Here is a 56750-nt window from a genome sequence, read left to right as displayed (position 1 = left end):
GGTGCTCTGGTACACCGAGATCGAGGGGATCAAACCGGCCGAAGCCGCCACCAGCCTCGGCATGAACCCCAACAGCGTCGCGGCGCTGGCCTACCGGGCGCGCGAGGGGCTGCGCCAGGCCTACCTGCAGATGCACCTCGCCGGAGGCGCCGCCGAAGCCTGTCGGCCGGCCGTCAGCAGACTCGGCGCCTACGTGCGGGGCGGGCTCGCCAAGCGCGACACCGCCGACGTCGACCGCCACCTCGACGACTGCGGAACCTGCCGCGAGGTCTACGCCGAGCTGATGGACGTCAACGTCGGCCTGCGGGGGATCGTGCTGCCGCTGGTGGCCGGCCCGGCCGCGGCGGGCTACCTCGCCGCGGCGGGCGGCATCCCGGCCGGAGTCGCCGGATGGTGGCAGCGGATGCCCAAGCGGGCGCCGCAGGCTGCGGCGGGCGGCGGCGCCGTCGCGGCGGCGGTGGCAGCGGCCGCCTTCGCGCTGGTGAGCGCCGAGGAGCCGATGGAACCGCCGGAGGCTCCGCCCGCCGCCGCTGCGCCGCCCGCGCCGGAGGAGCAGCCTCCCGCGCCCGAGCCGCCGGCTCCGCCGCCCGCCGACCCTCCCGAAGGCGCCGAGCGGCCGGACCCGCCGGCCCCGGCCGATGACCCGCCGCAGCGGGAGGTCCACGCGAGCGCGCTGCCGGCCGAGCTGGAGCCCGAGGCGCCGGCGGACCCGCCCGAGGTGCCGGAGGCGCCGGCGGCCCCGCCGCCGCCCCAGATCCCGGACGCCCCCGAGCCGCCGGAGGCGCCCGACCCGCCCGAACCGCCGTCCTTCGACCCGCCCGGTCTCGGGAACCCGCCCGACCCGCCCGAACCGCCGTCCTTCGACCCGCCCGGTCTCGGGAACCCGCCCGCCGCGCCGCCGCCGTTCGACCCGCCGCCGTTCGACCCGCCGGGCGCGGGGCAGCCGCCGGCCGCCCCTCCGCCCGCCGGAGGGCCGCCCGCGCCGCCCGGCGTCGGGCCGCCGGTGCAGCCGCCCGGCCAGGGCAACGGGGGCCCGCCCGGCGGCATTGCGGCAGGTCACGCCCACCGGACTGCCGTCTTCACCGGGTCGGCGGGTCCCTTCGCGCCGGCCGGTGCGGAGCCGGTGCCGGCGGCCGCCGGCGCGGACCGCCCCTGCGCCGCACAGGGCTCGGCCGCCGCTTCGGCGGCCGGGTCCGCCCACGCGGTCGCGGGCCGTGCCGCGCCGCCTGCCTGGGGCGACATGCGGTCGGCAAGCGACAGGCGGTGGCGGGGCGGCGTACAAAGCCGCGCAGACTTGGCTAGGCTGTGGCCCGGCCTGTCTGCCGGCCCGGTGCCGGACGCCGACAGGACCGGGAGCGTGGTAATCGCCCCGGCAGACCAACGAACGGGAAGGGGCGGTGTCGCGTGGATCGCTGCGCGCTATTCGTAGACGCCGGCTACCTCCTCGCCGACGGTGCGATGGCAGTGCACGGAACCCGCAATCGCGATTCCGTGTCATGGGACTACGCCGGACTCGTGCAACTCCTCAACGAAGTGGCACGCGACCGCACGCAGCTCCCGCTGTTGCGCTGCTACTGGTACGAGGCGACCTCCGACGGCCGCCGCACCCAGGAGCAGGACGGAATCGCGGACATCCCCGGCATCAAGTTCAGAGCCGCGCGCATCCGTCCCGGCAGACGGGAGGGCGTCGAGAGCTACGTCCAGCGGGACCTGACCACGCTCGCACGCACCGGGGTGCTGTGCGAGGCGGTCCTCGTCAGCGGTGACGAGGACATGGCCCAGGTGGTGTCGGACGTCCAGGACCTCGGCGTCCGCGTCACCGCGGTCCACATCTCGGTCGAGGGCAACTGGACGATCTCGCGGTCCCTGCGCCGTGAGTGCGACGACCTGATCGAGATCGGCGCGGGACACCTGCGTCCGCATGTCACGCTGCTGGCGGGCGCGGGAGAGGACGAAGCGACCGAGACCACCGCGCCGCTGAGCAACGGGCGCTCGCACAGTCCGCCGGAGATGCCGCGGCGCCCGGTGGCCGCCAAGCCGCAGCCGGGCCGGGTCGAGCCCGCCGCGGCCCAGTCGGGCGGCTACGAGCCCGCCTTCGCCGGGACGGGCGGCCAGCCGGCCATGACCGGCAGCGCCATGGACCAGTTGCGCGCGATGCAGCAGAGCATCGCCCAGCAGCGCGGCGGCGACCACCTCGCGCCGCAGGGCGCGGGCGGCGTCGATCCGCAGCGCTCGCCCTCCGGCCCGATCGATGCCAACGGCTTCCCGTCGGGCGGGCAGACGCCCCCGCACATGGGCGGGGGCGGCACGCACACCGGTATGGCGCCCGGCCAGCAGCCGGGAGGCGACCCCGGCTACGGGATGCCCTCCAACACCGGTCCGCATCCGGGCATGCGCGGCGCGCAGAACCCCTACGGGCCACCGCAGACGCACCAGGCGCCACCGCAGCATCAGCCGGGGCCGCCGACCGGGGGCCACCCGCCGCAGCAGCCACACCCGACCGGCGGGCACCCCGTCCCGGGGCATCCCACGGGCGGCCACCCCTCGATGGGCGGCCACGGCTACGACCGGGAGAACCCGCCGGCCCGGAACACGCCACCGCCCGCACCGGACCCCCGGTACGGGCCGAACACCGGCGAGAACCCGGGGTTCGGAGGTAACACCGGGCCAAACCCTACTTTTGGGGCCAGTACGGAAGTTGACTCCCAGTTCGGGAGCACCGGCGGAACCCGGTCAGGTTCCGCCGCGGGTACTGGCCCCCAGCCCGACCACCGCCTTCAGCACGGCCCCTACACCGACCCCACGCCCACCGTGGGACCGCCCCCGCCCGGGAGGGCGTCGCACTCGATGGACGACGCCGTGAACGTCGCACACAGGGAAGGGCACGACTTCGCGGAGTCGATCGCACGCGACGCCCCCGCCCTGTGGATGGAGGCGGTCCTGGTGCGCCGTCCGCGGATGCCCTCCGACCTGGAGGCGCGCCTGCTGCAGGGATCGGCCCTGCCGATCGACTTCCTGTTGCGCGACGAGGTCCGCGAGGCTCTGCGACAGGGGTTCTGGGGCGCGCTGGAGCGCGCGGCCCGGGGGTGAGCGGCGGGCGCGACCATCGTGCAGCGATGATGCAGGGGAGCGAGGGAGGGTGGCAGTGACCCGTGTGACGACGGCCGATCTCGACCGGCTGGAATTCCGTGCCGTCCAGTCCGGCGACCATGTCGACGTCGCAATGGAGCTCCTCGGCTTGGCCAACAGCGTCGACGCCGACAGCGAGATCTCGCGCGCGGAGGTCTTCGTGCGCGCCGGCGAGCAGTGGGAGATGGCCCAGGAGTTCGAACGGGCCTCGGCCGCCTACCAGCGGGCCATCGACGACGGCGGGACGACGATCGTCGACGCCCGCGCCCTGCAGGCCGGCGCCCTGCTGGAGCTGGACATGATCGACTCCGCCTACGCCCAGCTGGAGCGGCTGCGCACCGAGGGCCCGCGCAACCTGCCCACGTTCATCCACATCGCCGAGACCCTCCAGGCCCACGGCGACCTCACCGGCGCCCAGACCTGGGCGACCCTGGGCATCGAGCGCTTCCGGCACCAGGACGTGTCGTCCTACATCCACGACCTGCTGCTGGAGCTGCTGCGCGCCAGGTTCCGCATCCGGATGGACCTGGGGCTCGTCGAAGACGCCTTCGATCGCCTGCTCGACGACTGGAACCAGCACGACCACCCCGACCGCCGCTGAGGCTGTCGGCACATCAGCGTTGACCTTGTGGCCACCGCAAATGGAAATCGCTTTCCTTTGCGATGGCTACAAGATCAACGGTTTCGGTCCTGCGCGTACTGGCGGCACTCCCCGGTGAACACGGCACCGATCACGGGCGCCAGGATCGCGTCGGCGGCGCCGGACAGCGTCGCCGCTCCCACTGCGGCCTCCGGTTCGCGGTGCAGTTGGGCCGCCAGGCCTTCGCATGTCGCGAGGATGCGGGCGGCCGCAGTCTGCGCATCGACGTCCGGCTCGACCTCGCCGCACGCCGTGCCGTTGGCCACCGCGGTCGCGATCTCTCCGCGCAGCCGGGCCGAGTTTGCCGCTGCGATCCCGGCCAATCCCGGGTTCTCCAGGGAGCGCCCGGCGAAGGCCTGCGTCACCCGGTACTCCGAGCGCCGCTCCTCGTCGAGGGGAAGCAGTTCGCGCAGGGCGGAGTGGAGCACGGCGGCGATGGAGCCGCGCGCCGACTCGCCCTCGGCGATGCGGTCGCCCGCGCGGGCCCCGACGCGCGCCATGACGCGCTCGTAGGCGAAGAGCAGCAGGTCGTCCTTGCTCGGGAAGTAGTGCTGTACGAGGCCGACGGAGAACCCGGCCTCACGGGCGACCCGGGATACCGTCGCGGCGTCCAGTCCGCGGGTGGAGACGACGCTGCGGACGGCGTCGGCGATCTGCCGGCGGCGGGCGTCGTGGTCGGCTACGCGTGGCACCGAATAACCGTATCAGTGTATGGTTCTCTCAGAATAATACGAACATACGGTTATATTTGAGCTCCGGGAGTCCCCATGCCAGCCCCGCCCCCCGTCCTGCGCGCCTGCGCCGCCCTCCTGTGCGGCGTGCTGCTCTCCGTCGCCGCCTGCTCCCCGGCGCGCGCTGCGCCCGCCGGGCCCGCCGCCGGAGCCGCGAGCATCGACGCCTACCTGCGCGAGCGGATGGCGGCCACCGGCACCCCCGGCCTGGCCTACGCCCTCGTCGGGCCCGACGGGCCCGAGCACACGGCCGCCTGGGGCCGCGACGGCGACGGCGCGCCGATCACGGAGGACACCCCGTTCCTCTGGGGCTCCGTCGCCAAGCCGGTCACGGCGACGCTGGTGATGAGCCTGGCCGAGTCCGGCCTGCTGTCACCGGACGACCGCGTGCGCGAACACCTGCCCGGGTTCACCCTCGCGGGCGGGGCCGGCGGCGGCATCACCCTGCGCCATCTGCTGGCGCAGACCAGCGGGATCCCCGCGGGCACCGGGGCGACCGACCGGTTCGACTCCGCCGGCGACCCCTACGGCCGAGCGGTCCCGGCGCTGGCCGGTGTCGAGCCGCTCGCGGCTCCCGGAACACGGCACGTCTACGCCAGCGAGAACTACCTCCTCCTGGGCGCCGTGGTCGAAGCGGTCACCGGTCGGCCCTTCGCCGAGGTGCAGCGACGGCGTGTACTGGAGCCGCTCGGCATGACCGGCGCGATCACCACAGCGCGGGAGGCGCGCGCCGTCGCGCCGGGACACCGCTACGTCTTCGGGAGGCCCGTCGCGTTCGACGCCCCCTACGACGCGGCCGGTGCGAGCTACGGCTACCTCGGCGGCTCGGTCGTCGACCTCGCGCGCTTCGCGGCCGCGAACCTCGGCGCCGGCCGCAAGGGGGACTCGGACGTGCTGTCTGCAGCGTCGTTCGACCGGATGCATACCGGGCAGGCCCGTATCAGCGCCACCCACCGCTACGGACTCGGATGGCGCGCCGACGAGCGCAATCGTGACCTCGGCGTCAGCACGGTCTGGCACGGCGGCGGGGTCAGCGGCTACCAGGCGGCGGTCGTGCTGCTGCCCGAGCGCGCGCGGGCCGTCGTCGTGGTACAGAACGCCTACGGTGGGCTGCAGGACGCCGAGCTGATCGAGACGGGCCTGGGAGCGGCGCGGATGGCCGCCGGGGGCGCCGCGCCCGACGCCTCCGTCGACGGCTGGACCTACCCGGCACTGCTCGCCGTCCTGTGCGCGGTTCTGGCCGCCGCTCTCACCCTCGTCGGCGCCTCGGTGCGCCGGCTGAGGCGCGCAGGAGGGCCCGCTCGGCGGCGGAGCGCCGTCGCGGCGGCCGCCTGGGCCCTCGGCGGAGTCGTGGCAGCCTGGTCGGTGGCCGTGCCCCTTCCGCGCTCCGCGATGGGCGTGGCCGACCTGCGCCGCGTCGCGCTGTGGCAGCCCGACGCGGCGGGACTGCTGGCTGCGGTCGCGGCGGCGGCCCTCATGGTGGCGCTGCTGCGCGCAGCAGCGGCCGCGCGCATACTGCGGGCCGTGCGCGCGGCCCGCACGCGTCAGGCCGCCGCCAGCTCGCGGCCGCGACTGTAGGCGGCGGGCAGGCTGGTGCCGCGGTACTGCGCGCGGGCGATTCCGGCCAGGTGGTGGTCGGCGTTGACCGCGACGCTGTGCGCGACGTGGCCGAAGAGCGGGGCGTCGGACATGGAGTCGCCGTAGGCCACGCAGCGCTGGAGGGGGATTCCGGCGGCGTCGCGGGTCTCCTCGACGATGCGGACCTTGTCCTGCGGTACGAGGATCGCCTCGGGGTCGAGCGGGCGGGAGAACGGCAAGGGCGGGAAGCGGGACGCCGCGACCTCGTCGAAGCCGAAGCCGAGCAGCCGCCGGGCGAAGAAGTCCGGGGACATCGTGACCACGAGCGAGCGCTCGCCGCGCTCCCGGATGTCGGCGCACACCTCGGCGATCCCCTCCAGGAAGGGGGCGCCGGAGAACGCCTCGTCGACCTGGTCCTCGGTGAGCTCCGACCACAGGGCGTGCAGCGTCGCCGAGAAGCCCTTGGTGTCGATCTCCCCGGCGCTGAATGCGCGCTCCAGGTCGAGCAGTTCCGCCTCGGTGCCGCAGATGCGCGCGACCTGTACCGCCGCACTGGTGCCGTGGATGAGGGTTCCGTCCATGTCGAAGACGTGCAGGAGGCTCATGCCGACCGTCCTACCATCCGGTCTCCGGCGGCGTCCCCTCGTTTTCGCCGGCCCCGCTCCCGCGCCGCCGGCGGAAGGCGTTCGGCAGGTTCCCCGACCCCCTGCCTCCGCGCCCCTGCCCGGGCCGCGCGCGGCCTCCGGAGCCGGTGCCGGAGGGGCGACGTTCCTGGTCAGAGTGGTGCAGGCGGGTCAGCGACGAGCCCGCACGGTTCGCGCTCGCTGCGTCCGATGTGGCGATTCGGGAGTTCTATGGCGATCTATGTGCGATCCGACAACCGCGGCTCGCCCCCGTGCGGCGATCGGACAAGTCTGCCGTGCGCAGGACTCGGCGAGGTATCGAAGGCGACTTCACTTCCATATCGGTCATTGCCCGGCGCCGCGATCGAGCGCGAGTATCCATGCATTGCCCGACCACCGGCCAGCACAGAAGGGAGAGCCGATTGGATACGTCGATGCTGGCATCGATCGCCACGTTCGCCGTGTATTTCGTCGTCATGATCGCGATCGGTATCGGGGTCTACAACCGCACGAGGTCGCAGTCGGACTTCGTGCTCGGCGGCCGGAAGCTCAATAGCTGGGTCGCCGCCCTGAGCGCCAACGCGAGCGATTTCAGCGCCTGGCTGCTGCTCGGCCTGCCCGGCGCCATCTACCTCTCCGGTCTGGGGGAGGCCTGGATCGCCGTGGGACTGGGCATCGGATTCGCCGCGAGCTGGTGGCTGATCGCCGGGCGCCTGCGCGTCTACACCGAGCGGGTCACCGACGCCCGCAGCGGCGGCGACTCCGACTCGCTGACGCTGTCCTCCTACCTCGAGAACCGCTTCGCCGACCGCAGCGGCGTGCTGCGCCTGGTGTCGGCGGTGCTCATCCTGGTCTTCTACCTGTTCTACGTGGCTTCCGGTCTCGTGGCGATGGGCGGCCTGTTCAACCAGGTCTTCGGGATGCCCAGCGCCCTCGCGATCATCGTCGGCGTTTCCATCGTGGTCCTCTACACCTTCCTCGGCGGATTCCTCGCGGTGAGCCTCACCGACGTGGTCCAGGCCGTGATGATGTGGATCGCGCTGCTCATCGTCCCCCTCGTGGGCATCGTCGCGATCACCTCCGACCCGGCTCGCGAGGCCGGGAGCTTCGCCGAGATCCTCGGCGGCGTCGAGGGCAGCGTCGGCGACGCACTGGCGCCGATCGTCATCATCTCGGGCCTCGCCTGGGGCGTGGGCTACCTCGGCCAGCCGCACATCCTCGCCCGGTTCATGGGCATCCGCGCGGCCACGGACGTCCGCAAGGCCGGCGCGATCAGCGTCACCTGGGCCTTCACCGCGATGTTCATGGCGCTGGTCCTCGGCTTCACCGGGGCCGTCTACTTCCAGACCCCCCTGAACAATCCCGAGCAGGTCTTCGCCCAGCTCATCCAGGCCCTGCTCAGCCCGTGGGTCGCCGGCCTGCTGCTGGCGGCGATCCTGGCCGCGGTGATGAGCACGGCCGACTCCCAGTTGCTGGTGGGGGCCTCGGCCGTCACCGAGGACGGCTTCCGGCTGTTCCTGCGGGGCCGCGTCTCGACGATGGCGCTGGTCTGGACGAGCCGCGCCGCGGTGGTCGCGATCGCGATCGTGGCCGCCGTCATCGCGCTCTCGGGCAACAACACCATCATGGGCCTCGTCAGCTACGCCTGGGCCGGGTTCGGCGCCGGGTTCGGCCCCGTCATCCTGCTCTCCCTCTACTGGCGCAGGATGAACCGCGCCGCCGCGCTGGCCGGCATGATCGGCGGCGGCGTGACCGCCATCCTGTGGGACGTGCTCGACAACGACGGCATCCACCTGGGACCGATCTCGATCGACGCCTTCGGCACCGGTCTCTACGCGATGGTCCCGGCCGTGGTCGTCAGTCTGGTCGGCATCTTCGTCTTCCAGTCCCTCGGCCGTGCCACGCCGGAGATGGAGGCCGACTTCGACCGGGTCGAAGGCGAGTACTCGTCCCCCGGCGCCCCCGGCGCCGCGTCTCCCGCCCAGCGCTAGCCGACGCTGGGAGCGACCGCCGACGGCGGCCGCACACGCCCTACCCGGCGTGTGCGGCCGCCGTCGTTCTGCCGGGGTAGCGGCGGGGGCGCCGCGATGATTCCGGCCACGCCGGCTCCGTCATGACAGCCGGGCTCTGGCGTGTAACCGGGCGTACCGGTAAAACGGTTGTATGTCCTCCACAACCGCAGATCCGGTCGCCTGGTCGCGGGTCGACGTTTCGGCCGGACTCGGTGTCGGCGCGGTACTCGCCGAACCGGGCGGGTACCGGTTGGAGGCGGGCGAGACGGTCGCCGACGGCGGCGACCGCTTCTCCACCCGCGTCACCGTGCACGCCGACCTGGCCTGGTCGAGCCGCAGCGCGCGGGTGGAGGTCCTCTCCGCCGGCGGAGCGAGCGCCGTCGAGCTGGCGCGGGAGGCCGGCGGCTGGTCGGTGGACGGCGTGCGCGTGCCCGAGCTCGACGGCTGCGTGGACGTGGACGTCGCCGCCACCCCGCTGACCAACACCCTGCCGATCCGGCGGCTGGGGCTGCGCCCGGGCGAGTACCGCGACATCCCGGCGGTCTGGGTCGACGTGCCGAGTCTGCGGGTGCGCCGGCTCGGCCAGCGCTACACCCGGCTCTCCCCCCGCGACGGGCGCGACCGCTACGAGTACCGCGACTCCGCCTTCGGCGCATTCGTCCTCTCGGTGGACCGCGACGGCGTCGTGGTCGACTACGAGGGCCTTGCGGTGCGCGTGCGCTGAACCGCGCCGCGCGGCGGGGCGCGCGCCCGGAGCCGCAGGGACCCGCCGGCACGCGGTTGCGGCGAGGCCGCACCGACCGCCCTATTCCAGGCCCGCGATGGGGCGCCGGGGCTCCACCGGGCGGGAGAGGAGCCCTGCGAGGTGGTCGAGGAACGCGGGGGCGTCGACGTCCTCGACCACCGTGGCGTTGGGCTCCAGCCCGTGCACGCCCCACGACATGGCCGAGTACCCGCGGGTGATCTCGCCGCTCGTCTCCACGTCGACGTTGTAGCGGCCGCTGGCGCGCACCAGTCCGGGGTGCAGCAGCAGAGCCGTGGTCAGCGAGTCCGGGTGGGTGGTCCCGTCGATGCCCACGCTGCGGTCGAACTCCAGGGTGGGCGCGCAGATGCGGGTGAAGAACCGCGCCAGGGAGGTGTCCAGCTCCGCGATCCGGGCGAGCTGGGCCGGGCCGAACACCACCCGCTCCAGCGTCAAGGGGTGCCAGGGGACCACGACCGTCGCGAACCCCGCGGCGAAGACCGCCTTCGCGGCCTCCGGGTCGACGTAGAAGTTGAACTCGGCCGCCGGGGTGATGTTGCCGCGCCCGTTGTTGGAGCCGCCCATGATGTAGAGGGCCTTCACGTTCGCCGCGAACGACGGGTCCTTGAGGGCGGCGGAGGCGATATTGGTCAGCGGGCCGATCGACGCGACCGACAGCTCGCCGGGGTTCTCGGCGGCGAGCCGCACCAGCGCGTCCACGGCGTGCTCGTCCTCGGCGGACTGGTCGGAGACATCGGCCCACAGGCCGCCGGCTCCGTCGCCGTGCACGTTCTCGGCGCTGACCCAGGGGCGCATCAGAGGGCGCCTGCAGCCAGCGTGCACCGGCACCTCGCCCAGCCGTCCCGCGGCGTTGAGGGTGAGGAAGGCGTTGTGGACCTGGCGATCGAACCCGACGTTTCCCGCGACCATGGTGATGGCCCGCAGGTCGGCCTCCTCATCCAGCAGCCCGACCAGCAGGGCGACACAGTCGTCCTGAGCGGTGTCGGTGTCGATGACGAGCGGGACTGGCATCGCTGCTCCGGTGGCCGGTCGGGATTCGGGCTGCGCCCAAAGGCTAGTCGCGATCGGCCCTTCGCGCCGAGAAAACTTTCAGAGCTCTCCCGATTTCGGTTGATGTCCGACATCTCAGAGATATACGAGCCGCCCTGGGGCATGGGAGCGCTCCCAGTTAGACTTGCGGCAGGCCGGGAGATCGCCGGGGTGGAAAACCCGCGAAGTCGTTGAACCGGAGCAATTGTGTATACAATCTGCTGAGAAGGTTGTCGAAGCGCCGCTGGTGCGGCAGAATTCGGCGGTGGATGGTGGTTCCTCTGGGGCTGACGCGACCAGGTCGCCGCCCGAGGCCGGTGCGAGCGCGGACCGTTCCCGGCCTCCCGGCGCGACGGTCCGGCGGCCCGATCGAGCGGTTGTTCCCCCGGCCCGAGGAACGGCAAGCACCCTAAGGCGGTGGCCCGATATGGCCCAGGTCGACGGAGTGGACGACGACGTCGGAATCTACACGCTGCAGGCGTTCCGCACTTTCCCCGGGACGCCTGACGAATGCCGTGAGGCCCGTCTCTGGGCACGGACGCGCATGCGCCCCTTTCCGGACGTCGCCGACGCGGTCGAGCTCGTCGTCAGCGAGTTCTTCGGCAACGCCATCCGTCATAGCGCCTCCGGCGAGCCCGGCGGCGCCGTGTTCATCAGCCTCGTCGGCCTGGTCTCGGGTGCGCTGCACCTGGAGGTGCACGACGAGGGCCCCCGCAGCGACTTCCCCCGCACCGCGGCCCGCGTGGTCTCGCCGGACCTCGAACGGTCCGACGGCCGCGGCCTCTTCCTCGCCGCCGCGCTGACCAAGGAGTGGGGCCGGCTGCCCGTCCAGGGCGGCCCCGGCTACGCCGAGCGCGGCTACACCAGCATCTTCGACGCCGTCGGCGAGCACGAGGGCGCCGAGCACACCGGCCCCATGATCACCTGGGCCGACTTCACCACCTCGGTGCGTACCGTCGGTGCCGCGGCCGCCGAACGCGACCTGGCGAGCTGAACCCGCTCACGCCCGGTGGGCGCACGCGGGTCAGGAAGGCGGCTACGGTGCGACCTCCGGGCTCCTGGGCCGGCGGCAGTCGCTGCTCAGCGCGCGCACCAGTGCGACCATCATCAGGAAGCCGATCACGAAGAACGGCAGTCCCACCACGATGATCACCTCGGTCAGGGCGTCCAGCCCGCTCTGCCCGGTCGCCGCCAGCAGTGTCGCCGCCACGACTCCCTCGGTCACCGCCCAGAACACCCGCTGGCGCACGGGTCCAGCCGTCTCGCTGCCCGAGCAGAGCATGTCGACCACCAGCGACGCCGAGTCCGAGGACGTGGTGAAGAAGATCGCCACGATCACCACCGCGAAGCCCGACACCAGCGTGGTCAGCGGGTAGTTCTCCAGGAACGCGAACAGCGCGCCCGGGATGTCCTGCTGGTCGACCACCGCGCGGACCAGCCCGCCCTGCCCGTCCATCTGGATGTTGAAGGCCGACAGCCCGAAGACGCTGAACCAGACGATGGTGAAGGCAGTGGGCAGCCCCAGCACGCCGAAGACGAACTGGCGGATCGTGCGGCCCTTGGAGATGCGGGCGATGAAGATGCCGACGAACGGCGACCAGGTGATGGTCCACGCCCAGTAGAAGACGGTCCAGTCGCCCTGCCAGCCGCTGTGGCCGAACGTGTCGTTCCAGAAGGACAGCGGTATCAGCCAGCTGGCGTAGATGCCGACGCTCTCGATGGTGCCGCGCACCAGGTACAGCGGCGCGCCGGTGACGATGATGAACAGCAGCAGCGCGACCGCCATGACGATGTTGATGTTCGACAGCCGCCGGACGCCCTTGTCCAGCCCGAGGGACACCGAGGTGACGGCGATGAGGGTGATCACCGCGATGATGACGACCTGGGCGGTCTTGCTCTCCGGCACGCCGAAGAGCGCGGACAGGCCGCTGTTGATCTGCAGGGTGCCCAGCCCCAGCGAGACGGCGACGCCGAACAGCGTGCCCATGACGGCGGTGATATCGATGGCGCGCCCGATGGGGCCGTTGATCCGGTCGCCCAGGAACGGGTGGAAGATCGAACTCACCCGCACCGGCAGCCCGCGCTTGTAGATGAAGTAGGCGAACGCCAGCGCCGGAAGGCAGAAGATGGTCCAGGTGTGCAGGCCGAAGTGGTACAGCGTGTAGCCCATGGCCTGCTCGGCGGCCGCCACGGACTGGGGCTTGACGTTGCCCTGCGGGGGCTCGGCGAAGTGGCTGATCGGCTCGGCGACGCCCCAGAACATCAGGATGGTGCCGATGCCCGCGGCGAAGAGCATGGCGAACCACGTGAGCGTGCCGTACTCGGGGCGCTCATCCTTGCCGCCCAATCGCACGCGCCCGTACCGGGTGAGGGCAAGCCCGATAAGGAAGATCAGGAACGTCGTGACGCCGAGGATGTAGAACCAGCCGAGTTTGCTGAGGATCCACGCCGACACGCCGCCGAACAGCGCGTCGATGGCGTCGGTGAACGCGATCGACGCGACGACGAACACCACGGTCAATCCCGCCGAAACGAAGAAGATGAGCGGGTTCGTATCCAGCCCGATCCTGCGGATGAGTTTCTGCACCATCGGTTTTCCTTTCAACGGACCGCCGGTGGGGGCCGCCTCGCTCGCGCCGCGCGACCTGGGATGATGCGGAAGGGGCGGGTGAATTCGCCGATCCGCCGGTGCGGCCGCCGGGTGCGCCGATTGAGATCATGGCATATGGGAGACTGGGCGGGCGGTGCCCGTCCACAGCCCGCGCGTCGGAACCCATTCGCGGTATCCGGAGAAATCAGGGCAAGTGCACGCCCCGAACCCCGCCGATCTTGTAGCTATCGTGAGGGAAAGCGATTTCCGTTTGCGATAGCTACAAGATCGACGGTGAATTGGCGAGTGCCGCGGCGGCCGGTTCGCGCGTCCCCCACCCCGGCTGCGGCCTGCTGGGCCTCGGACGCAAGCGCCCGAGGCGCAGGACGGCTCTCAGGGGCCGGTCGGCGCCTCGGCCGTGCCGTCGTCCCCGCCCTCGCTCTCCCCGCCGGTCTCCTCGCCCTCATCCGTGTCGTCATCGGGCTCGGAACGGGGTTCGGGGCTGTGGTCGTCGGTGGGCTCGGGCGTCCACGTGTGCGGCGTGTCGGTCTCGTATCCCGGGTCCCCGGTCGCGGGCGGCGGGGTGGCCTGCTCGGTGCCGTCCCAGCCCTCGGCGGGCCCCTCCTGCGACTGCTGCGCGTCGGGGGAGGGCGACTCGGATGCCGTGGCGTCCGGTACCTCCTCGCGGGCGGGGTTGGCGTTCCCGGGCCCGGGTACCGAGTCCCAGGCCAGCCAGCCGGCGAGGCCGAGTGCGAGCAGCAGCAGGGCGGCGGCCACGCCCCACTCGGCGCGCCTGCGACCGCGCCCGCGTCCGCCCCCAAGGGCGCCGCGCCCGCCGGCGGCGGGAGGCCCGGGCGGCGGTCCGGATCCGCCGCCCGCGGGCTCGCGGTAGCCGCCGGCGGCTGGACCTGCGGTGTAGCGGTAGCCGGAGTCCGCGCCCTCGGGTGCCCGGAGACCGCCGTCGGCCGCTCCGGTGCCCGGACCGGCCGGTTCCCGGCGCGCGGGGTCGGCGGCCGTACTTCCGCGTTCGGACTCCGCCGCACCGGCGCCGCTCCTCGGCCCGCCGGGACCCGGCGCCTCGGCTGTTCCGCCGGCCGCTGCCGGATCGCCGTCGCGTGCCCCGAAGGCGCTGCCGGCCCCCGCATCGGCTCCCGCAGCGCCCGCCGCCCCCGGCAGGGCGACGAACGTCGCGGTGTCGGCGACGCGGGGCCGCGCCTCGGTGGCTGCGCTGTAGCCGTCATGCAGGACGGCGGTCACCGCCGCGCTGTCGAGGGCGGCCGGGTCGCGGCCGATCAGCGTGCTCAGCGCCTGCACGGCGGTCGGGCGCCGACCGGGGTCCTTGTCCAGGCACACCGCCAGCAGCGGCCGCAGGCGTTCGGCCACGCCGTCGAGCCGGGGCGGTTCGTGCAGAACGTTGTGGATGGTGTCGTGGACGGTGCCGTCGCTCGCGAACGGCGTGGTGCCCGTCGCCGCGTAGACCATGACGCCTGCCCACGCGAACACGTCGGTGGCGGGTTCGAGGGCCCTGCCGCGGATCTGCTCGGGGGCCATGTAGGCGGGCGTACCCGAGATCGAGCCCGCCTGGGTGAGGGTGGCGTCGGTCGAGCGCGCGATGCCGAAGTCGATGACACGGGGACCGTCCGGACCGAGCAGGACGTTGGCCGGCTTGAGGTCGCGGTGCACCACCCCGGCCTCGTGGATGGCCACGAGCGCGGTGGCCGACGCGATGGCGAGGCGGTCCAGCGCACTGCCGCGGTGCGGGCCGTCGCGCCGCACCGCCTGGCGCAGCGTGGGTCCTTCGATGTACTCGCTGGCGACATAGGGCGGATCGGAGTCGAGGTCGAACGACCGCACCGCGGCGGTGCAGAATGCCGCCACGCGGCGGGTCGCCTCGACCTCCTTGGCCAGGCCGGCGCGCACGCGGTGGTCGGCAGCGGCCCATTCGCCGCTGAGGACCTTGACGGCGGTGCGCTCGCCGTCAGGGCCGGTGCCGAGGTAGACGACGCCCTGGCCACCCCGGCCGATCTGCGCGATCAGGGTGTAGGGGCCGATGCGTTCGGGGTCTTCGGGACGCAGTGGACTGGTCAAGCGCGTGCTCCCCTCCACGCGGCGCGGCGGTGCCGCGCTTTCGCAGGAACCGCGCCGGGACGGAAGTGCCGGGCACGCGGCCCCGGTGTCAGAGAACCACAAGCCGGCCTGACCCGCCCGCCACACAACACTTGCCTGTGGCCGAGCGGTGCGGCCTCTCCGAGGTCGCCATCGGCCCATGGGAGGCACGCCGGCCCGCCGCGTGCAGCGGTGGGTGCCGCGGCCCGACCGGCGTCCTGTCCTGCACGGTTTCCTGTTAGGACGCCGCCCGCGCGCCGAAGGTTCACCGCATTCGCCGCGCCGCCTTCGCGGCGACCGCACCCCCGGACGACCACGGCTTAGCGAGCGTGCCCTCACCGCGTTTCCGCCGGTCAGACGCGAATTGGCGCCGACTACCCCCTCCCGCGCAGGGCCGGGCGATGCGACCATGGGGCCATGCGAACGCTGAGCGACCCCGTCGACGTCGAGGAGTCGGCGTGGCCCGCGTTGGAGGAGGAGTTCGCGCGCAGCTCCGTCCCCGTTCGCGTGCTGCCCGCCAAGGCTCCTCGCCGCGGGCGCTCGGCCCTGCTGCAGATACAGGTCACGGTGCGCTCGGCGCTGGGCGCCATCGTGGTCCACTCGGGCGGGCTGCTGCTCGACTCCGGGTGGCTGCGGGTCTTCGGCGGGACGGGGGCCGGCCACCGCGAAGCGCTGCCCAGCCTGGCGCGGATCAACGCCTTCCCCGCTCCAGCCGACCCCGACCGGTGGCCCGAGGGCGGCCTGGTGGTCGCGCACGACGTCCTCGGCGGCGTGTTCGCCGTCAACGGTTCCGACGCAGAGGAGGCCGGCCGCCCCGGCGATCCCGGCGAGATCGCCTACTTCGCGCCCGACACCCTGGAGTGGGAGCCGTTGGAGCTGGGGCACGGGGCGTGGCTGTCGTGGGTGCTCTCGGGCGGGCTGGAGCGCTTCTGCGGCGATCTGCGCTGGCCGGGCTGGCGCGAGGACGTCGGCGGCCTGGCCCCCTCCCACGGCATCCGTGTGGAGCCGTGCCTGTGGTCGGCCGCGGCTCGGTGCGGCATCCACCGCGCCGAGCGCCGCCCGGTGCCGATGTCCGAACTGATCGGCCTGTACCGCGAGGAGACCGCCCGCCTGGGCCTGGGCGCTCCCGGCTTCCTCGGCCACGCCGCCCACGCCCGGACCGGCGGTGCGCGCGACCGCTGACCCACGGGCGGGAGTCCGCGGGCGACGATGATCGCGTTGCCCGTCGTTGCCGGGGCGCGGTAGGAACGACGGCATGACGACCCTCGGCGCGGTGTTCCGCCCCCAACTGCCCCCCGAGCGCCTGCGTTCCGTGGTCCGCACGGCCGAGGCGTCGGGCCTGGACGAGCTCTGGCTGTGGGAGGACTGCTTCCTGGAGAGCGGGATCGCCACCGCGGCGGCGGCCCTGGCCTGGACCGAGCGGCTGCGGATCGGCGTCGGCCTGCTTCCGGTCCCCCTGCGCAACGTCGCGTTGACCGCCATGGAGGCGGCCACCCTCCACCGCCTCTTCCCGGACCGGGTCACGCTCGCCGTGGGCCACGGGATACAGGACTGGATGGCGCAGGCGGGCGCGAAGGCGGCGTCGCCCCTGACTCTGCTGGACGAGTACACCGCGGCGCTGCGGGCGCTGCTGCGGGGCGAGCGCGTCACGACCGAGGGCCGCTACGTCCGCCTCGACGGCGTCGCCTTGGACTGGCCGCCCGCGACCGCGCCCCCGCTGTTCACCGGTGCGCTCGGTCCCCGCACGCTCCGGCTGGCGGGGCGCGTGGCGGACGGGACCGTCCTCGACGCGCACGTGGGGACCGACGGCGTGCGGGAGGCCCTGCGCGTCGTCGGCGAGGGGCGCGCCGAGGCGGGGCGGACGGGCGGCCACGCTGTCGTGTCCTACATACTCACGGCCACCGGACCGGGCGCCGCCGAGCGGCTGGCCGCGGAGCTGGAGCACGAGGGGATCTCCGCGGTCCCCGACGTCGCGGTGGCCGGCGACGCAGAGGCCGTCGCGGGCGCGGTCCGGCGCCGCGCGGAGGCCGGCGCCGGCACAGTGGTCCTCCAGCCCACCGGCGACGAGCCGGACCCGGAGGGCTTCGTGCGGTTCGCCGCCGAGGAGGTCCGTCCTCTGGTCGGCTGATCCGCCGCGGTCCGGCGACCGGCGGCCCTCGCCCGGGGCCGGTGCGCGATGCCACCGCCGCCCCGGCCCGGGGCCGAGGCGCGGTGGACGGGACCCGGCCCCACCTGCGGCCGAGAAGGGCGCCTGCTTCCGGCGCCGCTCCGCCACGCTTGGTGGCCACCGCCGCACACCCGGGTCCCCCCGCGCCGCGTCACGCTGCGCAATCGCGTGTCGCGGTCGGTGCGTCCGCCGCCGCCCGCCCGCCGGCCCCGATGTCGTTCCTGCTCAGCGTGCCGACGCTGCCGAGAAGCCGGGCGAACCCGTCAATCCGGATTCCTGAAACCGGATGATCGCGGCAAACCCTCCGGAAACCGTGACGGCGAGGGGGCGAGTTCGATACTTTCGGTTCTTCAGGTAAAAATACGAACCGTGATCATCGGTGCGCGTCGAATCGGCATTGGGTGCCTCATTCCAACAGCGGGTGCCGCACTCTCCGTAGGCCTCCCGTATGGCCGCATAGGGACCCAAGGCCTCGAACGGGTCATACCGCCGCAAACCGGATCATCTTCGGTCTCTTCTCAGGAAGCGACCGTGCCCGCGCAAAGCCGGTCTGAGCACCGATAATGCCCGAAATCGGGACGGGTTTTGACGATTCGGTAACGGCGTCTGTAGGGTTCACCACCGAGTTCTCCCGCGCATCTCCTTCCCCTCCCCACTCCCATTGAGGTGCCTATCGTGACGAACGATTCCGCAACCATCTACGAGCGCATTGGCGGCCACGAGGCGATTGCCGCCGTGGTCGACGACCTCTACGTGCGCATTCTCGACGACCCGCAACTCGCAGGTTTCTTTACAGGAACCAACCTGGCCAAGCTCAAAGGCCGCCAGGTGGAGTTCTTCAGCGCCGCCCTGGGCGGCCCGGACGTCTATGACGGCGGCGCCATGGACGCGGTCCACCGCGGCCGCGGCATCGAGCAGTCCCACTTCGACCAGGTGGCCGCCCACCTCATCGAGTCGCTCAAGGCCGCCGGCGTGCCCGGTGCGACCGTCGACGAGATCGTGGCCGTCGTCGCTCCGCTCTCCGACGACATCGTCGGGGGCTCGGGCGAGAAGGCCTCCGCTGCGGCCGACTGAGCCGCAGGCACGACCCCTCCCGGACGGTCGGCCACCGGTGCCTGCGGCCCGGTGCCGTCCCCGCGGAGGCCCCAGGGCACCACGGCCGTGCACCGCCGGGGTCCGCTACCCGCGGATCCGCGCCGCCGCGGCCGGCGGTGCCGGTCGGCGCGCTGCGCTGACCGCTTCTGCCATATGCCCCCGGCTGTGCCGGACGCGTCCCCGAATGGACGCGGCGGTCCCCGGGTGCACTCCGTAAGGATCTGATACGTGGATGTCACGCGGCTGAAGGACAGCTGGAAGAAGGTCGCGGCCTACGGCGACGAAGTGCCGCTCTTCTTCTACTCGACTCTGTTCCTCACCCACCCCGAGACCCGGCGGTTGTTCCCCGTGAGCATGTCGGCTCAGCGCGACCGGCTGGTGGGGGCGCTCGGGCGCATCATTACCGAGGTCGACCGGCTCGACGAGCTGGTGCCCTTCCTCCAGCAGCTCGGGCGCGACCACCGCAAGTTCGCGGTCGTCGCCGAGCACTACCCGGCCGTGGGCCAGGCGCTGCTGCACACCCTGTCGCACTTCTTGGGGCAGGAGTGGAAGCCCGAGCTGGCAGAGGATTGGAGCGAGGCCTACGGCCTGGTCGCCAAGGTGATGACCGAGGCCGCCGACGAGGCCTCCACAAGTACCCCGCCCTGGTGGGACGCGCGCATCGTCCGGCACGAGCGCCGCACCGCCGACGTCGCGGTCGTGTCCGTCCAGCCCGAATACGAGCTGGACTTCGTCCCCGGCCAGAGCGTGGCCGTGGAGTCGCGCCTGCGCCCCAACGTGTGGCGGTACTTCACACCCGCCAACGCGCCGCGCCGCAACGGCACCATCGACTTCCACGTCCGGCTGGTCGGCGGCGGCCCGGTCAGCACCGCGCTGGTCCAGGGCGTGCAGGTGGGCGACACCCTCCGGCTGGGGCCTCCGGTGGGCGACCGGCTGAAGATCTCCGGTGCCCGCGATGTGCTCATGGTGGCGGGCGGCACCGGGCTGGCGCCGTTCAAGGCCATGCTCGAACAGCTGCGCGCCGAAGCCGCCGGTGGAGGGCCCGAGCGCCGTGCCCATCTGTTCGTCGGCGCGCCCTACGCCCGCGACCACTACGATTACCCTGCGCTGCACGAGATGACCGGGCAGTGCCCGTGGCTGCGCGTCGTGCCGTGCGTGTCGCGCGAGCCGGCGCGTCCGGGCGCCGAAGCCGGCGACGCGGTCGACGTGGCGCTGCGCTACGGGCCCTGGTCACAGGAGGACGTCTACGTCTGCGGCTCGCCCGACATGGTCACCGGCACCGTCCAGCGCCTCGCCGGGGCCGGAGTGGCCACGGAGCGCGTCCGCTACGAGGACTTCGACAGCACCAGCACGAGCGGAGGAAATCCGTGACCGCACGCGAGGACACGGGTCCGATGAACCGGTCCCACCAACGGCTGAGTCCAGAGCGCGTCCGTGCCGAGGATTTCTCCCGGACCCCGCTGGGACGGCGCGGGTACAACGAGGAGGAGGTCCGGCGGTTCATCGGCCGTGTCGCCGAGGACATCGCCGCCAGCGACGCCGAGAAGGCCAGCCTGCGTGCCGAGATCGACAGGCTGCGCAGGCGCTACCGCGAGCAGAACAACTCCGCCGCCGCCACCGAAGGGCCGCCCGCCGACGCGGTCAACCTCCTCTCGGCGGCACAGCAGCAGGCCGACGCCTACGTCGCCCAGGCACAGGAGTACTGCCGCCAGCTCACCGACCAGGCCCGTCAGCAGGCCGACGACATACTGGTGGAGGCTCGGGACCAGGCGGGTGTCGCCGCCGAGGAGGCCGCGCGCGGCTACCGCGCCAGCGCGGGGTCCTCCTACGACGCCGACTTGGAGGAGATGGAGCGCCGCGTCGCCTGGATCCAGACGTTCTGCCGTGCGGTGCAGATACAGATGCAGGCGGCCAGCGACGCCTTCTCCAAGGAGATCACGCGGTTGAGCGAGTTCACCTCGGACAGCGTCGGGCGCACCGGCGCACCGGTCGACGCCGAGGGGGCGCACCGCTCGCGGCAGGCCCCGCGGGAGTCGGAGGCCCACAGCGGGATCGGCCCCGATCCCGAGGACATCTACCGCCAGCGCACCCCCGCCCAGACCGACCCCGGCCGGAGCCCCATCGACGGCATGCCCACCGCCTGGCCGCAGCGCGGCTGACCGCGGCGCGGCCGTCCGGCGGCGCATTCGGCGGCCGCCGCCCCGAGCGCTGCGCGGCGCCGCCCCGCCGCGCACGCGTGAAGCCGTGCCCCCCGGGGTGGCACCGACCCGGGGAGCACGGCCTGCTGTGCGAACAGCGAGTGTTTTAGTCGGGCATCATCCTCTCGTTAGACGCTGGGGTGGGCGTTGGCCAGCAGTTCCTGGAACTGGGCCGAGAACCAGTGGCCGGCGATGGGCGCGTCGGGCAGCGCGCCGGAAGGGCTGTTGCCGTTGCGCACGTTGCCCTCGTAGGTGGGGTCGCACATGCGGTCGAAGCCCTTGCCCTCGTCGTTGTCGATCTCCTCGCTGGAGCCGTCGGACTCGCCGGGCGGCTTGATCCAGGAGTAGGCGTCGATGCCGGAGGCGGGAGCCGCCTGGGGACGCTCGCCCAGGCCCGCGCCGGACTGGTTGCACCAGTTGCCGGGATGGATGCGGCGGTCGACGCGGCTCTCCTCGACGAACGTGTTCAGGTCGGACGACGAACTCGGCCCGCTCGGCCGCTCGGAGCCGCCCCAGCCGTTGCGGGAGGTGTCGATGAGCATGCCGATGTCGGAGTTGAAGCCCTGGGACACCGCCTCGGAGCGCAGCGCCTGCGCGAACGACTGCTCGTCGATGTACTGGTTCCAGTCGACCCAGTCGGACTGGCGCACCTGCTGGCCGTTGACCGTGTCGTTGACGTCGAAGTGCGGCTCGACCAGGGCCGAGTAGTTCGCGGTGTTCACGGCGAACCCGTGGACGTCGTCGACCGTGGCGCCGGCGGCGTTGGCCGCCTCGCGGAACATCTCGACGGAGGGGGCGAGGTTGGTGTCCCAGCCGATCCAGCCGTGGTGGCCCGCGTCGACGTAGTTGTACACGTTGGGGATGTCGCCCAGCGTGTTCAGCGCATAGCCGACCCCCTCGACGTAGTTGCCGTTCTCCAGCATCGTGTCGCAGTTCTCGGTCACGGTGTCGCGGCCGCTCACGTTCGTGACGAGGTTCGGCAGCGAGTCCGGCTCGATGATGGTGGCGATGCGCAGGTTGGAGTACTTCTCATCGTCCATGATGTCGGCGATGGGGTCGATGTACTCCGTCTTGTAGCGGCCGATCTCCTCCGGGCCGAGCTCGCCGTTGGAGGCGAGCGCCGCGCAGTCGCGGCCCGGGAGGTCGTAGATGACCACCTGGACGGTCATCGGCCGGTCGCCGGCCTGGGCGAGCGCCTCGTCGAGGTGGTCGCGCAGGCCCATGTTGCCGGTGGTCGGACTGTCGTTGCCTTCGATGGCGCCGATCCGGTCCAGCCACAGGGCCGTGGGCTCGTCGGCGATCGCACTGCCGCCCGGCTCTGCGGCGGCCTTGTCCGACCACACCGGGTTGACGTAGAGGTCAGCGCCCGCGTAGGGGTTGTCGACCCGCTCGCCGGGCTCGGGGTCGGGGTCGGGAGTCTCGGACGGGTCCGGGTCGGGCGTCTCCGTCGGGTCCGGGTCGGGCTCGCCAGTACTCCCGTCGCAGGCCACCCCGTTGAGGGTGAACTCCGACGGCACATCGGCGCCGCCGCTTCCGTTGAAGCCGAACTGGACGGTGCCGTCGGTGTCCAGCGTGCCGTTCCACGAGGTGTTGGACACCGTCACGTGCTGGCCCGACTGGCTGAAGTCGCCGCTCCAGCCGTTGGTGACCTGCTGGTCGCCGGGGAAGTCCCACTCCAGCTGCCAGCCGTCGAGGGAGTCGCCGAGGTTGGTGACCGACACGTTGGCCGAGAACCCGCTGCTCCACTCGTTGCTGACCGAGTACTCCACCTCGCAGCCCTCGGCCGCGTAGGCGGGGAGCGCCACGCCGAGCGCGGCGGCACTCATCGCGAGTGCCGACACGCCCGCCACGGCCTTGCCCGACCGCCATCGGGCGCGCCCGCTCTGGGGCTGTCCTCTCATTGGTCCTCCTTGTTGTGACCCGCCGACCGGACCTCTCCGGTGCGCCGAGCCGTCTGGGGATGGGGAGGTCGTGCTCCGCGGCTCCCCGAAGGGAGCCCGGTGTTGCGGCCGCCGGATCCTTGGCCTCCGGCGGCCCGTCCGGACCGGCGTTCAATGCTCCGCCGCCGTTTCGACCCGGAACACGAGGTCCCGCCGGTCCGGAGGTCTGGGGCCGGGGGCGGGTGCCGCGGCCGCGCACACCGCCGCGGCACCCCCCCGCCGGCATCATCCGAAGAGGTTGTCGTGGGCGGCGAAGGCGGTCGCGATCTCCGCCTGTGCCCAGAACCGGTGGTAGGTGAAGGTGGGCGCCTCTCCGTCCGGGTTGTCCAGGTAGGTCTGGACCTTGTCCCACTGGGGGTCGTCCCGGTAGAAGGAGCGGATGGAGGTGAAGGTCGAGCCCGGCTCGACGGGGTCGCCGTTGGCCATGGTCCCGGAGAAGCCCTCGGGAACGTAGACCTCGTCGTCGAACCGGTCGTAGTCGGAGCGGCTCTCCTCGACGGCGATGCCGATGTCGTCCTGGTTGGCCATCAGGGCGTCGAGCAGGCCCTCACCTGTGGTGCGGGCGTCGGTGTCGCCCGACCCCGCCGAGTAGTAGAGCAGCGTCTTGGCCAGCGCGGCCGCCACACCGACGTCCTGGCCGTGCGAGACGACCTCGACGTGCAGGTCCGGGTTGTCCGTGGAGGACCCGTCCCAGGTGTCGGGCTGGCCGGACCAGTTCATGTCGGCCGGGACCGCGAAGTCACCGCCGCCGTTGAGCTGGGTGTTCTCGATGGCCCAGGGCACCCAGTCGGCCAGGATCTCGCCGGCGCGCTCGTTTCCGGTCTCGTAGTAGAGCTGGGCGACGCGCTCCATGCCCCACACCTGGAAGCCGAACCAGTTGTTGGACGGCGGGTCGTGCCAGACCGGCTGCCAGTCGTAGTACATGCCGTAGAACTGCGACTGCTGCACGTCGGCCGGAGGCTGGGCGTAGGAGCCCTCCCAGCTGTTGGTCGCACCGCCGGCGATGCCGCCTTCGGAGGACTGGAGCCACTCCATGAACTCCAGTTGGCGCTCCATGCTGGTGGACCAGTCCTCGGACGCGGTCGGCGACTCCGGCTGCATCTCCGGGGTCTGCGACAGCGCGTAGGCCGCCATCGGGTTCTGGTAGCCCTGGTGGGCGGAGCTTCCGCCGATGCGCCAGGCCCACGGGTACTCCGCGGACTCCATCGCGCCGCCCCACGCGTAGTACCAGGACATCAGGTAGTGCGAGCTGTTCTTGCCCTGCCCGGCAGCGCACTCCTGGGGGCCGACGCAGTCGCCGACCTCCTTGAAGTACTTGTCGAACATGGCGTAGCGCAGGTAGTCGCCCATCTTGGTCGCGTCGGCGACCACGTCGTCGACGGCACCGGCGTTGCCCTGCTCCTCGGCCCACTTGTTGGCCCAGTACGCCACCTGGACCGCGCGGGCGTCGGCGTCGGGCGCGTTGGTGTAGCGCCACTGCTCGGAGTAGGCGTCGTCGTCGGTGAACAGGTCGAGGAACCCGTTCTCACCGCCGTGCTCGAACGTCTCGCACGAGGGGTGGGGGACCGTCTCCCACACCGACTCCTGCGACCCGCGCTGGAAGGTGTTGATGTAGGCGGGCGCGTTGTCGGTGCCGTCGCCGCAGAAGCCGTAGCCGTAGGTGTTGTCGACGTCGAGCAGCCAGTGCATGCCGTAGACCTCGTCGGTCCCGTACGTGCTGCTCAGCTCTTGGGCGAGCGGGTCCTCGCCGACGGGCACGCTGTCGTCCAGCGCCGACGGGTAGCCCTGCGGGGAGTCGTGCTCGGGGATGTAGGTCGCCGGGGACGACGGGTCGTAGGAACCGTTGGTCGGCTGGTCCGCCGTGCCCGGGATGATGTACTCCTCCAGCGACGTCCAGGCGTCGTTGAAGGGCTCCCATTCTCCGGTGACGCGGCCGTACTCGGCCTCCAGCCACAGGTAGTAGCTGAACGCCTCGGAGGTCGTGTTGTGCCCGTGGTCGGGTGCCTCCACGATCAGGGTCTCCACCGAGTGGTAGGGCACCAGGCCGCCGTCGAACTCGCGGAAGTAGCCGCTGGCGGGGTCCTTGATCTTCTCGTACTGCTCCAGGAACGCCGTCTCGTAGTCCGAGGCGGTGGCGTCGATCTCGGTGGCCTCGACGGTCGCCGAGTCGTAGCCCTGCCCCGACGCCGTGAAGGTCGCCGACGCCAGTTCGCCGCCGTTGTCGGCGGAGGAGACGGTGACCTCCTGCTCGGTGTCCCAGTCGTCGGCGGTGAACGTCAGTTCGCCGCCGGCGGAGACGCTGAGGTCGGAGCTGCCGTCCGTGCGCGCCACACTGACGTCCACGGCGGAGTCGGGCGCGTTGGACAGCGAGACGTCGAAGGTCGCCTCGGTCCCCTGGCGCACGCTCACGTTGGCGGGAGTGGCCACGATCCCCGGCTCGTCGATCACCTCGACGGCGACCGGGCTGGAGGTGGTCTCGGCCCCCGCGTCGTCGACCGCGGTGGCGGTCACCGAGTACGGGCCGGTCGCGGCGTCGGACCAGGTCGCCTCGTAGGGCGCGGAGTCGTCGGCGGCGATCTCGGTGCCGTCGGCCTCGAAGACCACGCGGTCGATCGACCCGTCGCTGTCGGTGGCGTCGGCCGCCAGCGGAATGTCCTCGCCCGCCAGGAACGAGGCGCCGTCCTCGGGAGAGGTGAGCCCGACCTCGGGCGGCGCGTTCTCCCCGCCGCCACCGCCGCCGCAGGTGGTGCCGTTGAGCGTGAACTCCTCGGGCACTCCGTTGCTGCCACCGCTGACGGAGCCCTGGAAGCCGACCGTCGCGGACTCGCCGCTGTCGAGGTCGGTGTTCCATCCGGGCGGGGTGACGGTGACCTGGTCGCCGTCCTGGCTGAACTCGCCGCTCCAGCCGTTGGTGACCTGCTGGCCGTCGGGGAAGGTCCAGCCGAGCGACCAGTCCTGGACCGCGTCGCCCTCGTTGTCGACGGTGACGCTGGCGGTGAAGCCGCTGCCCCAGTCGTTGGTGATCTCGTAGTCGACGGAGCACTCCGTCGCCGCGAACGCGGATGTGGCCGGTGCCAGGGCCGCTACCAGCCCTGCCGCCGCTCCACCCGCTATCAGCCGCGCCAGCGGCCATCGCGTCAAGAGCCGGGAACCCATGGTGATGAGGTACCTCCAGTTTCCGTGCGTGTCCCGGCCGAAGGGCCGGGGACGGGGGGATGCCGCCCGGAAGCGGGCGGGTGAACCTGGCGGTGGTCAAAGTGCTTGGGCGGATACTCTGTGTAGCCGAACGGGTCGGCCGCTGCGGGCGCGGCCGAGGCGAGTGCTGGGGAGGGGCGCGGTGCGCGGTGGGGGCGGAGGCCGCTCCCGGCGGTGGGGGACGGGGGATCGAGCCGACGGCTCGGGTGCGGAAGGGGAAGCGGGGGATGGGGGTGGGGGATGGGCAGCGGGGATCGGGGTCAGGCTGGCGGAAACCCGGATGGGAGCGCTCCCATTTCTCCTGGTCACGGCGGCTTCCGGGTCGTGGTGATGCCGGTCTCCGGTTGTTATGATCTCGGTCACTCTTGGGAGCGCTCCCAATTACGGTAACCAGATCTAACTCGCGTGTAAACCGGTTGTTTCGCATTTCCCGCCCGGCTGGATCGGGATCGCCGTACGCACGGTGATTCCCGCAGGCAGCGGCTGCGCCGCGGACCCGGGCCGGTCGCGCGAATGCGACCGGGCCGTCAGAAGTCCAGCGGCGTCTCGTGCGGTGTCGTCCGGCCCGTCCCGGAGCCGCGGGTGCGCTTGCGCATGCGCCGCACATGGACCAGGCGCGCCAGGCGGATCAGCGGGCGAACGAGGAGCTCGACGCTGCCCGCGAGGAAGCACCAGATTCCCACGTCCTCCCACAGGGAGGAGAAGAACAAGACGCTGCCGGCGATGAACCAGATCGCGATGAGGATGTCGTTGGCGATGCTCGCCGCCTCATAGCGGTGGCGGACCACCAGTTCCTCGGCGCCGACCCGCAGAACCAGATCTGAGCCGACTTTGCCGTCCGACTCGGCCATGGCCCACCCCCTTCGTCGCGCCGCCGCTGGTGGACTCCTGCCCAGCTCCGGCCGCCGTGATGCGCCGGAGCCGGGCGGGCGGCGCGGCCGGGGCCTCAGAACGTCGCGTGGCGCAGCCAGTGGTCGAGCAGGGCGGTGTCGCCGAGGACCTCGATCCGCTCGTCCGTCCGCGGGATGCGGCCGAGGAACGCGAGCAGCAGGTCGGCCGCCGGGCCACGCAGAGCGGTGTCCGCCTTCTGATGGCCGTGGTGCCAGGTCACACCGTCCGGTTCGCGGCGGATCAGCCATTCCCCCGCCGGACCGAGGCCGCGCGGGTCGGTGGCGTGCAGGTGCAGTGTCTGCCCCTGGCCGCGCAGCGCCTCGGCGGCCTCCGGGCGGGCCTCGGCCGCGCCCGGCCCTGTCACCAGGTCGAGCCACTCCGAGATTCCGTCGGCCGCCACGTCGGGGGCCACCTCGTAGGGAGCGCCTACGGTCATGGCGACGTCGGCGCGGTGGACGGAGGTCTCGTGCACCATCCGGCGCAGCCAGAACCCGGTCTCCCGGCGGCGCCCGCTGAAGTTCCAGACCGGCACGTCCGCCCCGGTGTCCTCCACCGCGACCCGCAGCTCCCGGGCGCCGGTCCGGAGCCACTCCGCCAGCGCCCCGGCCTCGTCCGGAGCCGGAAAGTCGTTGGGCGAGGCCAGCTCTCCGGGATGGGATACGCGGCGCCGCACCGTGTCCGCGCTGAACCGGTGAGCCCGCCCGATGTGGCGCAGCAGCTCACGCAGGTCCCAGTCGGGGCACGTGGGCACCTGCCGCTCCAGTTCGGCGCCGTGCGCCAGGGCTACGACTCCCTCGGTCTGGTCGGCGAGGGCTTCCGCGAGGCGTTCTGTAGTCAGCACGCCCGCGAAGCTACCCGGTCCGGACGCCGCGGAGTGCGCCCACGAGCCGACTGTGCGCTCCGGCGGCCGACCGGATCCGGTCACCGAGCGGACGGTCAGGCGTAGCCCCAGCTGGCCGCGTACTTGGCGAGCTCGGGCGGCAGCTCGTCGGAGGTCTCCTCCTCGCGTGCGGCCTGGATGCGGCCGGAGCGGATGTTGGCGCTGCGGTCGCCCAGGTTCGCGACGAGGTTGCCGTGGTCGTGCTCGCCGTAGTCGAGCATGCCCGGCTCCCACTCCACGTCCAGGTAGGCGCACAGCTTGCGCAGCGTCTCCTCGGGCTCGGAGGTGAGGTCCTCGTAGCGGATCGAGTGGCCGTCGAGGGTGTTGCGCGCCTTCTCCAGGGGCTCCAGGTACTTCAGCACGTTGGCTTCGAGCTTGTCGCGGGTGGCGGTGTTGCTCTTCCGGCGGGCCAGCGAGCCGACGATGCCCTCGGGGTGGCGCATCAGGAAGATGAACTTGGCGTGCGGCCAGGCGTAGCTGAGCCGTTCCCACGCCCACACGTTCCCGGGCGTCTTGTCGACGATGACGTCCTTGCCGTTGCGCTCCAACTCCAGGTGCAGGATGCGGTCCCACAGCACGTGCTCCAGCTCGTGCCGGTCCAGGTCCAGCTCCAGCATCGACTTGGCGGAGAACTCCTCGGCCAGCTGCACCTCGACGGTGCGCAAGTGCAGCTCGTGGGGTGCGCGGATGCGGGAGTGGCTGTTCAGGATCATCCGCAGCAGCGTGGAGCCGGAGCGGACCGGGCTGATCACGAACACCGGTGACGCGACCTGGCGAGGGGCGATCGACACGCCGTAGTCGTAGGAGAGCGTCTTCTTGGGGGGACGCTTCGCTTTCACGCCCGGGTCCGCTGCGGCCGGAGCCTTGGCGGCCGGTGTCCGTTCATCGCTGGACGGCGCGGCCGAGCCGCGTGCCGTCAGCGACTTCGGCGGGCGCAGTGCCTCGCCGAGCAGGCGCGCCCTGCGCTTGAGGCCGGAACGCACATCGCTCATCAGCCGCCGTCCTTCCTGTTCGCGGGAACTCGCCTCAACCGACCCGGCCGGAGGCGTAGCGACAGGAGGCGACGCAGGGGGGCGCGGGAGGGCTCGATGACGCACGACGCTATGCGCCAATGGTGAGTGAATTGTAAAAATAGTATAAAGGGAAGATAACGGACGTAAGCCTGTCCATGCAATGCCGCGTCGGGCGGAGACGCGGAATCAACGCCCATGTGGTGCGTTCCGGGCGCTTCGGTGCCGAGAGGGGGACCCGGGTGACATAGGCCAGGGGTGTGCTGCGGGCGAATCGCCGGGCACGCGGCGCACCGCATGGCGCGGGTGCGGCTCGGGTCCTATGTCGGGATCCGCCGGATCTGTACCCAGGTGGGCCAGCGTACCCTCCAGGCGCGCAAGGGTGCGCTGATCAGGGCCGCGAACCCACCGGACTCAGGCTTCCCCGCTCGCGCCGCCGCGGCCGTTGCGGTGCAGCCTGCGCAGGCGCTCGGCGGCGACCGCCACGAGTCCGGCTCCCAGTAGCGCCGCGAGCACGCCGACCACGGTCAGCCCCGTCTCGGCGCGTGCGAGGGCCGTGGCCAGCGCCACCGCCGCGAACGCGCCCATCGCCAGCCCGGCGACGATCTGGATCCGCGCCTCGGTGTCGGTGTCCGCGCCTCCGCCGCTCGAATCCATGCGCCTCTCCCATCTCACGCCGACGCCGGTCCCCGCCGACACCTCCCGATGACGTGCGTCGAATCCGGTTCACCCCTGGGGGTACCGGTGCAGCGCCCGGCTGAAACACCCGAACGCCCCCTGTGGCAGGGAAGGCCGCCCCGCGCCGGTCAGACCGCCGCCCGCAACCCGGGCGCCGCGCATCTGATCGCCGAGACTGAGGAGGCGGCCGCGGCGGCGCGCGCGGCAGTGAGGAATGCGTCCCACTCGGCGGCGGGGAAAGAGAGGTGCCCCGCCTCCGGGTGCTTGGAGCCGCGCATGGCCGCACCGGCGGGGAGGTCTGCTACGTCGAGGCAGTCGGGTACCCGGCCGCTGCGGAACGATGCGGGGGTGCGGGCGACCTCGACACAGTCGACCCGGTCGCTGCTGTAGCTGGACTTGAAGAAGGCCAATCGCTCAGTCGTCACACTGATGCTCGGACTCCATGATCTCGCGGATGAACCGCAGGGTACGCGGTGCCCGATGCGCGGCTGAGTTCAGGTTGGCGAAAATCGTAACGAACCTCTGCACGGATGCCGCATCCTGCACAAAGAGGCTGTCAGTAGCAGTTTCGGTGTAAACGAGGCTGGGGCCGATCTGGGCTGGGAAGTCCAAGATCACAAATGAGCCTGCAAGGCCTGCGTGCGTGCCGGCCGTGAATGGGAGGCGTCTTCGACCTGCTCGGCACCGAGCTCGCCGCGAACGCGATCCGGCACTCCCGCTCCAGCCTGCCCGGCGGCGGTTGCACCCTGCGCGTGGACCGGACGGCAGACGGCATGACGCTCACCTGCCGGGACGGCGGCGAACCCGAGGCCGGGCTGGGGGACTGCCGAAACCGTACGCACCTGTCCCCGGACCCCAGCGGCCTGGAGGCCGACGCCGAGGCGGGCCGCGGTCTGGCTCTGGTCGATGCCCTGGCCACCGAGTGGGGCGACAACGGTCTCCCGACCCACCGCCACGTCTGGTTCCACCTGGCCTATGACCTCTCGGAAGGCCGTTGGTTCGGCGCCTGAGCCCCCCGGCCCCAGGCGCCGAACCCGGCCCCCACAGGCCCGAGACGGTGCTCCCCCACGCTGTCTCGGGCCGAGGCTCCAATCCTTGCAAAACCCTGAAGGAAGGGAACCTGTGCTCAAGAATACCGCTACTCCGCACCCGGGTGGTCCCATTTCCCCGGCTTCCCAGGGGGAAAATTCGAGCCGATCCGGAGGCGCCCGGAACTGCTCCGCCGGAGCAGCCCGGAACAGTGTCCAAGTGCGCCCGCAAACGCACCATTCCGCCGTTTCTGTTCCTGCAATAGGCACAAGCGGGATTGCGGGTGAGACCGGCCCCTGCCCGGACTGCGCGCACCCATGCCGCGCCCGCCGGGCCGCACGGCAGGAGCGCCGGATCGGACGGACCGCCGAGTTCGCCGCCGAACACCGCAGGGCCGCCGCGATCCAGGCGCGCTATCTCCGCTGGGCCGTCTGGTTCGGCGAGGCGGCCCAGTCCTTTCGGGCCGCCACGGCCACCGGGCTCCTTGCGGCATCCGACACCGACGCCCTCCTCCTCGCCCTGTGGGCCACTACAGCCGCACCGCAACGCCCCGGATCCGCGGGGAATCGCCGTGGGAATGCGGTGGCGCACGCTGCCGGGCGAGAAAACCGGGCGGCCTCTGTTTGGCCGCGAACGGGTTCAAAGAGTCCAAAGGGCGACGGTTCGCCGGCCACGACAGAAGGGACCGCCAACGGCGGCGGCACGATCCTTCATCGTCGAAATCCACAACCTCACCGACGCCGGTTTCCGTCGCGGTGAAACGAAGCTGAAGCACGGAATCGGGCGGAGGACGACGCAGAGCTGCCCCCGACCGCATCCCCGCGATGTCGAATGCGGTCGCCGCCGCGGAGTCGCAGGGGGTCATGACCCGACTCTTGAGCCCGAGCTGAAGCAGCGCGTCGGCGGGCGGTGCTCGCGGGCCTCCTGGAAATGCACCCACGGGGCCCGCGGGTTCCGCCGAGCGTTTCCGATCGGCCCCCGGTCACCCGTTCGCGGACGGGCCTCCACACATCCGATGATCGCGGTGTCGGTGAACGGCGGCTTTGCTGCGAGGACAGCGGAATATATCGCGCGGGGAGGGGAGTACTTCTACCGAGGGGGATGCGAAACAGGGCGCGTCCGGTGAGAATTCGGCGTGGTGAATTCGACCGGAGCCGGGTACCGTCCGGTCCGCACCCACCCCTACCGCCGTATGCGGAGGCCCCGTGCACGTCGATCCCCCCGATGCACCGCGATCCGCATCGCCGCCCACCCCCGCCCCGCCGGACCCGACCCCGACCCCGACCCCACCCACGCCACCCCCGACGCCTCCCCCCGACCGGGCGGCCGCCAAGCGACCCCTCTGGCGCAGAAGGCCGCTCCTGTTCGGCTGCGGGGGAGCCGGGATCCCGATGCTGTGGATGTGGCCGTTCATCGTGGCGGGGATGAAGGCGGCCGACCGGATGTTCAAGCCGCGCAACTCGGCCGTCGCGCGCGACGGCGCCGGCGGCGGCAATCTGGACCGGCTGCAGACCGTCCGCGCAGTCGCGGGCTTCGTGGTGGTGGTGGGCGTGGCCGTCCACTTCGAGGACACCGAATCGGTGGAGCTCGTGACGTCGGGAAGGATCCTGCTGGAGTCGGTCGCGGCCGCTTTGGCGGCGCTGCTGGTCGCCTTCGGCTACTTCCTGGTCCGAGCCCGCGGGCAGCAGGTGCGCGCCGAGCTGCTCCGGCGGTTCCTGCGCTACTCCGTCGTGTCCGTCGTGCTTTTCGCGGGCGCGTACCTGCTGCTGTACGGCCTGTCCGTGTCGGGGATGCGCCTGGTCGGGGACCTGGGACAGGACCGGTGGTACGTGGGGGTGATCGCGTTCGTCGCGGTCTTCACCGGAGGCAGCTTCGTCAGCGGGTTCGTCTTCTGGTCGCTCTTCATGGCCGCCAAGCACGCCTTCAACGCCGCCGACGTCCACCCCATGCTCCCGTGCCTGTGCGCGCCCATCGCGTCGACGGGCCTGGCCGTCGTCGGGCTGGCCCGGCTGGAGGGGCCCACACCCGTGTGGATCAGCCTCGCCCTCTCCGCGGCCGGCATCCTCACCGCCACCGCCCTGAGCGTCGCCGAATGGCGCCTGCTCAGCAGGAGCCACGGATTCACCCTCGACACCGTCCCCGAACCGGCGGGGCGGCCCGATCCCTAGCCCGCTGTGCGCGGGAGGCCGTGCGTGGACCTCTGGGCGTTTCGCCGCGTCCGCGGCTCACTCCTCCATTGCGCGCAGCAGGCGGGCCGTCGCGGCATCCGCGGGATAGAACGTCTCGATCGCTATCTCGTCCAGGGTCACGTCGCGCGGCGAGCCGAACACGGTGGTGGTGTAGAGCAGGGCGAGGTCCCCGTACTCCGTCGCCATGCGCATGGGGACCGCGAGGTCGTCGGAGGCGTCGGAGGCGGGTCCGTCCTCGACCCGGTCCGGTCCGGGATCGGGGTAGCCCTCCAGCTCGGCGAGCAGCTCGGCCAATCCCGGCGCGGCGGTGCGGTCGAGCTGCCGACGCACCCGCCGCAGCACGTGGCGGCGCCACCGGGCCAGGTTGCGGATACGCGGCGCCAGGCCGTCGGGGTGGAGCGTCACGCGCAGCACGTTGATCGCGGGCCTGGTCAGCTCGGGCGGCACGTCGTGCAGGAACGCCGACATCGCCCGGTTCGCCGCGAGGAGTTCCCAGCACACGTTCACCGCGAGCGCCGGATTCGGCTCCTGGCCGGCCAGGACCGAACGCACGGCGTCGCCCGCGGCGCCCAGGTCGGTGAAAGGGCGTTCAGGATGCGCGGGGGCGAACCCCGCCGCCAGGTACAGCGCGTTGCGCTCGCGCAGGGGGACGTCCAGCTCCTCGCACAGCCGCTCGATCATCTCCCGGCTCGGATTGGCCCGGCCGGTCTCGATGTAGCTCAGGTGGCGGGTGGAGACGTCCGCGGCGACCGACACATCCAACTGGGAGCGCCGCCGGTGCTCCCGCCAGCGTCGCATCAGGGCTCCTACCGGCTCGGTGGTGACCGTCATACGGCAACGCTCCCGCACCCGCGGCGGCGCGGCAATGACCTCCCGGGTTATCGACGGTCCGCACCGGCGGCGCCAGTCTCGGAGCACACGGCCGGTCCCGTACCGGCGCCGGCCACCGCATCCGAAGGGAAGGCATCGCCATGACCACCGAGACAGGCACTACGACCGCCGGCGAAGGCGCCGCCGCCGGCGACGGCCCGACCGCCTTCGACGCCACCGCATCCGCCGTCGACCGCTACCTGGAGTTCTGGAACAGCCCGGCCGGAGAGCAGCGCAGGCTCGCGTCGGGGACCTTCACCGAGGACATCGACTACCGCTCGCCCGTGGCGGTGATGTCGGGGGCCGAGCCGCTCATCGCGTTCCGCACGCAGTTCATCGAGCACGCGGGCGCCGCCTCGTTCGCAGCCCGGCGCGAACCGGAGGAGCACCACGACCGGATCCGCCTGCTGTGGGAGATCCAGCTCGCCGACGGCACGTCGTTCGCGACCGGCACGGACGTGCTGGCGCTCGCCGAGGACGGGCGCATCGCCTCGGTCAGCGCATTCCTGGACCGCGCGCCCGAGGGCTTCGGGCACGAGGACCACGCATGAGTGCAGGCGGCGACATGGCGGAGAAGGTCGCCAACGTCCACCAGTACGAGGCGTGGAACGGCGCCTTGGCGACGGCCGTCCGGGGCCGAACCCCGCCGATCTTGTAGCCATCGTGAAGGAAAACGATTTCCGTTTGCGATAGCTACAAGATCGACGGCGGTATCCGGGAGTCGGCGGAAGAGAGAGGGAGTTCAGGAATGCTGTTCATCGAGGTTTTCGCACCTCAGGGCGCCCTGGGTGCCGAGCGCCGGGCGCTGCTGGCCAAGCGACTGGTGGAGTTGGACGACGGGGTGAACCGGGGCGAGTACCACCCCGAGTCCGTCGAGCAGAACTCGCGCGCGTACACGCAGGTCGTCGTGCACGAGCCGCTGACGTGGGTCGCCGGGGAGCACACGGTCGACGCCGACTGGCCCCGGCGCTACGCGGTGCGGGTGCGTATCCCGTCCCCCTGGGTCAAGGAGGTCGCGGGGGAGTTCGTCGAGCGCTACAACCGCATCGTCGCCACCACCGTGCGGGACGTCCTGGGGGCCGGGGACGAGCCGCAGGTGTGGGTCGAGGTGCACGGTGTCCGCGAAGGGACGCTGGGGCTGGACGGCCGGGTGATGGGCGCCGAGGCGATCTCGCAGCTGTTCACGGGTACCTGGCGCGAGTCCGTGGCGGGCCGGGGGCCCGTTGCGGGTCCGGAGCCGGGGACGGTGCACTGCCCTGTGTGCAGCATGGTCGTCACATTGGACGACTCCGCGATCACCCTGGAGTACGCGGGTGACGTCTACGGCTACTGCAGCAAGCACTGCCGCAGGGCCCATGCCGAGGAACTGGGGGTCGCGGTCCCGGCGTGAGGGGCGGGGGCGGGCCCGCTCGCCGAGGACGCCGCGGACGGCAACGGCGTCGGTGCCGGCGGGCGGCCCCGCTCCCCTTCGGTGGTGATGCGGCAGCTCCGCGCCCGACAGGCGCGGGCGTGACGTGCAGGTGGAGGGGGCGGCGGCGCGAACCTGGATGAACCTTGACATGCAAGTATCAACTTGCCTAACGTGTTCGAGCGTGGGAGACATATTCAAGGCCTTGGCCGACCCCACGCGGCGGACCATCCTCGACGAGCTGACCGAACGCAACGGCCAGACCCTTTTCGAGATCTGCGCCCGGCTTTCCACCAAGCACGGGATCGGTTCGTCGCGGCAGGCGACCTCGCAGCATCTCGACGTTCTGGAGGATGCGGGCCTGGTCGAGACCAGGCGCGAGGGCCGGTACAAGTTCCACTACATCGACACAGGGCCACTCGAACCGATCGTCGAGCGATGGCTCACGAGGCCCGGCGGGCACGTCGGGGGCCGTTCCGGCACAAGCGCGGATTCAGATGGGACAGAGGGACCGACATGAGGATCAACCTGACGAGCGTGTTCGTCGACGACCAGGAGAAGGCGCTGCGGTTCTACACCGACGTGCTCGGCTTCGTGAAGAAGCACGACGTCCCCATGGGGGGCGAGGACCGGTGGCTGACCGTGGTCTCCCCGCAGGACCCCGACGGCACCGAGCTGCTGCTCGAACCCAGCGGCCACCCGGCGGCGAAGCCGTTCAAGGAGGCGCTGGTCGCCGACGGCATCCCGTTCACCTCGTTCGCCGTCGACGACGTCGACGCCGAGTACGAGCGGCTGCGCGGGCTCGGCGTGCGCTTCACCCAGGAGCCCGTCGACATGGGGCCGGTGACCACGGCCGTGCTGGACGACACCTGCGGCAACCTCATCCAGATCGCCCACCACGCGGGCTAGTTCGCTTATGGGCGCCAGTCAGCCCAGCCCTCGGTCGGCCGCTACTCCTCGGCGACGACGGCCACCGCCTCGACCTCCACCAGCTGGTCCGGGTAGCCCAGGACGGCGACGCCCAGGAGCGTACTCGGAGCGTCGTGGCCGCCCATGTGCTCGCGCACGACCTGCCACGCGCCGACCAGGTCGGCCCGCTCGGACGACGCCACGTAGACGGTCGTCTTGACGACGTCCTCCAGCGAGGCTCCGGCGCTGCTCAGCGCCTGGCGCAGGTTGACCATCACCTGGTGGGCCTGGGCGGCGGCGTCGCCGGCCGCGACCGTACGGCCGTCGGCGTCCAGCGGACAGGCGCCCGCCGTCCAGACCGCGCGCACCGGCCGCCCGGACCCGTCCGCCAGATCCGCGGATGCGGCGTAGGCGTAGTCCACCGCCGTCGTGAGCGTGCCGTCGCGGACCAGCCGCACGCCGGCGCCGGACCGCGCAGGGGCGCCGCCTTCCGAACCGTCGTCGGGATGTCCCGGCTCGTCGAGAACGCGTGCCACGAATGCACTCTTCCCCTCTGTATACGCCTCGCGATCGTTGCCGTGCCGCCCGGCCAGGCGGCGTTTCAGATCCGCGTAGCGTTGCGCGAGCCGGTCGTCGGCGCGCAGCGCGTCGCGGAAGGCGATCTGCTCGGCCCACCGCGGGTGCCCTGCCCGGATCAGGTGCAGATGGGCTTCGCGCCGCCGGCCCGCGGCGTCTGGCTTGACGAAGAAGCGCCGCCACGGCCGTTGGTCCAGCTCCGGTGGGACACCGCGCCAGCCGTCGGCGGCCAGGCGCTCCGCCGCCCGGTCGGCAGCGGTGTCCGGGTCGCCGACGGAGGCCGCCAGGTCCACGATCGGTTTGGCCGCGAGTCCGGGGACAGCCGTGGATCCGACGTGCTCGACGCCGTCGGCCAACCACGGCGCCAGGAGCTCGAAGAGGCGGGCTCGCTCAGCGGCGGCCCGGACGGGCCAGCGGGGGTCGTAGGCGGCGACCTCGGCCGACTCGCAAGCCCATGCGGGCGGATCATCACTCACCGCGCCACCTTAGCGCCGGGCCGGCGGCTGCGGCGGAGGAGCCCGTACGTGGCGGCAGTGGTCGAGCCGACGGTGCGCTCGGCGGCGGGGCGGCCGCGCCTACGTGTCCTCGCCGTTCCTCGCGGCCGGGCCGGCGGACCGCGACGGGCGCCGAGCGAACGCGGGCGCCCGCTCGGGACGCACACCCACGCCGACCAGGTACGCCGGTATCGCCGAAAGCTGCGGTATCGCCGTGACCGCGGACTGCAGCAGCTTCGGCGGCGAGGGGCGCCGACCCGCCAGGACCGGTCCCAGCACGCGCCTGTGCAGCACCCGCTGCAGGGTCTGGGTCACCGCGGTGGGCAGGAGGCGCCGGCGGCGGACCGAGTCCAGGGTCCGGTCGGTGACCCGGCCGGCGCCGAGCGGCCCGGCGAGCAGGGTCGCGGCGGCCACGGCGTCCTGGACGGCGAGGTTGATGCCCACCCCGCCCAGGGGCGACATGGCGTGCGCGGCGTCGCCGATGCACAGCAGGCCGTCGGTGTGCCAGCGGCGCAGCCGGTCCAGCCGCACGTCCAGGTGCTTGACGTCGTCCATGGACTTCAGGCCGTCCACGGTATCGGCCAGTTCGGGCATCAGCTGCACGACGTCGCCGCGCAGCGCCTCGATGCCGCGGGCGCGCAGGTCGGCGTCGGTGCCCTTGGGGCCCAGGTAGGCCATCTGCAGGTAGTCCGTGCGGGGGATCGGGACGAGGAACTTGCCGTTGCCGAAGCGCGGAACCAGGGCGGGGGGCGCCTCACCCCGGACGGGCACGCGGAACCACCAGGCATCGAAGGCGACGGGGTACTCGCGCACGGTCAGGCGGGAGTGGCCGCGCGCCATCGACCAGCGGCCGTCGCAGGCGACGGTCAGGTCGGCGCGCAGCTCGCCGGGACCGCCGGGTCCCTCGTAGCGGACGCCGGCGACCCGGCCGCCCTCGTGCAGCAGGCCGGTGGCCGCGGTGCTCATGCGCAGCGCGAAGGACGGCTCCTCGGCTCCGGCCTCGGCGAGCAGGTTGAGCAGGTCCCACTGCGGGACCATCGCGATGTAGGGGTGGTCCAGCCGCAGTCGGCGGAAGTCGCCCAATACCAGCTTCCGCCCGCCGGCGCCGTCGAAGGCCACCTGCTCGACCTTGCTGTGCGGCAGGGCGGCGAAGCGCTCGCCGAGGCCCAGGTCGTCCAGTAGGCGGGTCGTCGTGGGGTGGACCGTGTCGCCGCGGAAGTCACGCAGGAAGTCGGCGTGCTTCTCCAGCACCGTGACCTGCACACCGGCGCGGGCCAGTAGCAGGCCCAGCATCATGCCGGCGGGTCCGCCGCCGATGATCGCGCAGGTGGTCGTCTCGCTCATCTGTGAACTCCCTCGTTCTCGATGCGAGCGGCGCGCGGGTCCTTCCGGCCTTCCGGCCTTCCGGCCTTCCGGCCCGAGGGGCCCGCGGCCCGGCGTCGGCCGGGCGCGCCTTCCGATCGGCATCGACCGATCTCCACAAACGTAGAATTCCACGAGTGTAGATGTCAACACTCGTGGAGTTGTGATGGGCGGACGAGAGTCCGGAGTCGGACGATGCTCCTGGTCGGGCTAGAATTCCCCATGTATGGAAATCGGAGGAGGGGTCATGACCACAGGGGACGCCGAGGGGGACGCCGATGGGGCCGACAGGCGGCCCGGCGGGCGCAGGCCCGGGCGCAGCGGCACCAAGGAGGCGATTCTGGCCGCGGCGCGCGAGCAGTTCGCCGACAAGGGCTACACCGGCGCGACGTTCCGCGGCATCGCGGCCCAAGCGGGCGTCGACCCCGCCCTGGTGCGGCACTTCTACGGCACCAAGGATCAGCTGTTCGCCGCGACGCTGGCGCTCCCCGGTGAGATGCTGCGCCGCCTCCAGCAGTCGTTCGAGGGTGATCCCGAAGACCTGGGCGAGCGGTTCGCGCGCGCGTACCTGGGCCTGTGGGAGGAGCCGGAGACCGCGCCGGCGCTGAAGGCGATGATGCGCACCGCTCTGACCACCGAGCAGACTGCGGACCTGATGCGCGACTTCCTGCAGGCGCGCATCCTGGGAGGGGTCGCCGAGCAGCTGGGAGACGACAGGCCGCACCTGCGGGCAGTGCTGGCCGGCACGCACCTGGTCGGGGTAGCGGTGGCCCGCCACGTGGTAGGCGTCGAGCCGGTGGCCTCGCTCGACTTCGACGACCTGGTGGCCCTGCTGGCCCCGAACCTGCAGAGCTACCTGACGGGCGACCTGCCCGAGCACGCGCGCCACCCCTGACCGGGTCGAGGGAGCGTACGGAGAGCGACAGCGCCCGATGGGCGCCGCGGCTTCCCCGCGCCGCGGGCGCGAGCAGGCCGCGGCGCCGAGAGGCCGCGCCGCGGACCGGTCAGTGCTGCGGCGGAACCGCCGCCTCCTGCAGGTCCTCGGCGTCCTCGCGCCGCGCGTCCGGGCCCGGCGTGCGCGGGCTCCTCGCCCGGGCGCGCCACCCCAGCAGCACGTCCACGGTCAAGAACAGCAGCAGCGTCACGCCCAACAGCGGCACGGCGCCGCCGATCAGCGCCAGCAGGACGACGACCGCGAGCTTGTAGCCCAGAGGAAGGGCGCGGAACGAGCCGCGCGGAAAGGGGCGCCCGACGCCCAGCGCGCCCGACCGGGTCGGCCGCCGCTGCCACCACATGCGGTAGCCCATGACGATCACCGTGATCAGGCCGCCGGCCAGGGCGGTGAGCAGCAGCTGGTTGGGCAGGCCGAAGAGCACGCCCATGTGCGCGTCGATGCCCCACCTGCTGAGCTTGGCCATCAGGGGGTAGTCGGCGAACCGGACGACGTCGGTGACCTCGGCGGTCTCCGCGGACACCGCCGCCGAGTCCACCCGTGTGGGCCAGCTGCGGTCGACCTGGTTCACCACGTACGTGGAAGCGCCGTCCTCCGGCATGACGACCTCGACGGGGCCGTCCAAACCGGCCTCGCGGGCGCCGGCCAGGACGGAGTCGACCCCGGCGTCGCCGCCGGCGTTCGCGCCCGCGTCGCCGGAGTCGGCGGGTGCCTCCGTCGAAACGACGGGCGTGCTCCAGGCGAGCCGCTCCCGCAGGTCGCTGATGTTCGCGCCGGCGTACTGCGACCAGGTCATGCCGGTCGCGGACAGGAACAGCAGGCCGAGCAGCAGCCACAGGCCGGTGGCGCCGTGGACCGACATCGACCGCCCGCGGCCCCGTGACGTCCCCGCGCCGGGTACCAGCACCCCGCGCACGCCGCCGCCCGCGCGCCACCTGCGCGACACCCACAGCACGACGCCGCCCAGCGCGACCAGCCACATCCAGCTCGCCGCCAGCTCGCTGTAGTGGCGCCCGAAGTCGCCCATGTGCAGGCTGCGGTGCAGCATGTCGGTCCAGGTGCGGACGGGGAGGGCGCCGCTGGTGCCGTAGGTCTCCATCACGCCGAGGACCTCGCCGCCGTGGGGGTCGACGAACACGGTCATCCGGTGGCTGCCCTCCAGCTCGGGCACGTTGAACAGCACCCGGGTGGAGTCCTCCTCCGCGGTGGCCGGGCGGACCGCGTCGAGCTCCGCGTCGGGCAGCTCCGCCTCGGCGATCCCCACCTGCTCGCTGAGCGCGAGGGAGTCGCCCGAGGGCGCCACTCGCAGCTGCTCGGCGAAGACCGCCTGCTCGATCTGGGGTGTCCAGACGTACAGCAGCCCCGAGACGGCGGCGACCAGGATGAAGGGGGCGATGAACACCCCGGCGTAGAAGTGCAGGCGCAGCACCAGCGGGCGCAGTGCCGCCCATGCCCTGCGATGGTCGGATCCCGAGGGGGGCACGTCCTGAGCGGGCGTGTCGGTTTTCCGTCCCATGTGGGCCGTTCTCCTCTCGTCGTGGGCGCGGCCGTTTCGAGGGCGCTCGGCGCGCCCCGAGCGCGAGGCCGCGCCGAAGGTGGGGTTTCTCCTCATGCAGGTCGTTCGTGAAGGCGGATGAGTTCCGGCGGAATCGGCGTCCTGCCTGCTGCCTGCGGACGCGCGCATGCGCCGGGACCGCTTGCGGCGGTTCCGCGGGGGGATGGCGGCGGCGCGCAGCGTCCGGGGCAGGACGCCGGAGGACCGAGCCGCGCCGGAGGGGGGAAGGGGGATGGCGAAATGGGGGGATGGAGGGGGGATGTGGCTGCCGCATCGGTCGGGGCCATGAAACCACTTATGGTGACAAACCGGCTACCTCGGGAACATGCTCACCGATCGTCCGTTTCGCGAGGGCGGCGCGGATTCCGCCGCCATCAGTGCGAATCCGCGGCCGGAACCGCCGACCCGGCGCGACGCACCCGGCGCGCGCCGGGATCCCGGACGCCTGAAACATGCGCAACAGCACACCCGCAACCCCCACCTGCGGCCTCGGCGCCGATCCGGCGCCCCGGCGGACGGGCGGACGGGCGGCCGGGCGCAGCGCAGGCGCGCACGCGCATCCTAGGAGCGGATCGCCCGGTCCGATGACCGGCACCGCGCCGTGTCGCCGGAGTGCTGCGAGGAGCGGTCGCGATACTCGGACCCATGCTCAGCGGAATCCTCGAACGCGTGCTCGTCGCATCGCAGTTGCGCACATCGGACGACCTGGTGCAGGACCTCGACCTTTCCGCGGGCGACAGCCGAGCCAAGAGCTCGGCGTTCTGGACGATGCTCACGCTTTCGGCGATCATCGCGGCCGGTGGAGTGCTGACCGATTCCACGGCCACGGTGATCGGCGCGATGATCATCGCGCCCCTGTCCACGCCGATCATGGGGATCGCTCTGGGGATCGTGCGCCAGAGCCGGACCGGAGCGGTGAAGACGGTCTTCCTCGGGTGCCTCCTCGTGATCGGCGTCGGCGTGGTCTTCGCGGCCGTGATACCCGCCTCTTACGACCTGCTGGACAACAGCGAGGTCGCGGGGCGCACCTCGCCCGGGCTCCTGGACCTCGTCTCCGCCCTGGCGACCGGCGCGGCCGGCGCGGTGGCCCTGTCCCGCCGCGATGTCGCCGCCGTCCTGCCGGGGGTGGCCATCGCGATCTCGCTCGTGCCTCCCCTGGTGGTGGCGGGCGTATGCCTGGGCCAGGGCGCGGCGCTGCTGGCCGCCGGGGCGGGTGTGCTGTTCCTGTCGAACCTGCTCGCGCTGGTCTTCGCGGGCATGCTGATCTTCGCGGCCGCGGGCTACGGAACCCCCGCGCAGACGCGCGACCAGCGCGCCGAACGCAGGGCGCGCCTCGTTCTGGGCGGGTTGTTCGCGGCCGTGTTCACGGTTCTGGCCGCCCACTCCGTCGCAACCGTGCTGCTCTCGGTGTGGACGGAACGGGCCGAGGCCGCGGCCGACCGGTGGGTCGCGCATCGGCCGAACGCCTCGGTGACACACGTGTACACGGCCTCGACGACGCTGCACATCGAGGTCCGCGTCCAGGGCTCTCCGCCTCCGGTCGCCCCGCTCCTGGCGGACCTGCGGGCGGAGCTGCCCGACGGGCTGGGCCTGGTGGTCGAGACGACCTACGGCGCGCGCATCGACGCCGGAACGGTCGGGGACTGACCGCCGGGTGCGCCGGTCAGGGTGTGACGATCGGGAAGTCGGGGCGCGGCTCGTCCAGGACGGACGCCAGCCGGCGGAGCACCCCCGCGTCGCCCTCGTGCTGCACCCCGTCGATGTCGCCCGTCGCGAGTACCCCCGCCAGCCGGTGCAGGGGCAGGGTCACAGACAGGTCCGCCGTGCCGCCTGCGGGGTCGGGGTAGTGGATCAGCACGCCGTTGGAGAGCAGGGCCCGGTGGTGCTCGCCGGCGCCCCGGAGGGTGAGCAGGTTGTGCAGCGTGTGGCAGGCGTTCTCCGCCGTGCACAGCGCCCGGCTGCCGGGCAGGTGGAAGTTCATCTCCGCCGGCGCCTCGGTCCCCGGCGTCATCTGGAAGACGAACCGGACCCCGTCGAGGACCTCCTCCTGGCCGGTGCGGGTGATCTCCACCGTCGGCGGGACGAGGCCCACGCGGCCCTGCGAGGTGCCGACTCCCAGGCCCATCCCGACACGGCCCTCGGGGCCCGCCTCCAGACTGAAGGCGGCGAAGTACATCCCGCGCCGGATCATCGCCGTGCCCGCGTAGACGTTCTCCGACACGGCGTGTTCCATGAAGTGCTCCGGGGCCACCACCGGGACCCTCCCGGAGGCGACGTCGGCCTCGTCGACGACCCCGAGCACGCCGCCGAAGTGATCCAGGTGCGGATGGGTGTAGACGACGGCGGTGACCGGGCGCGCGGAGCGGTGCTCGCGGTACAGCGCCAGGGCCGCGGCGGCGACCTCCTCGGACACCAGCGGGTCGATTACGACGACGCCCTCACGCCCTTCGACGAGCGTCATGTTGGACAGGTCCATGCCGCGTACCTGGTAGATGCCCTCGACGACCTCGAACAGGCCGTTGACGGCGGTCAGCCGGCTCTGGCGCCACAGGTGCGGATGGACGGTCGAAGGGCCCGCGTCGTCGCCGTCCAGGAGGAAAGAGTAGTCCCGGAGGTTCCACGCGGTGCCGCCGTCGCTGCCCGCGACGTGCTGCGGTGCCGGCGCGATCCGCCCGCGGAGGGCGTCGTCGAGGTCGGCGGTGTCGTCCGGCGACGGCCCCGTCGTGCTCGCGCGGGCGTCCCCCGACCGGGTCGGTCGGGGCACGCCCGCGGTCCTGCCCCCGGTTCCGGCGGCGTGTTCCATCGGACCCTCCTGTGCTGCGGCGTCGGCCCGCACGGACGATCGCGGCCGCACGGGATCTGTACCGGCAGCTACCCGCCGCGGCCCCGCGCTAGGGCCAAGCGGTGGTCAACACGCCTTCGTGTAGTGGAACGCGCCGCACGGCAGGGGCCGCGCCGCCGCCCCGCCGTCACTGGCCGCCGAGCCCGGTCGTGGCGACGCTGCGGACGATGTGGCGCTGGAACAGCAGGAAGACGGCGACCATGGGTGCCGCGGCGACCATGGACGAGGCCATTTGGGCGGCGTAGAAGCTGCCGTAGGAGTTCAGCACGTTGGGGATGCCCACGGGCAGGGTCATCAGCGCCGGGTCGGTGGTGGCGATGAACGGCCAGAGGTAGTTGTTCCAGGCGGTGATGAACACGAAGATCGACGCCGCCGCCAGAATCGGCCGCGACAGCGGCAGGATCACGGTGGCGAACAGCCGCCAGTACGACGCGCCGTCGATGCGCGCCGCGTCGTCGAGCTCGCGCGGCACGGCGTCGAAGAACCGCTTCAGGATGAACACGATGATCGGCATCACCAGCTGCGGCAGGATCACGGCCGCGTAGGTGTCGACCAGGTTCATCGCCACCATCTGCTCGAACAGCGGGACGATGAGCAGCTGCGGCGGCACCACGATCGCCGCGACCGTCAGGGCGATCAGCGCCGCGCGCCCACGGAATGCCATGCGCGACATGGCGAAGGCGGCCGGCGCCGAGACCGCGAGGGTGAACACGGTGACGAGCACGGCGACGAGCAGGCTGTTGAACATCCACAGCTGGACGTCGCCCGCGGCGAACAGGCTGCGGTACTGCTCCAGGGTGAAGCCGGACTCGGGTACCAGGCTGAGCGGCAGCGACACCGCGTCCTGCTCGGTCTTGAACGACGTCGCCAGCGCCCACAGCATCGGCACCAGCCAGACGGCGGCCATGACGACCAGCGCCGACATCGCCGCGACGCGGGGGAGCTTCCCGCCGCCCAGGATCAGCGTGCGCTGCCGCGCGCGCTCGCGGGCGCGGTCGGCGCGCGCGGACCGGCGCTCGGAGAGGGGGGTGATGGTCTGCACGGACATGTCAGGCCCTCCTGCGCGACGATGCGAACCAGAGCTGTGCCACGGCGACCGCGACGACGATCGCCAGGAAGATGTAGGAGACGGCCGCGCTGTAGCCGAACCGGTAGCCGGTGAACCCCACGTCGTAGACGTAGAGCAGGAGCGAGCGCGTCGAGTCGCCGGGACCGCCCATGGTCAGCAGGTAGATCTGGTCGAAGACCTTCAGCGAGGCGAGGACCTGTAGCAGCAGGACCACCCCGGTGGTGTTGCGCAGCTGCGGAACGGTCACGAACCGCAGCCGGGCCCAAGCGCCGGCGCCGTCGAGGGTGGCAGCCTCGTAGAGGTGGTCCGGGATCGACTGCAGGGCCGCCAGGTACAGCAGGAAGTTGAACCCGACCGTCCACCAGACCGTGGTGGCGGCGATCGACCACATCGCCACGTTCTCGTCGGTCAGCCACCCCAGCCCCTCGGAGCCGAGGGCGCCCAGGGCCTGGTTGAGCAGGCCGAAGTCGCCGACATAGAGGTACTTCCACACCAGCGCCACGGTCGCCACGGGCAGCAGGAACGGCAGGAAGAACGACAGCCGCCACAGCCACTGCCCCGGCAGGCCCGCGTGCACCAGGACCGCCATTGCCAGGGCGACCAGCACGAGCGGGACCGTGGTGATGAGGGTGAAGAACGCGGTGTTGCCCAGCGTCTTCCACACCAGCGGGTCGCCGAGCGCCTCGGCGTAGTTGGCCACTCCGACGAAGTCGCCGCCGCCGCCGTTGAGGGTGCTGTCGGTGAAGCTCATCCACAGGCCGTTGAGCAGGGGCCAGACGAGGAACGCCGCATACACCGCCACGAACGGCACCAGGAACGCCCAGCCGGAGTCGGCCGCGCGCCGGAGTGGTCCCCGTGCGCCGCCGGCGGCGCACGGAGGGGACTCGGGGGAGGCGGGGCGGGCCGCCGCCGTCGCGGGCGCGCTCATCACATGTCCCCTTTCGACGGATTGGGCCTGGTGACCCACGAGGCCAGTGCGCGGTCGAGCTGCTCCACCGCCGCCTCGGGGCCGGACCCGCTGAGCGCCGTGCGCACCGTCTCGCTCATGTCCGACTGGAACTTCGACCCGGCGCCGGCGAACCACGCCTCGGGGTCGAGTACGGGTGTCTCGCCGGCGGCCGCGTAGTCGGACTGCGGTTCCAGCGCGCGGTAGGCGTCGGAGTCGGCGACCGGAACGTAGGCGGGCACGTGGCCGGCCTTGCCCCAGGTCAGGCTGTTGCGCACCATCAGCGCGACGAACCGGTGGGCCGCGCGGACCCGCTCGGGATCGGACGCGGACTGGCGGGGCAGCACGAAGGAGTGGGAGTCGGCGTAGCTGCCGGGCTCTTCGAAGACCGTGGGGAAGGGCGCCGCGCCCAGGTTCTCGACGGCCTCGGCCAGGTACGGCAGCTCCCACTCGCCGGTGAAGAGCATGCCCGCGCGTCCGTCGCTGAAGGCGGCCAGCGCCGTCTGGTAGTCCAGGTCGGCCGCGGAGTGCTCGCCGTCGAAGAGCCCGGCGAGGAAGGTGTAGGCGCGCAGTGCCGCGTCGCGGTCGAACTCGGCCGGTCCGCCCTCGGGCAGCCGCATGTCCGCGCCGGTCTGCCGATACAGGTTCCAGAACAGCCGCCAGCCCTGCGCGTCGTCGTTGACGTGGCCGAACGCGACGCCGTTTGCGCCGCTGGCGCGGGCCAGCTCGTGCGAGGCCGCGATGAAGTCCTCGTCGGACTCGAAGGCCCGCAGCGCGCCCGAGGAGTCGAGCAGGCCGGCCTCGTCGGCCATCGCGGTGTCGTAGAAGGCGATGAAGGGGTGGGTGTCCAGCGGGACGGCGTAGGAGTGCCCGTCGTAGCGGCCGCGGCGCCACAGGTCGGGCACGAAGTCATCGGGTGTGACCTGGAACTCGGCGAGCAGGTCGAGGTCGAAGGGCTCCAGCAGCCCGCCGGGGGCATAGCCCGGCAGCCGCGACATGTGCATGATCGCCGTCTCGGGCGCGCGCCCGCCCACCGAGGCCATGGCGAGCTTGGTGTAGTAGGGCGGGCCCCACGCCAGCGTGGTCGGCTCCACCCGCAGGCCCGGCGCCTGCTTGTGCACATCGCTGAGCATGGTCTGCACGCGCGCGCCGTCGCCGCCCTGGAACAGGCTCCAGAACCGCACCCGTGTCGCGTCGGAACCGGTGGACAGGGGTGCGCCGCAGCCCAGCGCCGAAGCGCCCAGAGCCAGCGCGCCGGCGCCGATCATGCCGCCGCGCAGCACTTGGCGGCGGGTGGGGCGGCCCGGGCCCGGACGGGAACGGCCCGGGCCTTCGGCGCCGCCTGGTGGATGGGGCATCGACGACCTCCTAGTTCGGGGGGTTCGGCTCGACTCGCCGACGGCGCCGTGGGACCGGCGCCGGGGCGCACCGTCGCCAGCGGGCCGAGGACGGCCGGTACGGCTCCGGTGTGACTCCCGTTACAGCGCTAGCCAGTTTTACAACGATGTACAAGAGCTGTAAAGAGGCCCGGGCTCCGCACATCCCCGTTGATCTTGTAGCTATCGTGAAGGAAAGCGATTTCCAGTGACGATAGCTACAAGATCGACGGGGTTCGGGGGCCGCGGGCCGGTCCCAGTGGCGAGGCGCCCGGGCGGGCGCGGCCGGGACCGCGCCGCAGGCGCGCTCAGCCTCGGGAGGGACCGCTCTTCTCGAAGGCGGCCGCACGCCGTTGCGCGTCGGCGATGCGCGCGGTGTCCAGCTTCTCGCCGCGGTCGAACCGGTAGATCCCGTTGCGCTCCTGGAATACGTCGGTGAGCTGGGTGTAGCAGTAGCCGAACATCTCCGGGTCGTCGAGCAGGACCCCGACCAGCCCGCTGAACCGCGCGTGGAACTCCTCCGGTGTGGCCGGGTCGCTGCCGTAGCCCCACGACCCTTCGCCGCGCGGTGCGTCCGGATCCCATCGGATGCCGCCGAACTCGCTGCAGAAGTAGGGCTGTCCCCGGTATCCGACCGACCACGCCGCGCCCGAGGCGGCCCGGTTCACGTGCGGCTCCCCCCGGGCCAGGCCGCCCATCTGCTCGCGGAACGCCTGGGGGTCCTGCTCGTAGCTGTGGGAGTCGTAGACGTCGGCCTCGGTCACGCGGTGGGAGTAGCCCGAGGAGTCCACCACCGGGCGCGAGGGGTCGAGCGCCTTGGTGGCCAGGAACATCGCGCGAGTGACGTCGTCGAGAGGCGCGGTGCGGTCGTGCAGGTGCTGGAAGGTCTCGTTGAGCGGGCACCAGCCCACGACGCTGGGGTGGGAGTAGTCGCGCTCGACGGCCTCCAGCCACTGGGAGACGTAGGAGGCGTCGGGCTGCTGGTTCGCACCGGAGTCGGAGCCGCCGACGTTGCAGCCCCAGTCGGCGAACTCGCCCCAGACCAGGTAGCCCAGGCGGTCGGCGTGGTAGAGGTAGCGTTCCTCGAACACCTTCTGGTGCAGGCGGGCGCCGTTGAAGCCGGCCCGCAGGCCCAGTTCGATGTCGCCGACCAGCGACGCCTCGTCGGGCGCGGTCATCAGGCCGTCGGGGTAGTAGCCCTGGTCCAGCACCAGCCGCTGAAAGACCCGACGCCCGTTGATCAGTACGGCCCTGCCCTGCACTGAGACCGACCGCAGGCCCGCGTAGGACTCGGCGCGGTCGGCGACCTCGCCGTCGGCGCCGATGAGCTCCAGGCGCAGCCCGTAGAGGTGCGGGTCCTGCGGGGACCACTCCCGCCGGCGTTCCGCGGGGACGGCCAGGCTCAGCTGCGGTGCGGGATCGCGGTCGGCGCGCACCTCGGCGGCGGCGACCTCGCCCTCGGCGTCGGTCAGTACCGCGCGCACCCGCTGCCCTTCGCGCACGCCTGACAGCGGCATCCGCAGGTGGAAGGCGCCGTTGGCCGGGTCGGGGGTGATGCGCGGGCGCCGCAGGTGGACCTCGGGGACCGGCTCCAGCCACACGGTCTGCCAGATCCCGGTGGTGCGCGTGTAGTGGCACCCGGTGTTGGCGTACCAGGTCGCCTGCTTGCCGCGTGCCTGCGGACCGTGCCGGGAGTCGCGGGCGCGCACGACGATCACGGCCTCTTCGCCCGGCGCTGCGGCGCCGTGCAGGTCGGCCGTGAACGGGGTGAACCCGCCGCGGTGCCGGGCGACCTCGACTCCGTTCACCCACACCGTCGTGTCGTAGTCGACCGCCTGGAAGTGCAGCAGCGCCCGCCGGCCGGCCCACTCCCGCGGGATGCGCACGCTGCGCCGGTACCACACCGCCTCCAGGAAGTCGGTGTCCCCGACACCCGACAGTGCCGACTCCGGGCAGAAGGGAACGGTGATCTCACCGCTCGGCACGGCATCGCGCAGGCCGCGCTCCAGCCCGGTGTCGGCGCGGTCGATCTCGAAGCCCCACGTGCCGTTCAGGCACAGCCAGTCCGGCCGGGTGAACTGGGGACGCGGGTATTCAGGGCGGGGCGGTGTGGAGCCGTGAGGTGGCACGCGCTCCTCCTCGTCGTCTCGTGGGGTCGTGGCCCGGGCTCGTCTCGTACAACATGCGTCGGCACTGGCGAGCTGCGCCGCGCGGGCACGGCTCACCATTCGCGCAGACCATGTCAGCACGCTTTTCCATCGATGTAAATGGGGTGCTGCGCGGTCGCCGCGCGCTCGCCCGGCGCTCGCCGGGCGAGCGGCTCGGCATGCAGGCCGCCCGGGGCGGGCTCACTAGGATGGCCCCGATCGGAGGTGGACGTGGGCAGCAGGCCGCGCATCAAGGACGTAGCTCGGCGAGCGGGGGTGTCGGAGAAGACGGTCTCCAACGTCATCAACGACTATCCGCACGTCACCGCCAAAACGCGCGCCGCGGTGGAGGCGGCCGTCGCCGAGCTCGGCTACCGGGTCAACTTGGCGGGGCGCCAGCTCCGACGCGGCGAGTCCGGGGTGATCGCCCTGGTCATCCCCGAACTCGACCTCGGCTACTTCGCCGAGCTGTCCGACCTCGTCATCCGCGAGGCCGAGCGCCACTCCCGAACGGTCCTGGTGCACCAGACCGAGGCCCAGCGCGAGCGCGAAGCCGCCGCCCTGGACGGATTCGGCACCGACTTCGTCGACGGCGTCATTTTCAGCCCGCTCGCCATGGACGACGACGACCTGAGCGCTTACAGCGCCCGCCTTCCCGTGGTGCTGCTGGGCGAGGTGTCCCTGCCGGGCCGCCACGACCACGCGGCGATCGACAACGTCGCGGCGGCGCGCGAGGCGACCGAGCACCTGCTGGAGCGGGGGCGGCGACGCATCGCGGTCGTCGGGGGGCGTCCGCCGCGCCCGACCGGGACGGCCGAGCTGCGCACCCGTGGCTACAGCGAGGCGGTACGGGCGCACGGGCTCGACTACGACCCCGCGCTGGTGCGGTCGGCGCGCCGCTTCCACTGGCAGGACGGCGCCGACCTGGCCGCAGCGCTCATGGCCGAGCCCGAGCCCCCGGACGCGCTGCTGTGCCTGAACGACCTGCTCGCCCTGGGCGCCGTCCGCGCCCTGCACACCGCCGGGGTGCGGGTGCCCGAGGACGTCGCCGTGGTGGGCTTCGACGACGTCACCGCCGGCCGGTTCGCCATCCCCAGCCTGACCACGGTCGCACCGGACAAGCCGCAACTGGCCCGCGAGGCGGTCCGGCTGCTGCTCCGCGCGATCAGCGCCGACCGGCCTTCGACGGCGCCCCAAGCGGTGGAGGAGGTCGTCATCGGCCACACCCTGGTCGTCCGCGAAAGCACGGGCGGGACGGGATGAGGAATGCGGTGGCCCATCCCGGAACGCGGTCCGACACGCTTCCGTCAGCACAGCACCGTTGATCTTGTAGCTATCGTCACTGGAAATCGCTTTCCTTTACGATAGCTACAAGATCAACGGGGTTCTATCCGCGCGACGCCGCGGACGCGAAGGCGGCGACGTGCTCCCGGTTCTCGGCGATCACCTCGTCGAGGGAGTCGCGGGTGCGCACCAGTTCGGCGATATGGGCGTCCAGGCGCTCGCGTTCCTCGACGAGGCGCCTCCATGCCTCGTGGGCGGTCTCCCAGCTCGGCCTGTCGACACAAGGAAGCAGTTCGGCGATGATCCGGCTGGAGAGCCCGGCGGCGAACAGCCGCCGCACCAGCAGGATCCGGTCCACGTCGGACTCCGCATACAGCCGCTGGCCGCTGGGGCTGCGGTCGCTGCGGAGCAGCCTCTGCTCCTCGTAGTACCGCAGCGACCGGACGCTGGCACCCGTCCGCTTCGCCAGTTCGCCGATTCTCATCGCCGCCTCCCGCCGCTGTGCTCCGTGGCCCACGCCACAATATCTCACCCTTGCCTCTGACGTCAGTGTCAGACCCTACGCTCTCGGCATGAGCAACCGCACCGCAACCGCCACACTCGCCCCCTCCCTCTTCGAGAGCGCCGCCCTCGGCGGGCTCCGGATGCCCAACCGCATCGTCATGGCGCCCATGACGCGGGTGCGGTCCAACGCCGCCGGGCTGGCCACGGCCTCCATGGCCGCCTACTACGCCCAGCGGGCGTCCGCCGGCCTGATCGTGAGTGAAGGCATCCAGCCCAACCGGGTGGGCCAGTCCAACCCGTTCACCCCCGGGCTCCACACCGACGAGCAGACGGATTCGTGGCGGCAGGTCACCTCCGCCGTGCACACCAACGGCGGGCGGATCTTCGCCCAGATCATGCACGGCGGGCGGATCAGCCACCCCGACACCACCGGCCTCCAGGCGGTCGGACCGTCGGCGGTGGCCGCCCGCGACGCGTCCGTCTTCACCCCGAGCGGGCCGCAGCCGGTGCCCGTTCCGCGCGCGCTCACCACCGAGGAGGCCGGCAACGAGGCGCTCTCCTACGCCCGCGCCGCCGAACGCGCCGTCGCCGCCGGGTTCGACGGGGTGGAACTGCACGGCGCGAACGGCTACCTGATCGGGCAGTTCCTCTCCACCAGCGCCAACCTCCGCACGGACGGCTACGGCGGCTCGATCGCCGGGCGGATCCGCTTCGCCGTCGAAGCCGCGACCGCCACCGCCGCGGCGATCGGCCCGGATCGGGTCGGCATCCGGATCTCACCCGGCGCCGGGCTGTGGGACGCGGTCGAGACTGAGGTGCCCGAGCTGTACGGCGCGCTGCTCGCCGCGCTCGCGCCCCTCGGGCTCGCCTACGTGCACCTTGAGGCCACCACCGACGAGCAGACCCTGGTCGGTCTGCGGAGCGCATGGCCGGGCACGCTGATCGTCAACCCGGCCTTCCCGATGGGGCCCGAACCCGCCGACCGCAAGGGTGCGGACCACTGGCTCGACCTCGGGGCCGACCTGATCTCCTTCGGGCGGGCGTTCCTGGCCAATCCGGACCTGGTGGAGCGCCTGCGCGCGGACCTCCCCCTCGATGAGGCGGATCCGGCGGTCTACTACGAAGGCGGCGACGACGGCTACCTCACCTACCGGCCGTACCGCTACTGACCGGTGGGGGCGAGGATGTTCGCGCGTGGGGAGGCGGGGAGTGGAATTGCGCTTCCCCCGGATCGCCCCCCGCATCGCCGTATCGGCGCTCATTCTCGCCCCCGCCGTATTCCCCGGAGCTTCGGCACAGGCCGAGCCGCCGAGGCGTATGGGCGGACCGCGCGCGACGTGCCGTGAGACTCGGGCCGTCCGCCGACGACGCGCCGCGGTGGAGCGGTCGCACCTTCCTGCGGTCTAGTCGTTGGGCGCCTCGGCGAGCGAGATGCTGTTGCCATCCGGGTCCAGCACGACGACGTGGCGCACGCCGTTGCCGTAGGTCTCCACCGGTTCGTGGCCGATCCCGTGCGCGGCGAGGCGGGCGAGGATGTCGTCGAGGCCGGTCACACCGAGCGTGACCACGGCTGCGCCCACCTCTTTGGCCCGCCCGTCCCGTTCGTCGACGACGACCCACGCGTTCTCGCCGACCTGCCACAGGTGCTCCTCGCCCATGACCTCGTCAGCCGGGCGCCCGAAGAACACCCCGAACCATTCCAGTGACGCGGTCCGGTCGCTGACCGCCATGACGCTGTACAAGTCCACCCGGATATCTCCTCTCGTGCGCGACGGAGTCTAGACCGCGCCCGTGCCCCGGACTCATCGCAGAATGGCGCCCTGCTTCTCCGGGCCGGACTGCGGGAGGTCACCCGGAAGCACCGCACCGAGGCCCTTGCCGGTGCCCAGGACGCCGGCCGCTATCGCCCGCAATCGAGCCCGCGGGGGCGGCGCACGCGCCGTCCCCGCCCGAAGGCGGCGGCCGCGCCGGACCCGGTGGCGGAGTGCCGGACGAGGGGGCAGCTGCGGCCGCCGTCCGCGCACGACGCCGCGTTCACCGACCGGGCTAGCCGTCCCTCACCCCTGCGCCGCGGAGTCGAGCAGCCAGTTGTACCGAAGGCGCATCGCGCGCTCCACGCTGGCCGCCGCGGCACCGAGCGCGAGCGCGACGTTGAGCCATACCGGTAGATGGACGGGCGAGGTGAAGGTCCCGAAGCGCCGGGTGACCGGCGGCAGCTGAAAGGCCGCTTCGAGGATCTGCGGAATGAGGAGAAGGAGCGGGACGAGGAGGAGGGCGAGCGAGAGGAGCCCGATGCCGCGGCTCAGCGCGGGGTGCTCGCGGGCGAGGCGCGCGCGGCGCCCTTCGCCGGAGCGCTGATCGGGGACGAGCTGGCGCTCGGCCCCCGCGGCGGTGACGTAGTGGCAGCGCCGGAGGCCGAAGGCCGTCGGCACCACGTCGATCGTTCCGCCCGGGACGGGAAAGGCGGCGGGGAGCTTGGACTCGGCGTGGTGCCTGCCGTCGAGGTACAGGTGGGCCTTGCCCTTGCCGTCCTCGGAGAAGATCCGCTGCACATAGCTGACGTCGACGGCATACACCGCCTCTCGGCCGCCGTCGCTCCTCAGCGGAAGGTAGAACAGCGCACGGGAAGCCGGCTGCCACCAGCGGAACGGCTTCAGCGGACGCCCGTTCCCGGGCTTGACGCGTTGTGCGGCGCGGCGCCGCCGCCACTCCTCGAACATCTCGGACTCCTGATTCATCACGCGGTAGACGCATCGGCGGACTCGGCGGAGCCGAAGTCGGCCGGGCGGACGGGGGCTCTTCGGTGATCAGACGGCTGCGCTGCGGTCCCGGCGGAGCCCGCGGGCGTACCGGGACGGGGGAGGGCTTCGCTCAGATCCAGCCGTGCCCTGCGGCGATGCGCGCGGCCTCGTGCCGGTTCGCGGCGTCGAGCTTCGCGATGGCGGCCGCGAGGTGGTTGCGCACGGTCCCCCGGGAAAGCGAGACGCGCCGGGCGATCTCGTCGACGGGCGCCCCGTCGCGGGCCAGCGCGAGGACGTCGGACTCGCGCGGGCTGAGCGGTGAGTCGCCCGCGCTGATCGCCTCGGCCGCGAGTGCCGGGTCGACATAGCGCCCGCCGCCCGCGACGTTGCGCACGACCTCGGCGAACGTGCGGGAGGAGACGGTCTTGGGCAGGAACCCGCGCACGCCCGCGGCCAGTGCCGACTTCAGGTAGCCGGGGCGGCCGTGCGAGGTCACGATGATGCAGCGGCAGTCCGGCAGCTCCGCGGCGAGCCTCCGCGCCACCTCGATGCCGTCGGGCCCGGGCAGCTGCAGGTCGAGCAGTGCCACGTCGGGGCGGATGCGCAGGGCCGTGGCCAGCGCCTCGTCGCCGGAGGCCGCCCGGCCGACGACCTCGAAGCCGTCCTCGAGGTCGAGCAGGCCGGCGATGGCGTCGCGGATGAGGTGTTCGTCGTCGGCGACGAGGATGCGTGTCATGCGGGCTCTTCCTTCGGGAGCGGGATTGCGGCCTCAAGCAGGAACCAGGTGCCGTCGCGGTGCGCGGTGAGGCTCCCGCCGAGTGCGCGGATCCGCTCGGACATCGAGCTCAGGCCCGTACCGGCGCCGGCGGCCCGCCCGTCCGCTGCGGCGGGCTGCGCGGGCCCGACGCCGTCGTTGGCGATCGTGAGGAGCACCGCACCGTCCTCGTCGGCGGTCGCGAGCGTGACCTGTGTGGCCGCGGCGTGGCGCAGCAGGTTCGTGACACCTTCGCGCACGACCCGTCCCAGCGCCTCGGCGCAGCGCTCGGGTACAGGGTCGCCGGTCACCGTGCAGCGAATGCCGGCCGACTCCAGCAGCGACCGCGCGCCCGACACCTCGTCGTCCCAGGTGGTGCGGAGCTCGCCGCGCACGACGTGGCGGACCTCGGTGCCCGCCTCCTCTGCGAGGCGCCGGACCTCGGTGATCTCCTCCGCCGCCCGTTCGCCGTGGTCGCGGCGGACGAGCTCGGAGGCCAACGAGCTCTTGACCGCGATCGTCGCCAGGGTCCGGCCGAACACGTCGTGGAGGTCGCGCGCGATGCGCAGGCGCTCGTTCGCGAGGGCGAGCGCGGCGCGGGTCTCGTGCGCCGCCTGCAGCTCCAGCAGCACCCGCAGCATCCACGCGCTCGACCAGCAGATCCACAGCGCACCGCTGATCACGGCCGCCCCCACCAGCAGGAGCGCGATGTTCGCGACGCCCACGAGCGGAACGGCGAGGACGACGGCCGCCGCGTTCAGCAGCAGCGTCCGGCGCGCGTCGAGAACGGGTACGAGGCTCGCTGCGGCCGAACCGATCGCCGCCGCGACCGTCACGCCCATCGCGGGGAGGGGGAGCATGAAGGTCACGGCGACGAAGGCCGCGAGGGCCAGCGCCCATGCGACGGCACCGCCGACGGGGAGCCGTCGTGCGCGCCCGGCGACGGTGTCGATGCTCCGGTTAGTGACGAGCACGTTCCCGACGACCAGGGCGGGCAAGAGCACGAACGCCGCGACCCACACGCCGAGGGGTACTCCGGTGAGCCGGCCGGCCTCCAGCAGGCTCCGGAGGAGGGTGCCGGCCGGGATCGAGACGGCGACGTAGGCCGACCAGCGCACGTAGGTCTCGAACCGGTGCGCGCCGACCTGCGTCCAATCGCTCATGCCCCTCATTGTGCCGCGGGGGTCCGTGCAGGCCGGGGGTCCGCGGGGGTCAGGGCGGGCCCCGTCGTGCGTGTGCGCAGCCACACCACCGCCGCGATCGCAGCGGCGGTGAGGGTGGGCACGAGCAGGACGGCCGATCCGGTCCCGGCCGACCGGTCGGCGACGGAGGTGCCGATGTCGATGTGCAGGGCGGTGGCGAAGAGGAACGTGAGCGTGTTGAGCAGCGCATGCATGACGGCCGCGGTTTCGATGCCGCCGGTGCGCCAGGTGATGACCGCCAGGCTGACGGCGAGCGTGAAGTACCAGAGGTTGATCCACGGATCGGCTGCGCCGTGGATCAGGGTGAACACCAGGCTTGAGACGAGGACGCCGACGACCAGCGCCGTGCGCGGCCCGCGGCTCCAGCTCCCGGCGACCCGGAAGACGAGTCCGCGCAGGCCGTACTCCTCGCCTGCCGACTGCAGGGGCGTCAGCAGGAGGGTTGCGGCGAAGATGCCGACCAGGTCGGCGACCGGCCAGTGGGTCTGCTCGGGGGGCGTCGAGGCGTTCAGGACCAGGACGGCGATCAGCCAGACGGGGCCGATGAACAGCAGTGCCCGGCCGAACACGTCGAACCGGAAGCGCGACACCACCGAGTGCAGCGACGCGCCCCGCACACCGTAGAGCCACCGCTGGACGAGCATGCTCCAGGGGATGAGGAGGGCGAGCGAGAACATGGTCGCACCGTGGTAAAGCGGCGTGTAGTCGGTGCCCCCGCTCGCCGGGTTGGTCCTGCCCAGCTGCGTGTCGACGAAGGCGGCGGCCTGGGACGCGGCGAAGCTGAAGACGGCCATCCCGGCGATCACGAGCACGATCGCGAGGACGCCCCGCCCGATGCGGCGCTTGTCACCGGCGAGGACGCGGTGGTATTCCACGCCCGGCGGAACCGGTCGCGGACCGCGGCCGTCCGGGTCCGGATCGGTCGGCAGGGCCGCATCGGCCGGTCGCGAGTGCGGTGGCGAGAGGAGGCGGTCGGCGTCGGGGTTCATGCTCCGAACCTAGATCGGAGCGCGGTCGTGACTGAGTGTCACCGGTCACGGATTTCCTCCGTGCCCTGCACGGGTCGGCCATGACAGATGTCATGCACGACCGGTGTTCTCGTCCGCAGCCGGGGTGCGGACATTGCGGATCCGGCGGGTCGGGGGTGACGTCGGCACACCACCGTTGATCTATTCCCAAAATGGCCTGTACGTCACCGCTGAACTGGGATTACGCTGCCGGGGAAGGCAAGAGCCGAGTAACGTCGTAACCTTCCTGAGACAACTCCTCAAGCAGACGCTTGGCAT

50 protein-coding genes and 2 pseudogenes (1 of these 52 running past the window's edge) are annotated in these 56750 nt (G+C 72.2%); 22 read left to right on the top strand and 30 right to left on the bottom strand.

Annotation, left to right across the window (positions count from 1 at the left end):
* The 3 genes in view from RM446_RS06795 to RM446_RS06785 are tightly spaced (at most 55 nt apart) and all read left to right on the top strand, a layout consistent with a single transcriptional unit that may run on beyond the window.
* Positions 1 to 1429, top strand: partial view of a sigma-70 family RNA polymerase sigma factor gene (locus RM446_RS06795; RefSeq protein WP_311544291.1) — the 3' portion only. Its footprint begins 428 nt before the window's first position; 1429 of the gene's 1857 nt are visible here — the last part of the coding sequence; the start codon falls outside the window, past its left edge; the stop codon is at positions 1427 to 1429.
* On the top strand, positions 1405 to 3090 hold the full coding sequence (locus RM446_RS06790) for an NYN domain-containing protein (RefSeq protein ID WP_311544289.1): 1686 nt from the start codon (positions 1405 to 1407) through the stop codon (positions 3088 to 3090). Before RM446_RS06795 ends, RM446_RS06790 begins: the two co-directional genes overlap by 25 nt.
* A gap of 55 nt (positions 3091 to 3145) precedes the next feature.
* Positions 3146 to 3730 carry a tetratricopeptide repeat protein gene (locus RM446_RS06785; protein ID WP_311544288.1) on the top strand — a complete coding sequence of 195 codons (585 nt, stop codon included), beginning with the start codon at positions 3146 to 3148 and terminating at the stop codon, positions 3728 to 3730.
* A 74-nt stretch (positions 3731 to 3804) separates the two neighbouring features.
* Here RM446_RS06785 and RM446_RS06780 read toward each other — a convergent pair whose 3' ends face one another.
* Complete coding sequence (locus tag RM446_RS06780) at positions 3805 to 4461, bottom strand: TetR/AcrR family transcriptional regulator (protein WP_311544287.1); 657 nt, start codon at positions 4459 to 4461, stop codon at positions 3805 to 3807.
* Between the two features lie 75 nt (positions 4462 to 4536).
* Between RM446_RS06780 and RM446_RS06775 the strand changes: the two genes are divergently transcribed.
* A complete protein-coding gene (locus RM446_RS06775; protein WP_311544286.1) occupies positions 4537 to 6078 on the top strand; it encodes a serine hydrolase domain-containing protein in 1542 nt (513 codons plus the stop codon).
* On the opposite strand, the gene RM446_RS06770 is transcribed toward RM446_RS06775, so the two are convergent.
* On the bottom strand, positions 6045 to 6683 hold the full coding sequence (locus RM446_RS06770; protein ID WP_311544285.1) for an HAD family hydrolase: 639 nt from the start codon (positions 6681 to 6683) through the stop codon (positions 6045 to 6047). The two genes, RM446_RS06775 and RM446_RS06770, sit on opposite strands and share 34 nt — an antisense overlap.
* A gap of 452 nt (positions 6684 to 7135) precedes the next feature.
* Between RM446_RS06770 and putP the strand changes: the two genes are divergently transcribed.
* Together putP and RM446_RS06760 are read left to right on the top strand one after the other, a co-directional pair.
* Positions 7136 to 8692 (top strand): sodium/proline symporter PutP, encoded by a 1557-nt coding sequence (putP, locus tag RM446_RS06765; RefSeq protein ID WP_311544284.1) that lies wholly within the window; start codon positions 7136 to 7138, stop codon positions 8690 to 8692.
* Positions 8693 to 8864: 172 nt separating this feature from the next.
* Complete coding sequence (locus RM446_RS06760; RefSeq protein ID WP_311544283.1) at positions 8865 to 9437, top strand: putative glycolipid-binding domain-containing protein; 573 nt, start codon at positions 8865 to 8867, stop codon at positions 9435 to 9437.
* Between the two features lie 81 nt (positions 9438 to 9518).
* Here the strand turns inward: RM446_RS06760 and RM446_RS06755 are convergent, their stop codons facing one another.
* Positions 9519 to 10487, bottom strand: coding sequence for a nucleoside hydrolase (locus RM446_RS06755; protein WP_311544282.1), 969 nt, complete (start codon positions 10485 to 10487; stop codon positions 9519 to 9521).
* 445 nt (positions 10488 to 10932) lie between these two features.
* On the opposite strand from RM446_RS06755, the gene RM446_RS06750 reads away from it, so the two are divergent.
* Positions 10933 to 11499: an ATP-binding protein gene (locus RM446_RS06750; protein ID WP_311544281.1), complete on the top strand. Its 567-nt coding sequence runs from the start codon at positions 10933 to 10935 to the stop codon at positions 11497 to 11499.
* 42 nt (positions 11500 to 11541) lie between these two features.
* On the opposite strand, the gene RM446_RS06745 is transcribed toward RM446_RS06750, so the two are convergent.
* Together RM446_RS06745 and RM446_RS06740 are read right to left on the bottom strand one after the other, a co-directional pair.
* A complete protein-coding gene (locus tag RM446_RS06745; protein ID WP_398694613.1) occupies positions 11542 to 13095 on the bottom strand; it encodes a BCCT family transporter in 1554 nt (517 codons plus the stop codon).
* Between the two features lie 393 nt (positions 13096 to 13488).
* Positions 13489 to 15183, bottom strand: a complete 1695-nt coding sequence (locus tag RM446_RS06740; RefSeq protein WP_311544280.1) for a serine/threonine-protein kinase — start codon at positions 15181 to 15183, stop codon at positions 13489 to 13491.
* A gap of 435 nt (positions 15184 to 15618) precedes the next feature.
* Between RM446_RS06740 and RM446_RS06735 the strand changes: the two genes are divergently transcribed.
* From RM446_RS06735 to RM446_RS06715, 5 genes are all read left to right on the top strand, one after another.
* Positions 15619 to 16383, top strand: a complete 765-nt coding sequence (locus tag RM446_RS06735) for a DUF2625 family protein (RefSeq protein WP_311544279.1) — start codon at positions 15619 to 15621, stop codon at positions 16381 to 16383.
* A gap of 73 nt (positions 16384 to 16456) precedes the next feature.
* Positions 16457 to 17329, top strand: a complete 873-nt coding sequence (locus RM446_RS06730) for an LLM class flavin-dependent oxidoreductase (protein ID WP_311544278.1) — start codon at positions 16457 to 16459, stop codon at positions 17327 to 17329.
* 714 nt (positions 17330 to 18043) lie between these two features.
* Positions 18044 to 18442: a group I truncated hemoglobin gene (locus tag RM446_RS06725; protein WP_311544277.1), complete on the top strand. Its 399-nt coding sequence runs from the start codon at positions 18044 to 18046 to the stop codon at positions 18440 to 18442.
* Between the two features lie 249 nt (positions 18443 to 18691).
* A complete protein-coding gene (locus RM446_RS06720; protein WP_311544276.1) occupies positions 18692 to 19834 on the top strand; it encodes a globin domain-containing protein in 1143 nt (380 codons plus the stop codon).
* Positions 19831 to 20622 carry a DivIVA domain-containing protein gene (locus RM446_RS06715; RefSeq protein WP_311544275.1) on the top strand — a complete coding sequence of 264 codons (792 nt, stop codon included), beginning with the start codon at positions 19831 to 19833 and terminating at the stop codon, positions 20620 to 20622. Before RM446_RS06720 ends, RM446_RS06715 begins: the two co-directional genes overlap by 4 nt.
* 167 nt (positions 20623 to 20789) lie before the next feature.
* Here the strand turns inward: RM446_RS06715 and RM446_RS06710 are convergent, their stop codons facing one another.
* The 8 genes from RM446_RS06710 to RM446_RS06675 all read right to left on the bottom strand — a co-directional run bounded on the left by RM446_RS06710 (position 20790) and on the right by RM446_RS06675 (position 29873).
* A complete protein-coding gene (locus RM446_RS06710; protein WP_311544274.1) occupies positions 20790 to 22562 on the bottom strand; it encodes a glycoside hydrolase family 6 protein in 1773 nt (590 codons plus the stop codon).
* Between the two features lie 264 nt (positions 22563 to 22826).
* On the bottom strand, positions 22827 to 25757 hold the full coding sequence (locus RM446_RS06705) for a glycoside hydrolase family 48 protein (RefSeq protein ID WP_311544273.1): 2931 nt from the start codon (positions 25755 to 25757) through the stop codon (positions 22827 to 22829).
* 566 nt (positions 25758 to 26323) lie between these two features.
* Positions 26324 to 26647, bottom strand: coding sequence for a YrhK family protein (locus tag RM446_RS06700; RefSeq protein WP_311544272.1), 324 nt, complete (start codon positions 26645 to 26647; stop codon positions 26324 to 26326).
* A gap of 95 nt (positions 26648 to 26742) precedes the next feature.
* On the bottom strand, positions 26743 to 27528 hold the full coding sequence (locus tag RM446_RS06695; protein ID WP_311544271.1) for a maleylpyruvate isomerase family mycothiol-dependent enzyme: 786 nt from the start codon (positions 27526 to 27528) through the stop codon (positions 26743 to 26745).
* Positions 27529 to 27623: 95 nt separating this feature from the next.
* Positions 27624 to 28559 (bottom strand): sulfotransferase family protein, encoded by a 936-nt coding sequence (locus RM446_RS06690; RefSeq protein ID WP_311544270.1) that lies wholly within the window; start codon positions 28557 to 28559, stop codon positions 27624 to 27626.
* A gap of 432 nt (positions 28560 to 28991) precedes the next feature.
* Entirely contained in the window at positions 28992 to 29234 is a 243-nt protein-coding gene (locus tag RM446_RS06685; protein WP_311544269.1) for a hypothetical protein, read from the bottom strand.
* A gap of 149 nt (positions 29235 to 29383) precedes the next feature.
* The gene (locus RM446_RS06680; RefSeq protein WP_311544268.1) at positions 29384 to 29680 is read right to left on the bottom strand and encodes a DUF397 domain-containing protein; all 297 of its coding nucleotides are present in this window, start codon (positions 29678 to 29680) and stop codon (positions 29384 to 29386) included.
* Positions 29670 to 29873, bottom strand: a complete 204-nt coding sequence (locus RM446_RS06675) for a Scr1 family TA system antitoxin-like transcriptional regulator (RefSeq protein WP_311544267.1) — start codon at positions 29871 to 29873, stop codon at positions 29670 to 29672. Before RM446_RS06675 ends, RM446_RS06680 begins: the two co-directional genes overlap by 11 nt.
* Before the next feature lie 38 nt (positions 29874 to 29911).
* Here RM446_RS06675 and RM446_RS06670 point away from each other — a divergent pair, with 38 nt between their 5' ends.
* Both RM446_RS06670 and RM446_RS06665 read left to right on the top strand, forming a co-directional pair.
* Positions 29912 to 30265: an ATP-binding protein gene (locus RM446_RS06670; protein WP_311544266.1), complete on the top strand. Its 354-nt coding sequence runs from the start codon at positions 29912 to 29914 to the stop codon at positions 30263 to 30265.
* 1410 nt (positions 30266 to 31675) lie between these two features.
* The gene (locus RM446_RS06665) at positions 31676 to 32452 is read left to right on the top strand and encodes a hypothetical protein (RefSeq protein ID WP_311544265.1); all 777 of its coding nucleotides are present in this window, start codon (positions 31676 to 31678) and stop codon (positions 32450 to 32452) included.
* A gap of 57 nt (positions 32453 to 32509) precedes the next feature.
* Here the strand turns inward: RM446_RS06665 and RM446_RS06660 are convergent, their stop codons facing one another.
* Positions 32510 to 33271 carry a helix-turn-helix domain-containing protein gene (locus RM446_RS06660; protein WP_311544264.1) on the bottom strand — a complete coding sequence of 254 codons (762 nt, stop codon included), beginning with the start codon at positions 33269 to 33271 and terminating at the stop codon, positions 32510 to 32512.
* Positions 33272 to 33444: 173 nt separating this feature from the next.
* Between RM446_RS06660 and RM446_RS06655 the strand changes: the two genes are divergently transcribed.
* The 4 genes from RM446_RS06655 to RM446_RS06640 all read left to right on the top strand — a co-directional run bounded on the left by RM446_RS06655 (position 33445) and on the right by RM446_RS06640 (position 35660).
* Positions 33445 to 33894, top strand: coding sequence for a hypothetical protein (locus RM446_RS06655; RefSeq protein ID WP_311544263.1), 450 nt, complete (start codon positions 33445 to 33447; stop codon positions 33892 to 33894).
* Positions 33895 to 34091: 197 nt separating this feature from the next.
* Positions 34092 to 34733 (top strand): hypothetical protein, encoded by a 642-nt coding sequence (locus RM446_RS06650; protein WP_311544262.1) that lies wholly within the window; start codon positions 34092 to 34094, stop codon positions 34731 to 34733.
* Between the two features lie 169 nt (positions 34734 to 34902).
* Positions 34903 to 35271 carry an ArsR/SmtB family transcription factor gene (locus RM446_RS06645; protein ID WP_311544259.1) on the top strand — a complete coding sequence of 123 codons (369 nt, stop codon included), beginning with the start codon at positions 34903 to 34905 and terminating at the stop codon, positions 35269 to 35271.
* Positions 35268 to 35660 (top strand): VOC family protein, encoded by a 393-nt coding sequence (locus tag RM446_RS06640; RefSeq protein ID WP_311544257.1) that lies wholly within the window; start codon positions 35268 to 35270, stop codon positions 35658 to 35660. Before RM446_RS06645 ends, RM446_RS06640 begins: the two co-directional genes overlap by 4 nt.
* 41 nt (positions 35661 to 35701) lie before the next feature.
* Here the strand turns inward: RM446_RS06640 and RM446_RS06635 are convergent, their stop codons facing one another.
* The 3 genes and pseudogenes from RM446_RS06635 to RM446_RS06625 form a co-directional block, all read right to left on the bottom strand.
* On the bottom strand, positions 35702 to 36112 hold the full coding sequence (locus RM446_RS06635) for a RidA family protein (protein ID WP_311544476.1): 411 nt from the start codon (positions 36110 to 36112) through the stop codon (positions 35702 to 35704).
* 78 nt (positions 36113 to 36190) lie between these two features.
* Positions 36191 to 36712: pseudogene (locus tag RM446_RS06630) on the bottom strand (GrpB family protein); the annotation flags it as partial.
* 99 nt (positions 36713 to 36811) lie between these two features.
* Positions 36812 to 38074 carry an FAD-dependent oxidoreductase gene (locus RM446_RS06625; RefSeq protein WP_311544256.1) on the bottom strand — a complete coding sequence of 421 codons (1263 nt, stop codon included), beginning with the start codon at positions 38072 to 38074 and terminating at the stop codon, positions 36812 to 36814.
* Between the two features lie 265 nt (positions 38075 to 38339).
* Between RM446_RS06625 and RM446_RS06620 the strand changes: the two genes are divergently transcribed.
* Entirely contained in the window at positions 38340 to 38987 is a 648-nt protein-coding gene (locus tag RM446_RS06620) for a TetR/AcrR family transcriptional regulator (protein WP_311544255.1), read from the top strand.
* A 109-nt stretch (positions 38988 to 39096) separates the two neighbouring features.
* On the opposite strand, the gene RM446_RS06615 is transcribed toward RM446_RS06620, so the two are convergent.
* The gene (locus RM446_RS06615; RefSeq protein ID WP_311544254.1) at positions 39097 to 40560 is read right to left on the bottom strand and encodes a PepSY-associated TM helix domain-containing protein; all 1464 of its coding nucleotides are present in this window, start codon (positions 40558 to 40560) and stop codon (positions 39097 to 39099) included.
* Between the two features lie 684 nt (positions 40561 to 41244).
* Between RM446_RS06615 and RM446_RS06610 the strand changes: the two genes are divergently transcribed.
* Positions 41245 to 42246 (top strand): DUF389 domain-containing protein, encoded by a 1002-nt coding sequence (locus tag RM446_RS06610; RefSeq protein ID WP_311544253.1) that lies wholly within the window; start codon positions 41245 to 41247, stop codon positions 42244 to 42246.
* A 16-nt stretch (positions 42247 to 42262) separates the two neighbouring features.
* Here the strand turns inward: RM446_RS06610 and RM446_RS06605 are convergent, their stop codons facing one another.
* The 6 genes and pseudogenes from RM446_RS06605 to RM446_RS06580 all read right to left on the bottom strand — a co-directional run bounded on the left by RM446_RS06605 (position 42263) and on the right by RM446_RS06580 (position 48961).
* A complete protein-coding gene (locus RM446_RS06605; protein WP_398694675.1) occupies positions 42263 to 42457 on the bottom strand; it encodes an alkyl sulfatase C-terminal domain-containing protein in 195 nt (64 codons plus the stop codon).
* Between the two features lie 33 nt (positions 42458 to 42490).
* Positions 42491 to 43402 (bottom strand): annotated as a pseudogene (locus tag RM446_RS06600) (MBL fold metallo-hydrolase); the annotation flags it as partial.
* A gap of 166 nt (positions 43403 to 43568) precedes the next feature.
* Positions 43569 to 44489 carry a carbohydrate ABC transporter permease gene (locus RM446_RS06595; RefSeq protein WP_311544252.1) on the bottom strand — a complete coding sequence of 307 codons (921 nt, stop codon included), beginning with the start codon at positions 44487 to 44489 and terminating at the stop codon, positions 43569 to 43571.
* Between the two features lies 1 nt (position 44490).
* Positions 44491 to 45438: a carbohydrate ABC transporter permease gene (locus RM446_RS06590; protein WP_311544251.1), complete on the bottom strand. Its 948-nt coding sequence runs from the start codon at positions 45436 to 45438 to the stop codon at positions 44491 to 44493.
* The gene (locus RM446_RS06585) at positions 45438 to 46814 is read right to left on the bottom strand and encodes an extracellular solute-binding protein (protein ID WP_311544250.1); all 1377 of its coding nucleotides are present in this window, start codon (positions 46812 to 46814) and stop codon (positions 45438 to 45440) included. The genes RM446_RS06590 and RM446_RS06585 overlap by 1 nt, the downstream gene beginning before the upstream one ends.
* A 326-nt stretch (positions 46815 to 47140) precedes the next feature.
* Positions 47141 to 48961, bottom strand: coding sequence for a glycoside hydrolase family 2 protein (locus RM446_RS06580; protein ID WP_311544249.1), 1821 nt, complete (start codon positions 48959 to 48961; stop codon positions 47141 to 47143).
* Between the two features lie 249 nt (positions 48962 to 49210).
* Between RM446_RS06580 and RM446_RS06575 the strand changes: the two genes are divergently transcribed.
* The gene (locus tag RM446_RS06575) at positions 49211 to 50242 is read left to right on the top strand and encodes a LacI family DNA-binding transcriptional regulator (RefSeq protein WP_311544248.1); all 1032 of its coding nucleotides are present in this window, start codon (positions 49211 to 49213) and stop codon (positions 50240 to 50242) included.
* Positions 50243 to 50366: 124 nt separating this feature from the next.
* Here the strand turns inward: RM446_RS06575 and RM446_RS06570 are convergent, their stop codons facing one another.
* Complete coding sequence (locus RM446_RS06570) at positions 50367 to 50747, bottom strand: MerR family transcriptional regulator (protein WP_311544247.1); 381 nt, start codon at positions 50745 to 50747, stop codon at positions 50367 to 50369.
* 88 nt (positions 50748 to 50835) lie between these two features.
* Between RM446_RS06570 and RM446_RS06565 the strand changes: the two genes are divergently transcribed.
* Positions 50836 to 51936, top strand: a complete 1101-nt coding sequence (locus tag RM446_RS06565; protein WP_311544246.1) for an oxidoreductase — start codon at positions 50836 to 50838, stop codon at positions 51934 to 51936.
* A gap of 234 nt (positions 51937 to 52170) precedes the next feature.
* Here RM446_RS06565 and RM446_RS06560 read toward each other — a convergent pair whose 3' ends face one another.
* From RM446_RS06560 to RM446_RS06540, 5 genes are all read right to left on the bottom strand, one after another.
* Complete coding sequence (locus tag RM446_RS06560) at positions 52171 to 52515, bottom strand: VOC family protein (RefSeq protein ID WP_311544245.1); 345 nt, start codon at positions 52513 to 52515, stop codon at positions 52171 to 52173.
* 309 nt (positions 52516 to 52824) lie between these two features.
* Positions 52825 to 53487 carry a hypothetical protein gene (locus RM446_RS06555; protein ID WP_311544474.1) on the bottom strand — a complete coding sequence of 221 codons (663 nt, stop codon included), beginning with the start codon at positions 53485 to 53487 and terminating at the stop codon, positions 52825 to 52827.
* 151 nt (positions 53488 to 53638) lie between these two features.
* Positions 53639 to 54244: a response regulator transcription factor gene (locus RM446_RS06550; protein WP_311544244.1), complete on the bottom strand. Its 606-nt coding sequence runs from the start codon at positions 54242 to 54244 to the stop codon at positions 53639 to 53641.
* Positions 54241 to 55425, bottom strand: a complete 1185-nt coding sequence (locus tag RM446_RS06545; RefSeq protein ID WP_311544243.1) for a sensor histidine kinase — start codon at positions 55423 to 55425, stop codon at positions 54241 to 54243. Before RM446_RS06545 ends, RM446_RS06550 begins: the two co-directional genes overlap by 4 nt.
* Before the next feature lie 5 nt (positions 55426 to 55430).
* The gene (locus tag RM446_RS06540; RefSeq protein ID WP_311544242.1) at positions 55431 to 56453 is read right to left on the bottom strand and encodes a CPBP family intramembrane glutamic endopeptidase; all 1023 of its coding nucleotides are present in this window, start codon (positions 56451 to 56453) and stop codon (positions 55431 to 55433) included.
* Between the last annotated feature and the right edge of the window lie 297 nt (positions 56454 to 56750).

The sequence above is a fragment of the Streptomonospora wellingtoniae genome, assembly GCF_031845375.1.
Classification (GTDB): domain Bacteria; phylum Actinomycetota; class Actinomycetes; order Streptosporangiales; family Streptosporangiaceae; genus Streptomonospora; species Streptomonospora wellingtoniae.
The sequence above is the reverse complement of the archived record's forward strand: the minus strand, read 5'-3'. Positions and strand labels throughout refer to the sequence as shown.

Excerpts from the sequence above, each read along its gene's own strand:
- RM446_RS06610 (WP_311544253.1), top strand. The coding sequence starts at position 41,245 with ATGCTCAGCGGAATCCTCGAACGCGTGCTCGTCGCATCGCAGTTGCGC.
- RM446_RS06550 (WP_311544244.1), bottom strand. The coding sequence starts at position 54,244 with ATGACACGCATCCTCGTCGCCGACGACGAACACCTCATCCGCGACGCC.
- RM446_RS06710 (WP_311544274.1), bottom strand. The coding sequence starts at position 22,562 with ATGAGAGGACAGCCCCAGAGCGGGCGCGCCCGATGGCGGTCGGGCAAG.
- RM446_RS06750 (WP_311544281.1), top strand. The coding sequence starts at position 10,933 with ATGGCCCAGGTCGACGGAGTGGACGACGACGTCGGAATCTACACGCTG.
- RM446_RS06775 (WP_311544286.1), top strand. The coding sequence starts at position 4,537 with ATGCCAGCCCCGCCCCCCGTCCTGCGCGCCTGCGCCGCCCTCCTGTGC.
- RM446_RS06620 (WP_311544255.1), top strand. The coding sequence starts at position 38,340 with ATGACCACAGGGGACGCCGAGGGGGACGCCGATGGGGCCGACAGGCGG.
- RM446_RS06735 (WP_311544279.1), top strand. The coding sequence starts at position 15,619 with ATGCGAACGCTGAGCGACCCCGTCGACGTCGAGGAGTCGGCGTGGCCC.
- RM446_RS06555 (WP_311544474.1), bottom strand. The coding sequence starts at position 53,487 with ATGTTCGAGGAGTGGCGGCGGCGCCGCGCCGCACAACGCGTCAAGCCC.
- RM446_RS06705 (WP_311544273.1), bottom strand. The coding sequence starts at position 25,757 with ATGGGTTCCCGGCTCTTGACGCGATGGCCGCTGGCGCGGCTGATAGCG.
- RM446_RS06640 (WP_311544257.1), top strand. The coding sequence starts at position 35,268 with ATGAGGATCAACCTGACGAGCGTGTTCGTCGACGACCAGGAGAAGGCG.
- RM446_RS06760 (WP_311544283.1), top strand. The coding sequence starts at position 8,865 with ATGTCCTCCACAACCGCAGATCCGGTCGCCTGGTCGCGGGTCGACGTT.
- RM446_RS06615 (WP_311544254.1), bottom strand. The coding sequence starts at position 40,560 with ATGGGACGGAAAACCGACACGCCCGCTCAGGACGTGCCCCCCTCGGGA.
- RM446_RS06755 (WP_311544282.1), bottom strand. The coding sequence starts at position 10,487 with ATGCCAGTCCCGCTCGTCATCGACACCGACACCGCTCAGGACGACTGT.
- putP (WP_311544284.1), top strand. The coding sequence starts at position 7,136 with ATGCTGGCATCGATCGCCACGTTCGCCGTGTATTTCGTCGTCATGATC.
- RM446_RS06590 (WP_311544251.1), bottom strand. The coding sequence starts at position 45,438 with ATGAGCGCGCCCGCGACGGCGGCGGCCCGCCCCGCCTCCCCCGAGTCC.
- RM446_RS06625 (WP_311544256.1), bottom strand. The coding sequence starts at position 38,074 with ATGAGCGAGACGACCACCTGCGCGATCATCGGCGGCGGACCCGCCGGC.
- RM446_RS06565 (WP_311544246.1), top strand. The coding sequence starts at position 50,836 with ATGAGCAACCGCACCGCAACCGCCACACTCGCCCCCTCCCTCTTCGAG.
- RM446_RS06700 (WP_311544272.1), bottom strand. The coding sequence starts at position 26,647 with ATGGCCGAGTCGGACGGCAAAGTCGGCTCAGATCTGGTTCTGCGGGTC.
- RM446_RS06595 (WP_311544252.1), bottom strand. The coding sequence starts at position 44,489 with ATGTCCGTGCAGACCATCACCCCCCTCTCCGAGCGCCGGTCCGCGCGC.
- RM446_RS06570 (WP_311544247.1), bottom strand. The coding sequence starts at position 50,747 with ATGAGAATCGGCGAACTGGCGAAGCGGACGGGTGCCAGCGTCCGGTCG.
- RM446_RS06685 (WP_311544269.1), bottom strand. The coding sequence starts at position 29,234 with ATGGATTCGAGCGGCGGAGGCGCGGACACCGACACCGAGGCGCGGATC.
- RM446_RS06540 (WP_311544242.1), bottom strand. The coding sequence starts at position 56,453 with ATGAACCCCGACGCCGACCGCCTCCTCTCGCCACCGCACTCGCGACCG.
- RM446_RS06690 (WP_311544270.1), bottom strand. The coding sequence starts at position 28,559 with ATGAGCGATGTGCGTTCCGGCCTCAAGCGCAGGGCGCGCCTGCTCGGC.
- RM446_RS06585 (WP_311544250.1), bottom strand. The coding sequence starts at position 46,814 with ATGCCCCATCCACCAGGCGGCGCCGAAGGCCCGGGCCGTTCCCGTCCG.
- RM446_RS06645 (WP_311544259.1), top strand. The coding sequence starts at position 34,903 with ATGCAAGTATCAACTTGCCTAACGTGTTCGAGCGTGGGAGACATATTC.
- RM446_RS06660 (WP_311544264.1), bottom strand. The coding sequence starts at position 33,271 with ATGCGACGCTGGCGGGAGCACCGGCGGCGCTCCCAGTTGGATGTGTCG.
- RM446_RS06650 (WP_311544262.1), top strand. The coding sequence starts at position 34,092 with ATGCTGTTCATCGAGGTTTTCGCACCTCAGGGCGCCCTGGGTGCCGAG.
- RM446_RS06545 (WP_311544243.1), bottom strand. The coding sequence starts at position 55,425 with ATGAGCGATTGGACGCAGGTCGGCGCGCACCGGTTCGAGACCTACGTG.
- RM446_RS06670 (WP_311544266.1), top strand. The coding sequence starts at position 29,912 with ATGGGAGGCGTCTTCGACCTGCTCGGCACCGAGCTCGCCGCGAACGCG.
- RM446_RS06770 (WP_311544285.1), bottom strand. The coding sequence starts at position 6,683 with ATGAGCCTCCTGCACGTCTTCGACATGGACGGAACCCTCATCCACGGC.
- RM446_RS06655 (WP_311544263.1), top strand. The coding sequence starts at position 33,445 with ATGACCACCGAGACAGGCACTACGACCGCCGGCGAAGGCGCCGCCGCC.
- RM446_RS06745 (WP_398694613.1), bottom strand. The coding sequence starts at position 13,095 with ATGGTGCAGAAACTCATCCGCAGGATCGGGCTGGATACGAACCCGCTC.
- RM446_RS06665 (WP_311544265.1), top strand. The coding sequence starts at position 31,676 with ATGCTGTGGATGTGGCCGTTCATCGTGGCGGGGATGAAGGCGGCCGAC.
- RM446_RS06730 (WP_311544278.1), top strand. The coding sequence starts at position 16,457 with ATGACGACCCTCGGCGCGGTGTTCCGCCCCCAACTGCCCCCCGAGCGC.